Here is a 57671-nt window from a genome sequence, read left to right on the forward strand (position 1 = left end):
GTGTCCAGGTCTTTCGTCACAAATCGATCTTGGACACCCTCGTCGCATGTCCGCAGGCAATCCGCACGCTTCCGCCCTTGGAATCAAGCATCTAGATGGCTCTGCTCCTGGCCCGCCGGGCGGCGACGGCACTGCTGGTCGTGGTGGCCCTGTCCATGGTGTGCTTCGCGCTGCTGGACGCCGCCCCGGGCGACCCGGCCGCGTCGATCCTGGAGGCCCGCTCGGGCGGGCGACCGGCGACCGCGGCGGCCGTCGCCGAACTGCGCGCCCAGATGGGACTGGACGACCCGCTCGCGGCCCGGTACTGGCGGTGGGCCACCCACGCGGTACGCGGCGACCTGGGCACCTCCTACATGTCCGGCCGGCCGGTCACCGCCACCCTCGGCGAGACGCTGCCGTGGACGCTGCTGCTCACCGCCGCCGCCACCGTGCTCAGCTTCGCCGCCGCGTTGGCGGTCGGGCTGGTCGCCGCGCTGACCCGCCGCACCTGGCTGCGCCGCGGCATCGACCTGGTCCTGTTCGTCATGGGCGGCATGCCCGGCTTCGTCGCCGCGCTCCTGCTGCTGTACGTGTTCGCGGCGGCGACCCACCTGATGCCGTCCGGTGGCGTCAGCCGCCCCGGCGAGCCCGTCACCGCCTACGGCCTGCTGGCCCATCTGGTGCTGCCCGCGTGCGCGCTGGCGTTCGGCCACCACTTCGGCATCTACGTGCGGCTGGTGGAGACCGGTGTCGGACGGCTGCGCGACGCGCCGCACGTGCACAACGCGCGCGTCCGCGGCCTGCCCCGCCGCACCGTGGTGACACGGCACCTGATGCGGCCCGGCCTCGTGCCCTTCACGGCCCGGCTCGGCGTCGGCGTCGGCACGCTCATCGCCGGTGTGTACGCCACCGAGGTGATCTTCTCCTGGCCCGGCATGGGACGGCAGGCCATCGCCGCCGCCCGCGCCCAGGACTACCCGCTGCTGGTCGCCGTCGTGCTGGTCACCGGCCTGATCGTGGTCGCCGCCAACCTGGTCGCCGAGCTCGTCGTGGCCGTGCTGGACCCGCGCGCCCGCTCGGGGCAGGCCGATGCCGGCTGAACGCCGCACCGTCGTCCGTGCACCTTCGCCCGTACCGTCGCCAGAGGGGAGCCCGCAGGTGGTGGCTGAGACCCGGGGACTGCTGGCCGTGCGGCTGCGGCCGCGGCGTCCGGCGTTGCTCGTCGCGGTCGCGGTGCTGGCCGTGATGGGGCTGGCGGCCGTACTGGCGCCGTCGCTCACCCCGCTCGACCCGGTGGCCACCGACACGTCCGCGACCTCGTTGCCGCCCGGCTCGGCCGGTCACCCGCTGGGCACCGACCTGCTCGGCCGCGACCTGCTGGCCCGCATGCTCTACGGCGCCCGCACCTCCCTGCTGGTCGGGCTGGCCGCCGCCGCGGTCACCGTCGGGCTCGGCATGCTGGTCGGCGGCCTGGCGGCCATCGCCCCGCGCTGGCTGGACGGGCTGATCGCGCGGATCGCCGACGTGCTGCTGGCGCTGCCGCTGCTGGTCATCGTGCTGGCCCTGGCCGCCGTCGCCGGGCCGTCCATGGGCCTGGTGATCGCGGCGATCGCGCTGACGAGCTGGATGCCGGTCGCCCTGATCGTCCGCGCCGAGCTTCGCACCCGCCGCCGGCGCCTGTACGTCCGCGCCGCCTACGCCCTCGGCCTGTCCCGATGGCAGGTGCTGTGGCGGCACCTGCTGCCCGGCGCGCTGCCCCCGGTCGCCTCCGTCGCCGCGTTCGAGGTCGGGCACGCCATCCTCACCGAATCCACCCTCAGCTTCCTCGGCCTGGGCATCCCGCCCAACCGGCCCAGCTGGGGCAACCTGCTCACCGAGGCCCAGTCCCACCTTCTCACCGGCGAGTGGTACACCGTCGCCATCCCGGCCGCCGCCGTCGTGGCCACCATCATCGCCGTCAACGTCATCGCCGGCGCCATCGCCGGCCCGGAGGAAGGCAGGACCTGGTGACCTCCACCGCCGAGAACCGGGGACTCGCCGTCACGGGACTCACCGTCGAGGTCCCCGGCCGCCGTGTCGTGCACGGCGTCGACCTCACCGTGCCCACCGGCCGCGTGCTGGCGCTGGTCGGGCCGAGCGGCAGCGGCAAGACCCTCACCGCACGCGCCATCGCCGGGCTGCACCCCTACCGGGGCACCGTGCTGGTCGACGGCCGGCCTCCCGTGCCCGGCCGCGACGTGGGATACGCGTTCCAGAACGCCCTGGCCTCGCTCAACCCCACCATCACCGTGCGGCGGCACCTCACCGAGACCGTACGCGCCCACCGGACCGGCGACCCCGACGAGGCACTGGCCCGCGTCGACCTGGACCCGGCCCTGGCCGCCGCCCACCCGTTCGAGCTGTCCGGCGGCCAGGCACAGCGCGTCGCCCTCGCCCTGGCCACCGTCCACCGGCCACCCGTGCTCATCGCCGACGAGATCACCACCGCCCTGGACCCCGTCACCCAGGCCGGCGTCCTGGACCTGGTGCGCGCCCAGGCCCGCGACCGCGCCGTCCTGCTCATCACCCACGACCTGGCCGCCGCGGCCCGCTGGGCCGACGACATCGCCGTCCTCCACCACGGCCGCGTCCTCCACCACGGCCGCGTCCTCGAACACGGCCCGGCCCCCAAGATCTTCGCCGCTCCCCGCACCGACCTCACCCGCCGGCTGCTCGAAGCCGCCGAAGCGGCCCCTGCGCCGCGTCCCGTCCCGCAGGCGGCCGAGCCCTCCACCGAAGGCGGCCTCGCCCTCCAGGGCGTGCGGCGGGTACTGCGGTCGCGCCGGCGCCGCACCGTCGCCCTGGACGACGTCGACCTCGACATCGCCCCCGGCGAGGCCGTGGCCATCGTCGGCCGCAGCGGCTCCGGCAAGTCCACCCTCATCGGCGCCCTCGCCGCGCTCGACCGCCCCGACCACGGGACCGTCCTGCGCGACGGCCGTGACGTCTGGGCTCTGCCCGGCCGTGGGCGACGCGCCGTCCGGCGCCGCACCGGACTGATCTTCCAGGACCCGCTCGCGTCCTTCGACCCCCGCCACACCGTCCGCCAGGTGATCGCCCAAGCCGGCCCTTACGACGACGACCTGCTGCGCTACGTCGGCCTCGACCCCGCCCTGGCCGCACGTCGCCCCGCCACCCTGTCCGGTGGCGAATGCCAGCGCGTCGCCATCGCCCGCGCCCTCGCCCAGCGCCCGCACGTCCTGCTCGCCGACGAACCCACCAGCGGCCTGGACGTCCTGGCGCAGGAGCGCATCCTGCGGCTGCTCACCGACCTGCGCCGCGATCACGGCATGACCATCGCCCTGGTCACCCACGACCTGCGCGTCGCCCGCCGCGTCGCCGACCGCGTCATCACCCTGCACCGGGGCCGCGTCGTCGACGACCTCCCCGCCACCGCTCTCGACACCGCCCAGCACCCCGAGACCCGGCGCCTGCTGGAGGCCACCCGGCCGGCCCCCGCGTCCCGCTGAACGAGCCGCCGACACCGGCCGTTGAAGTCATGGCAGTATGTGGGGGTAGGCGACGGCGGAACGAGGAAGCCGGTGCGAATCCGGCGCGGTCCCGCCACTGTGATCGGCGAGCGGACTCCGATGACGCCACTGCCCGCGTTGCGGGTGGGAAGGCCGGAGCGAGCATCGACCCGAGAGCCAGGAGACTCACCTCGTCGCCTCCTCGTTGGAGCTGGGGCGGATTTCCCCAGGGAGGAGAGGGTGCTCGCGTGCGTTCACGCATGGCCGGTCCGACGCCGGTTCCCGTTCGTCGTGCTCTTCTCAGCTTGGTGACGGCGCTGTGCCGCGCCTGCGCCGAGGGGGCCTGGTCCCGATGACGCGCAGCGCTCGGTGGCTGCTCGCGTGGGTGCTGGCGTCGGTGTCGCTGGTCGCCGGCTGTGGCGGTTCGGCGACCGGCACCGGTGGCGCCTCCGGCAGGGAGGCGGCACCGGGGTTCCCGGTGACGATGACCAACTGCGGGATGAAGACCACCTACCTGCGTCCCCCGCGACGTGCGGTGTCGCTGAACCAGCACGCGACCGAGGTCATGCTGGCGCTGGGGCTGCAGAAGTCGATGGTGGCCACCGGTTACCTCGATGACGAGATCCTGCCGGAGTACCGGGCGGCCTACGACTCCATCAAGGTGATGTCGAAGGAGTATCCGTCCTTCGAGACGCTGCTCGCGGCCGAGCCGGACTTCGTCTACGGCGGCTTCGCCAGCACCTTCGACGCCAAGGAGGGGCGTGGCCGCGACGCCCTCGCCAAGGCCGGGATCAACTCCTACCTCAACGTCGAGGGCTGCGCGTCCGGGCCGGTGACCGTGGACACCATGGACACCGAGATCCGCAACATCGCGAAGATCTTCGATGTGCCGGAGCGGGCCGAGGAGCGGATCGCCGGACTGCACCGCACGCTGGACGCGGTCAGGGCCGAGATCGCCGGGGTCGCCCCGGTCAGGGTCTTCGTCTACGACAGCGGTGACAGGACGGCCTTCACCGCCGGCGGCGCGGGCATCGGCAACGAGATCATCCGGCGGGCCGGCGGCGTGAACCTGTTCGCCGACCTGGACAAGACGTTCGGTGACGTCTCCTTCGAACAGGTGGCCGACCGCGCCCCCGAAGTGATCGTCATCTACGACTACGGCGACCGGCCGGTCGCCGAAAAGAAACGGTTCCTGCTGAACAACCCCGCGCTGAAGGACGTACCGGCGATCAGGAACCGGCGGTTCGCGGTGCTGCCGCTGTCGTCGACCGTGCTGGGCGTACGCGTACCGTCGGCGGTGGAGTCGCTGGCCCGGCAACTGCACCCGGACCGCTTCCGGTGACGCACGCCGCGCGGGAGGCCGGTGACGCACAGGCCGCAGGCGGTGCACAGAGGTCGGCCGCCCGGCGGACGCGGGTGCCATACGCGCTGGTGCTGCTCGTGCTCGGCGGCCTGGTGGTGGCGGCGGCCACGGCCGGGATCGCGATCGGCTCCATCAACATTCCGGCCGGTCAGGTGTGGGGCATCCTGCTGCACCGGTTGCATCCGGCGCTGGCCGATCCCGGCTGGACACCGGTGCGCGAGACGATCGTCATCGACGTCCGGCTGCCGAGGGTGCTGTTGGCCGGGGCGGTCGGGGCCGGGCTGGCGGTGTGCGGGATGGCGTTGCAGGCGCTGGTGCGCAACCCGCTGGCCGACCCGATGCTGCTGGGGATCTCCTCGGGCGCGACGGTCGGCGCGGTACTGGTCGTGGTGTTCAACGTGACGTTGCTGGGCGTGTTCTCGCTGCCGGTGGCGGCGTTCGCGGGGGCGTTGACGGCCCTGGTCGCGGTGTACCTGCTGGCCCGCTCGGGCGGGCGGATGACGACGGTCCGGCTCGTGCTGGCCGGGGTCGCGACCGCCGAGGTGCTGTCGGCGGCCGCCAGCTTCCTGATCGTCACCTCCGGCGACCCCCACAAGACCCAGGCGGCGCTGCGCTGGATGCTCGGCGGGATGGCGGGCACCACCTGGACGATGGTGTGGATCCCCGGCGCCGCGGTGCTGGCGGGGACGGCGGTGCTGCTGGGCGTGACCCGTCCGCTCAACCTGCTGCTGGCGGGCGAGGAGGCCGCCGCCTCCCTCGGGCTGGACGTGCACCGGTTCCGCTCCGCGCTGTTCGTGCTGGTCGCGGTGCTCGTCGGCACGATCGTCGCGGTCAGCGGGCAGATCGGGTTCGTCGGGCTGATCATGCCGCATGTGGTGCGGCTGCTGGTCGGCGCCGACCACCGCCGGGCACTGCCCGCCGCCGCGCTGCTGGGCGCGGCGTTCCTGATCGCCGCCGACCTGGCCGCGCGCGTCCTCATCGCGCCCGAGGAGATCCCGGTCGGCGTGTTGACCGCCCTGGTCGGCGGCCCCTTCTTTCTGTGGCTGATGCACCGCAGGACCGCGTCATGACTCGCGGCCGAGTCCTCACCGACGTCCCCATCGACGTGCCCGACGACGAGCCGGGCGCGGTGCGCGCCGAGGCGGTGTCGGTGGTCGTCGGCGGCCGTGCCCTGGTGCACGAGGTGTCCGTGGACGTCGCCCCCGGTGAGGTGATGGGCCTGGTCGGACCCAACGGCGCAGGCAAGTCGACACTGCTGCGCACCTTCTACCGGGCGCTTCGTCCCACGTCCGGCCGCGTACTGCTGGACGGGGAGGACGTGTGGCGGACACCCGGCAGGCGGGTGGCGCGGCGGCTGGCCGCCGTCCCGCAGGACGGCGGCGGCGACTTCGAGCTCACCGCGTACGAGGTGGTCGCGATGGGCCGCACCCCGCACAAGCGGTCGTTCGCGGGCGACGACGCCACCGACCGCGCCATCATCACCGCCTCGCTCGACGCCCTCGGCGTCGCGGCACTGGCCGACGCGCCCTTCGACCGGCTGTCGGGCGGCGAGCGGCAGCGGGTCCTGATCGCCCGCGCGCTCGCCCAGCGCACCGGCACGCTGGTGCTGGACGAGCCCACCAACCACCTGGACCTGCGCCACCAGCTGGACGCGCTGCGACTCGTGCGCCGGCTCGGAGTCACCGCCGTCATCGCCCTGCACGACCTCAACCTGGCGGCGGCGTTCTGCGACCGCCTCTGCGTCCTGGACGCCGGCCGCCTGGTCGCCGCCGGACCGCCGGGCCAGGTGCTCACCGCCGACCTGCTGGCCGAGGTCTACCGGGTGGACGCCGAGGTGACCGTCCATCCCCGCACCGGCATCCCGCAGATCACCCTCCTGCCCGAAATGACACGCCTGCGAAGAGAAAGACGACAGGCTGATCCCTGATGTCGACGCCTGCGCCGACACCGGCAGTGTCACCGCGCCGCGCCGCGCGGCCTGGCGGAGTCGCTCAGCATTCCCCATAACCGCAGGTAGTCATACGGGTGCGGATACGGGTTTCCCCGGATGTCCTCCATTCAGTGCAGTGACACTCTGTAATCACTCAGTCACGTTCGCAGCTCTGGGGGGACACCATGACATTCAGCCCGTTGAAGGTAGGGATGCTCGGCCTCGGTGCCGGCGCCTGCATCGCCATGACCACGGGCGGCGCCGGGGCGACGGAGTCGGCCCCGGCCACGTCCAAGCAGGTGGCGCGCACCTGCCACGTCCGCTCCGACGGAAAGCTCCTCTGCGAGAACAAACGCGGCGCGCCGCTGTACCAGCACCGGTCGACCGGAAGCAGGATCGTCGACTACCTCGACACAAGCCCGAGCGTCTTCGCCTGCTGGGGCGAAGGCGACCTCCACGCCGGAGGCAACCGCATCTGGTACTGGACCAACGGCGACCGCACCAAGCAGTGGGGCAACATCCCCGCCGTCCACCTGTACACCTCCGTCGACCCGCCGGCCGGCATGAAGAAGTGCTGACCTGGTTCGGCGGAACCCGGGCCCCTGGACTCCAGGGGCCCGCACCGCTGGTGAGGGCCTGTTCCCATAGGGCGGGCCTACCGCACATTCCTCGGCGCCGTGCCGCACGCCTGGCGGCCGGTGCCATCGCCGTCAGCGCCGCGCTGGCCGCGTCCGCCTGCGGGACCAACCAGCATGCGGCCCAGCAGTCCGAGGACGTCGACCGGAACGCGGTGGGACGCGCACTCGGCCGGCCGCTCAAGACCGAGGCCCAGGACGTGCGCACCGCGTCGGCGCCGACGCGGGCGGCGTGCGCCGCCTATCCTTTCTCCGCTCGCTCGCGGATCGGTTCATTCGCCGGTCGCGGCGCCGTGCACCCGGTACCGCTCGGCGTCGGCCCACTTGATCTCAAGGCCGAGCCCGGGGCGGGTGCGGTCGGGGCACAGCGCGCCGCCGCTGGGCGAGGGGACGCCGTCGAAGACGGTGTGTTCCACGCGCACGTGGTCGTGGAAGTACTCCAGGTGCCGCAGCCGTTCGACGGCGCGGAAGGCGTGCGCCGACACGGCGGGCGCGCAGTGCGCCGACAGGTCGATCTGGTGGCCGGCGGCGAGCCCCGCCACCTGCAGCAGCCCGGTGATCCCGCCGCAGCGGGTGATGTCGGCCTGCAGGCAGTCCACCGCCTGCGCCCGGAGCAGATTGGTGAAGTCGCGCAGGACGTAGCCGTATTCACCGGCGGCGATGTCCAGGCCGCCGGGCCCCGCGCGAGACAGCATGCGCAGCCCTTCGAGGTCCGCGGAACTCACGGGCTCCTCGAACCACGACACGTCCCATTCCTCGGCGAATCGCCGCGCCCAGTACAGCGCCTGCTTGCGCGACAGGGCGCCGTTGGCGTCGGTGAACAGTTCCGGCTCGTCGCCGATCGCCTTGCGCACCGCGGTCAGCCGCGCCGGATCGTCGGCCGGATGCCGGGACGTCTTGAGCTTCACCCGGGGAATGCCCTGCTCGACCCACCCGGCGAGCTGGGCGGTGAGGCGGTCGAGCGGGTAGTTGGTGAAGCCGCCGCTGCCGTAGACCGGCACCCGGTCGTGGAAGGACGGCAGCAACGCCGTCAGCGGGAGTTCCAGCAGGTGAGCCTTGAGGTCCCAGAGCGCCACGTCCACCACCGAGACGGCCATCGCCCCCAGGCCCGGCCGTCCGGTGTTGCGGATCTGGACGGACATCCGCCGCCACAGCGCGGCCGGAGCGAGCGCGTCCCCGCCGACGACCACGGGGGTGAGCTTGGTCTCCACCAGTGTCGCCGCCGGCACGTCGGTGTAGGTGTAACCGATGCCCGTCCGTCCGCCGCCCTGGGCCAGCACCACGACGATGGTGGTGGAGTCCCAGGTCAACGTGCCGTCGGTCTCTTCGCCGTCGGGCCCGTCGGTGGGAATCTGGAAGGCGTGCACCTCCAGGCCGTCCACCGTCACCGTGGTATCGGTAACGCCCACGGACCTTCCCCCTTCACCACGTGTCCCCCCGTACGTGGCGGCCGACCGGCACAGTCAGCCGGCCCGGCGCGATGCCCGCTTCTCTAATGGCCGCGGCCGGGTAGCGACTCGTACACCTCCGCCAGCTTCTGCCGGAACCCCTTCGCGACGATCCCCACGCGTTCGGGGTCCCGCAGCGTCGCCTTGACCGACTTCTTGGCCTGCTCGGGCATGATGTGCGGCGGCAGCGGCGCCACCTCCCGGTCCACCTTGAACTCCAGGACCACCGGGCGGTCGGCGGCCAGCGCGCGGTCCCAGGCCGCGCCGACCTGGGCGGGGTCGTCGCAGTAGATCCCGGTCAGCCCGAGGAGCTCGGCCCACTTGTGGTAAGGCACGTCGGGAAGGTACTGCGACCCCATGAACTTGGGCTCCCCGCCCATCGCGCGCTGCTCCCAGGTCACCTGGTTGAGGTCCTGGTTGTTGAAGACGCAGAAGATGAGCGGCGAGCGGCCGAGACGGTCCAGATAGCGCTTGACCGTGATCATCTCGTTGAGGCCGTTCATCTGGAACGCGCCGTCGCCGACGAAGGCGATGACCGGCCGGTCGGGGTAGGCGAACTTGGCGGCGATGGCGTAGGGCGTGCCGGGGCCCATCGTGGCCAGGGTGCCCGACAGCGACGCCTGCATCCCGTCGCGCAGCCGCAGCTGCCGTGCCCACCAGGTGGTGGACGATCCCGAGTCGGCGGTCAGGATGGCGCCCTCGGGCAGCCTGCCCGACAGCTCCCACGCGACCAGCTGCGGGTTCAGGGCGTCGAACCGCTGGTGCGACTGGCGGTCCAGGATGTCCCACCACTCGCGGACGTCGGCCTCGATCTTCTCCCGCCACGAGCGGTCGGTCTTGCGTTCCAGCAGCGGGATGAGGGCGCGCAACGTCTCCTTGGCGTCCCCGACCAGGTGCGCGTCCATCGGATACCGGATGCCGATCATCCGCCCGTCGATGTCGATCTCCACACCCCGGGCGCCGCCCTCGTCCGGCAGCCACTCGGCGTAGGGGAAGCTGGTGCCGATCATGAACAGGGTGTCGCAGTTCATCACCATCTCGTCGCTGGGCCTGGAGCCCAGCAGCCCGATGGGGCCGGTGACGAACGGCAGGTCGTCCGGCAGCACCTGACGTCCCAGCAGCGCCTTGGCCACGCCGGCGCCGAGCAGCTCGGCCGCCTCCACCACCTCGGCCTCGGCCTCGGCCTCGGCCGCGCCCTGCCCGACCAGGATCGCCACCTTCTGTCCCGCGTTCAGCACGTCCGCGGCCTTGCGCAGCTCCTGCTCGTTCGGCAGGATCCGCGGCCGCGACCAGCCGACGCTGGAGTAGACGGCGCCGTGCTCCTTGGGCGGGGACGGCACGGCGGGAGACTCCTGGACATCCTCCGGGACGATGACCGTGGCGATGCCGCGCGTGGTCAGCGCGGTCTTGAACGCCCGGTCGATCAGATGCCGGGCCTGGGCGGGCTCCATGCACACCGCCACGAACTCCGAGACGTCCTTGAACAGGCTGAGCAGATCGACTTCCTGCTGGTAGTGGGCGCCCAGCGACATCCGCTTCTGCTGGCCGACGATCGCCACCACCGGCTGGTGATCCAGCTTGGCGTCGTACAGCCCGTTGAGCAGGTGGATCGCCCCGGGCCCGGACGTGGCCGTACAGCAGCCCACCTCGCCGGTGAACTTGGCGTGCGCGCACGCCATGAACGCGCCCATCTCCTCGTGCCGCGGCTGGATGAACTCCGGATCCCCCGCCGCGCGGTCGAACGCGCCGAGCAGACCGTTGATCCCGTCCCCCGGATAGCCGTAGACGCGGTGGACCCCCCACTCGCGCAGCCGACCGAGGATGTAGTCGCTGACCTGCTGCTTCATCGTCCTCTCCCCAGCTTCGGTGTCACAGCGGGCGAACGCCTTCAAAAGCGGCTACCCGCCCGAAGGCCATCCATACCGATCCGGGCGGCGACGCGGCCCCCGATGTCAAGGCGCGAAGGCGCTCTCGGCCGCCCGCGATTCGGAGCAGAGCAGGGTGCCCAAGCAGGACTTACGTTGACGGCGAGACCTGGTCAGCGGGCAAGTGCGGAGCGTCGGCCGGCCCGTGGGAGGCGGCGGCTGGCTGGTAGGGGAGCGGGTGTGCCTTCGCCGGATCGGCCGCGCATTTTCGTGTCGCAGGAGACGCAGAGCAGCGCCTCGTTCCAGCCGGTGATCGACGGCCGGGTGCGGCGCGAGTACTGGTTGAGCGCGCGGGCGCTGAACCAGACCGCTGCCCGCGGTGTCGCTGACGACCGTCGCCGCGCAGGCCGGTGTGTCGGCCGGACGGGTCCAGCACTACTTCCCCACCAAGAACGAACTGATCGCCGCCGCCTTCGATCGCGCCAACGAGCAGAGCAGCGCGCGGATCAGGGCGAAGGTGGGGGAGGAGCTGGAGGAGGCCGATCCCCCGCGCGGTGCTGACCGCGGTGCTGACCGAACTCGTCCCCTACGACGCGGCGACGCGGCTGCACATGCGCGTCCGCCAGTCCTTCACCGCCCTGGCCCTGTCCGACGCCGCCATCGCCGACCGGCTGCGCGCCGAGTACGTCACCTTCCACCAGCAGATCGCCGGCCTGTTGCGCAAGGAGCAGGCGGCGGGGCGCGTCGCCCCGGGCGATGTGCGCGAGACCGCCATGGAGCTGGTCGCGCTCACCGAGGGACTGGCCTACTACGTCCTGATCGGCCTGGTCAGCGCCGACTGCGCCCGCGAACGTGTGCTGGCGGCCATCGCCGACGCCCACGTCTGACGGCAGCGTCGTCCTCCTGTGGCGCCGTTCCGCTGCCGAGTGGCTGTGAGCGGCCGTACGAGCGGGACGGAAGTCCGTTGACAAGCGGACCGGTCGCCGAGAACGTCAGTGCCTGCGTAGGGCCTCCGCATCGTGCGCGAGCCGAAACGCGGTGGAGACGAGCAACGCCAGGACGATCGTCGCCAGGCGGGCGCGCTGGGCGTCACATCACTTCCGGTCGACGCTTCCGCCCTGCCCTTGTCCAGTGCTCGCCGACTCCGGCCGGTTCCAGCCGTGCCGCTCCAGGGCGCTGAGAAAGGCGTCCACCACCACCGGATCGAAGTGGGTGCCCGAGCAGCGCCGAAGCTCCTCGGCCGCCTCCTCCAGCGACCACGCACCACGGTAGGAGCGGTTGGAGGTCATCGCGTCGAACGCGTCCGCCACCCCGATCACGCGGGCGAACTCGGGGATCTCCTCGCCGGCCAGTCCCAGGGGATAGCCGCGCCCGTCCAGCCGCTCGTGATGGTGCATGATTCCGGCCAGCGCCTCGTCCAGGAACCCGATCTCCTGGACGATCTGCAGCCCGCGCATCGGGTGCAACTGGATCTCGGTGAACTCCTCGTCGGTCAGCTTCCCCGTCTTCTGCAGGATCTTGGTGGGAATGCCCAGCTTGCCGACGTCGTGCACCATCCCGGCGAACCGCAGCGCATCGACCCGGTCGGCGCGCATGCCGATCTGGCGGGCGATCATCACCGCGCCGCGCGAGACCCGCTCCGAATGCCCGCGCGTGTAGGGGTCCTTGGTCTCCACCGCCTGGCACAGCGCGGCCAAGGTCGCCGCGTACGCCCGCCGCTGCTCGTGGGTCTGCTGGAACGCCCACCGCGCGATGAGAACAGGCAGCAGCACCAGCACCGCGCTCAACGACCCGGCACTCTCCCACAGGCCGGCGATGAGCAGGCCCAGCATGCCGTATCCCAGGCACCCGACGGCGAGCTGGCCGCTCTCGCGCAGCAGCTCCTCGGCGGAGGCCTGCCCACTGAGCAGCAGGATTCCCGCCATGAGTGCCAGGTTCACCGTCACGAACACCACCAGCGCGCCCAGGAACGGGCCGATGACCTGCCCCACCCACCCGACCTGGCCGGGGTGGAACAGGTCACCGTCCAGCAGGTCGAACACCATGCCGGCGGTGTAGCCGCTGAGGGCGAACTGGGCCCCGTTGAACACACGCTTGACGGGCGCGGACAGCCGCTGCCCGGTCGCCACGGCGCTCGCGCCGACCAGTGCGGCGCCGACCGCACCGAGCAGCACCACCGATGCCAGGCTCGCGGCGAAGCTCAGCGACACCCGCGCGCCCTCGACATTCAGCCGCGCCGGAAGCGAGTCGCAGATCAGAAACAGCACGACCAGCCCGGCCAGCGTCCCCCAGTCCAGAGAATCGAAGGCAGAGGCGGCGATGAGGCCCGCCGCCGACGCCGCCACAACACAGATGTACGCCCAGGCGGCACCAGAGAGTCCCAGCATGTCACCTAACAGTGGTCGACGTGACGAAGAGCGAAAAGCACGCTCCGTACTCCATATCTCACGATCAGCGTACATTGGCAAGCCGTGCGCACGGCCCTGATCGGCGAAGAAAGCAGCGGTGCCGCAACAGTCCGAGTTAAGTGCTTCTGACTGAGGGAAAGAATGATCTTCAGAATCACGTGGTAATGGCGGAATCCGTCCCTCAGGCGCTTGGTGACGTCCGGCGACCAACTTGTCCAGGTTCATGACCGGGTCCGCGCGGAACTCGTCTGCCTCGGCGAGGACGTGAACATCCATCTCGACGACGGCACGCGGCGACCCGGCGCCGAGGGGGGCGGCGCCGCTGCACTGCCGGGCAAGACGGCGGTCAGCCGCATGCTGTTCATACCACGGCTCCGGCCGCAGCGGCCTAACTGTTCATCCTCATTCGCGTGAGGAGGAAACCAGGCGAGAAGGCGCTACGCCATGAACGAATGATCAAGGACGTGCCCAGTCCGGTGCGTCCCGCTTGAAAGACTAAGGAATCCGACTCGTGGTCCCCGAGCAGGGCGTCAACCTCCTGCGGGACGGCACGCTGCCCGATGTCTGCGTCGTCGGCTTCACTACGCCCCGGGAGAGGGGCGGTCGATCGCTGCGGCACCACGTGATCTGCGACGGCGCCCGGCGCGTTCTTTGGGCGGTCTGGCCGTTCTCGTGCCAGGTCAGAGGGTCATCGCCGTCGGCTGGGCGTCGGGGCGCATGGCGGCGTCGGTGCCGCCGTCGACGTAGAGGATCGCGCCGGTGGTGTAGCGGGCCTCGGGCCTGAGGAACTGGTGGACCCAGAAGGCGATGTCCTCCGGGTGTCCGAAGACGCCCAGCGGCATCGGCGTGGGGAATTCGTCGGCGTCCGGCTCGGTGGTGTTTCCGGTGGAGCCGAGCATGAGGGGGGTGAGCACCGCGCCGGGCGCGATGGCGTTGAGGAGCACGCCGCGCCGGGCCCACTCGGGGATGACGGCGGTGCGGCGCACCCAGCGGGCGAGGGCGAACTTGGACGAGGCGTAAGCGGAGATGCTGGGCGCCATGTCGAGTACCTCCCGGGGCATGGCGTTTTGTGCCGCGCGGGCGTGCTTGCGGGCGGCGTCCTCGTCGCCGGCGAGGGCGAGTTCCACCAGGCGGTCGTCGATCAGCGGCACGGTGGTCGCGGAGTTGGATCCGATGACGACGGCGCGGCCGGCGCCCGAGCGTTCCAGGGCCGGTCGCAGCGCTTCCAGCAGCGCCACTGGCCCGAAGTAGTTGATGGACATGACCGCGGCCGCGTCCGGCACGCTCGGGCCGACGCCGGCGACGGCGGCGACGCCGTCGAGTGTGCCGCCGCTGTTCGCCAGGATGTCCTGGACCGCATTGGCGCGACCGTCGGAGGTGCCCGGGTCGGCGGTGACGTCGGCGTCGTGCAGATCGACCCCGATGACGGTGTGCCCAGCGACGGTGAGGTTCGCGACGACGGCGGCGCCGATGCCCGAGGCGGATCCGGTGACGGCGTAGGTTCCCATGCTCGACTCTCCTCGCGAGACGCCGCGGACAGGTTTGGGTGACGACGGCGGCTCACATCAGCCAATCATTGATTGGACCGTGCTTCCACCGTCTGTGATGCAATGTGCGCATGGCAGAGGAACCCGTCTCGACGCGAGATCGTTTGCTGGCGGCCGCGGAGCGGCTGTTCCTGGCGAAGGGCGTCGACCAGGTGTCGGTCCGTGCGATCAACGCCGAGGCGGGGCTGAACCCGGGTGCGGTGCACTATCACTTCGGGTCGCGGGAGGGGCTGGTCCTGGCGCTGCTGGAGCGGGAGCTGCTGCCGTTGTGGTCGGACCGGCTGGAGGCGATCGCCCGCCGTTCCCAGGCCGGCGACGACGACGGTCCGCCCTTCGATGTCGCGGACCTGGTGACGGCGCTGGTCGAGCCGTTCGAGGAGCTGGCGCGGACGGAGAAGGGCCGGATGCTGTGCCATCTGCTGGCCCGCTCGGTGCTGCCGGCATGGCGGCTGCCGAGCACCTCGCCGTGGTTCGGCCCGGTCCCGTTCGAGGTCATGCTCGGACGCGCGATGCCGCAACTGTCGGTGCGCGAGATCGCCGAACGCTGGCGGCTGGTCTTCGTCCTGCTCCTGGAGATCTACGGACGCCCGCTGGCGTCCTCCCCGACCGCCACGGCGTCGCTCCCCGAGTCCGGCACCGTCATCGCCTTCATCACCGCCGGCCTGACCGCACCTTCGCCGAAGCCCGGTTCCTGACCCGCCCCAGGCGGCCGATCAGGATCGTCGGAGCGTGCCGCCGCGGGACTACGCATGCCTTCATGGGTTGTGTTCAGCTGAGGTGTGTCACTGACATTGAAACTGAGTGGCGCTTGGTTCCCCGTCCCGGGCCCGCCTCCAAGGACGGGCTGCGTGGAATCCGACGTCGGCGCGGAGCTCACATTCCGGCGTGCTGCGTCGTCGTACTGCTGAGTCGAACACGCCATCCCGTGAAGAGGAAAGCCCAGCGACATGGAACCCGTGAACGCCGCGATCATCTACTACAGCGCCACCGGCACCCTGCACGCCCTGGCCCGAGCCGCCGCCGAGGGCGCGGAGAAGGCCGGTGCACACGTGCGACTGCGCAAGGTCGCCGAAACCGCCCCACCGGAGGTGATCAACTCCAGGCCTGCGTGGGCCGAACACCTCCGGGACACCGCCGACGTCCCCCAGGCCGACCTGGACGACCTGGCCTGGGCCGACGTGGTGCTGTTCGGCACTCCCACCCGCTTCGGCAACCCGGCGAGCCAGCTCAGGGCGTTCATGGAGAGCACCAGTGCGCTGTGGTTCAACGGCGGGCTCGCGGACAAGGTGTACTCGGCTTTCACCGCCAGCAACACGCCCCACGGCGGACAGGAGTCCACCATCCTGGCGCTGGGAAACACCTTCTACCACTGGGGCGGCATCATCGTGCCCCCCGGCTACACCGACCCCGTCCAGTTCAAGTCGGGCAACCCCTACGGCACCTCCCACGTGGCGGGCGGTGGACCGCCCGACGACGTCACCTTGGAGGCGGCCCGCCACCAGGCCCGACGCGCCGTCAACATCGCGGCTGCGCTCAAAGCCGGCCGCGCCGCCTGAGCCATGCCGATCCTTTCCTGACCCGCCTCACCCGCCCGCTGCGCGTAGTGGTGTGACGTGGAGCGGCCACCGCGTGATCATGCCGAGGTCGTGGACTCAGGCGGTCTCGCGGTGGCCGGGACCTTGTCCGGTGGAGTCGGCCACCACGCGGCGGGGCCGATGTCGCGGGCCAGCGCGGGCACCAGCAGCGAGCGGATGACCAGGGTGTCGAGCAGCACGCCGAACGCGACGATGAACGCGATCTGCGCCAGGAACGCCAGCGGGATCACCACCGGCGCCGCGAACGTGGCGGCCAGCACCACCCCGGCGGAGGTGATCACGCCGCCGGTCGCGGTCAGCCCGCGCCGGATCCCCTCCCGGGAGCCGTGTCGCAGCGCCTCCTTCCGCACCCGGGTCATCAGAAAGATGTTGTAGTCCACCCCCAGCGCGACCAGGAACACGAAGCCGTACAAGGGCACGGACGCGTCCGTGCCGCTGAAGCCGAGCAGCCCCTGGAACACCAGCGCGGTGACGCCGAGGGTGGCGAAGTAGCCGAGCGCGACCGTCGCGACCAGGAGCAGCGGCAGCAGCACGGCGCGCAGCAGCGCGAACAGGATGACCAGGATGACGGCCAGCACCACCGGCGCGATCAGGTTGCGGTCGCGGGTGGCGGTGTCCTGGGTGTCGATCTGCTGGGCGGTGCGCCCGCCGACCATCGCGCCGGCGTACGGGACGGCGTGGACGGCCGCGCGGAGGCGTTCGACGGTCCGCCTGGCGGCCTCGCCGTCGGACGCGCCGGTGAGCGTGACGTCGATGCGCACCCGGCCGTCCACCACCAGCGGCGCGCCGCCGGGCCGCCCCGCCTCGCCGACAGGCGCGGCGGACGCCACGCCGGGCACCGCCCGCGCGGCCCGGGTGCATGCGGTTCCTGGTCGCGATGAACGAGGAACTGGCCGCCCAGCGGCGGCACGACGCCTGACCCGTGAACCACGCCGGCCGCCGAGGACGAGCACCCTCAGGCCGCCCGTCGACCGTGGATGCCGCGCGGCTTCGCCCGGGGCGCGCGCACACGGAAAGGCTTCGCCGCCGTCGGCCTTGGTGGCGCGGTGGCCAGGGCGACGCCGACCGGCTCTCTGCGGTCCGACACGTAGTGCGGATCTCGCGGACGCGGGCGGCGGCGATGCGGCGCCACTCGAGTCTTGGCGACACCATTGCGTGCCGAATGCCTTGGGTAAGGTTGCCTTCCCTGCGAAAGGGAAGGTCACTGCACGCCGTCATGGGTCTGCTGCCCATGGCGGTCGTTAGATCCTGCCGTTCAGACGGCACATGTCCCAGTGAAGTCCCCGTGAGCCGTTTTGGGATGCCCGCACCCGATCTGGCGCATGTCGTAGGGGTGAAGAAGGTTGGCGGAGTCATCTTGAACGTCAGTGGTCGCATCCTGGACGGGCGGGATGAGCCGTCCGATGTCGAGGAGATGTATTTCCCGGAGGAGTACATCTCCCCTTGGTCTTTCGACGAGGAGATCGACGAAGAGATCGCGGGGTTGAGTGAGACCTTTCGCGGTGTCCTGCATGAGGATTATGCGCGGGCGGCCGACGAAGAGGTGGAAGACGCGCTCTTCAACGTGCTGGAGTCCCTCGCTCCGGCGGAGGCCTTCAACCTGACCAAGGCGCTGTCTCAGATCGAGAAGGGCGCCGCCCACGCGCTGCGGGACCCTGCCCTGGGACAGGTCGCGAAGGCCGCGCTGCCCGTTGCCGGCGGGGCGGTCGGCGCGTACCTCGGTGGCCCCGCCGGGACCGCGGTCGGGACCGGGCTGGGTAACGCGGCGGCCAAGGCGCTGCCGGCCACGAAGAAGGCCGGCTCACCGGCGAACGGGAAGGCCGCCCGGCTGGAGCCGGCCGCGGGCGCCACGCCTGCCGTGGCGGGAGGTTCGGCCGCCGCCGCGCAGGGGCTCGTGCTCACCCAGCAGCCCGAGGTGCTCAAGAGCCTGCTCGCCCTTGCGCTGGGCGGCCACGGGCGCAAGGCCGTCGACGGGGTTCCCGTAGGTGCGGTGATGAGCATGCTCAGCAACGTTTTCGCCCAAGCCGCCGCAGACGCGGATGAACTGCTCTACGAGGACGATGAGGCGACCTATCTGATCGACGGCGAAGGCGGACCCCGCGTGGATCCGGCTGTACCCGAAGATCGAGCCCAGGCGCTCTATGTCACGTTTCTCGAAGCGGAGAACCAGTATCTGACCGAGGCGGTGGACGAGCGATGACGGCGGAAGGCGCGTTGGATCCCGGTCTGCTGCTGCAGCGCCTGGCCGCCGATCCCTGGGGGTTTCTGGGACGTGTGCTCCAGCAGGCCCTGGACCAGATGGGCGAGGAGACGTCCGTCGGTCACGGTGAGCGGCCGCCCGAGGATCTGATGGCGATGGTGCTGGGCACGTGGCTGACCCGGCTGGTCGATGCGGGCGAAGACGAGCCGCATCCCGACGAGGAACTCCGCGCCCGGAACGACGCGCTGGCTGCGGCCCTCGGCGCCTGCGGTTGCTGGGGGACGCGGGCTCATTGCCCGTTGTGCGGTGGAGCCGGAGAACCGGGCTGGGCGCTGCCGGACAGAAGCCTGTTCGCCTGTTATGTGCACCCTGCCCTGCGGACCGTGGCCAGGCACCGTGCCGTGGCCGCCGAGACCGCGCTTCCCATGGACGACCGGCGGGACAACGAGCGAGACAACGAGCGAAAGGGGAACGCGGGTGACTGACAACTGGCTTGGTGAACTGGAGAGCGACTCCCTGTTCGCCGGCGACGGTGCCGAGAGCGAGGACTATCTCGAGACCATTGACGGCGAAACCGACACTGGGGGCTACTACGGCGACGACATCGACGCCGCCGAGGGCAGCGCGCGGGAACGCGCCAGGCGCCGTGCGCTCAGGCGGGCGAGGCTGCGCCGTCAGGCCGAGCAGGCCCGGGCCCGGCGTCTCCAGCGTCCCGCGCGTCCGGTGCCGGTTTCCGCCGCCGTGCGACGGACCCAGGCCGACGTCAGCAACCTCGCAGTCAAGAGTCAGGTGCAGGCGGACGTGATCGGCGATGCGCTGGCCGCCCAGCGCGCCAGCATCACCGGAACCCAGCAGGCGGTGGGCGCGAGTCTCTTGGTGAACCAGGTTCTGAATACTTTCGGCAAGTCCGGAATCCTGGCGAATGATCTCGTCAGGATGGCCGCGCCGCTGGCGCCGCTGCTGCTGATGAAACCGCCGCGCAAGCCCGCGGGCATCGCGGGGATGGCCGGTGATCCGAGGGTGTTCGCCCCCGTCGGTGTGGCGGCCCTCGCGGTTCTTCAGAAGCTGGCGCAACCCAAGGCTGCGGAGGTCGATCGGCTGCTGGTCACCGTCACGCCTTCCACGCTCGCCAGAGGGGAAACGGCCCTGGTCGACTTCCGCGCCGTCGATCGGGTGGGCAGGACGGTCACGGTCGAGGGGATCACGTTGAGGTCGCGGAACGAGAGACTCGTGACGGTCGACCAGGCCAAGGGTGAGGTCACCGCTGCGGCGCACGGCACGGGAAGGACCGCGATCGTCGCGGAGGTGACCGTGGAGGGAAGGCTGGTGCGGGGGGCCGCGGAGGTGACGGTGCAATGATGCCGCCGGCTGCCGTCCACGGTGCATCGGAGCCGGACTGACCGGTAGGGAGGCGCCGAGAATGGACCCTGCCCTTCTGGAGATCCTCCGTGCGGACGCCGTACCTCATGACCACGAGACCGAGGCGATCATTCGTCTCGCCCGTCCGGAGGCCGATGTGGCCGGTGTGCGGGTGGTCTCGCGGTTCGGTGCCGTCGCGACGTGCCGACTGCGCAAGGACGCCATTCAGCGAGTCCACGACGACCCGGGTGTGCTGAGCCTCAAGGCGCCCCGGTTGCTGGGACCCGAGTGGCAGAAATGCGACTGGTGCTCGGCACAGGAGTCGTCCCTTTCCTCCACGTCCGACGGACAGCCGCGGGCCGAAGATGCGCGTCGCGAGGATGTGCGTCGGCCGCCGGGCGTGCGACCGACCGGAGCGGGCGTGGTGGTGGGCGTCGTCGACTTCGGCTGCGACTTCGGGCATCCGAGCATCCGGCGTGCGGACGGGGCGACGCGACTGCTCGCGCTGTGGGATCAACGCGGCCCGGAAGGAGCGCGGGCACCCGAGCCGTACGGGTACGGCACCGTGTACGGGCGGGGGGAGATCGACGCCGCGCTGCGCACCGCCAGCCCCTATTCGGCGCTGGGGTACCACCCGGCGGAGGCCGACCGCGGCGGCGGGGCGCACGGCACGGTGGTCATGGACATCGCCGCGGGCAACGGCCGGGGGGACGGCCCGCCGGGAGTCGCCCCCGAGGCCGAGCTCATCTTCGTCCATCTCTCTGACCGTGGCACGACGGGACTGGCCAATATGGGCGACTCCGTCCGGATCCTTGAGGCAGTCGACTTCATCGCGAGGACCGCGGCGAACCGGCCTTGGGTGATCAACCTCAGTCTCGGGCGGTGTGGGGGGCCGCACAACGGTTGCACTCTCGTCGAGCTGGCACTCGACTCCATGTTGCGCGCGGCACCGGGCCGGTTCGTGGTCGGCAGCGCGGGAAACTACTTCGATCGCCGCACGCATTCCCGTGGACGGTTGGAAGAAGGCCAGGTCAAAGAGCTGACGTTCGTCATCCAGCCGCAGGACCGCACGAGCAACGAGCTCGAGGTGTGGTACGACGGCGACGACGAGTTCGCGGTACGGCTTCGAGCACCGACCGGGGAACGGGGCCCTTGGGTGCACCCGGGTGAGCAAAGCGACGTCCGGCACGGCGATGAGGTCGTGGGCCGGATCTACCATCGGAGCGACCGCGACCCGAACAGCGGCGACAGGCTCATCGACGCCTTCCTGTGGCCCGGTGCTCCCGCAGGCCCGTGGACCCTCGCCCTGCGGGCAGTGCGGGTGCGCAACGGCTCCTTCCACGCCTGGCTGGAAAGAGACGAGGCATGCACGTCGTGCCAAGCACGCTTCATCGCAGCGGACGCCGACAGCTCGTACACGACGGGGACGATCGCCAATGGCCGGATGCCGATCGCGGTCGGCGCCTACGACGCCCACTCGTCCGCCCGGGAACTGGCTCGCTTCAGCAGCGCCGGGCCGACACGGGACCTGCGCCTCAAACCAGAGATCGTGGCTCCGGGGGTACGGGTCCTGGCCGCACGGTCGGCACCGCGGGGAAGCCGCACGAGCCCCGGGCTGGCGACCCGTAAATCGGGCACGAGCATGGCGGCACCGCATGTGACCGGCGCCGTCGCGCTCTGTTTCGAAGCAGCCGGCGGCCAGATGGACGCCGAGCGAATCCGTGAACTGCTGCTGGCCAGCGCGGACCCCTTGACGAGCAACGGCACGTGGCCGATGCGGGATGGTCGCGGTGCCCTCCACATCGAACATCTCGTGGCGTTGGCGTCCACCCAAGTCCCGCTCCTCCGCGCGCAACCGGTAGTCGATCCCGATGTGAAGGAGAGGGCGTCGTCCATGCCCGCCGATCGAGCCCGTCAGATCACCCTGAATCCCGACAGGCTGTACCGCGAGATCGTCTACCGGAGCGATGGCCGGGCCGCCGCCATCGCCGAAGACTTCCTGGTCCTCGCCCGGCCTGGTGACGTCCCCCGGCTGCCGCCCGCGGCGGGCGACCTCCTGGTCCGCGTGGCGCTGGGCGAACCCGGCCTCGGCCATGTGGCCGTCCTGGCGAGCCCCGCTCTGATCCCCCGCGAGGAACTCGACGGCTCCCATCCCGTGGAGCGCGGCGGTACCGGCCACTACACCTTGGTCACCGACTCGGGCTCATTCCGGCGTCCAGCCCTACAACTCTTCCGCCGGGTGCTGGACGCGGCGGGTCGGATGCCGCCGGGGCAGGTGCTCATCCGGGCGCGACCGGCCGCGGGGGACGGACCCGGGGATGACCGTGCCGACGGTCCCGGCGCTCCTGCCGGGACGCGGGCCGGTGACACCGCCGTCCTGGCCGGCACCACGCCCTGGCCGCGTTCCGGCGACGTGCCGCCGGACGACGCGGAGTTCGACTCACCCGAGCATGTCATGATCGCGGAATCGGTCCAATCGATGGTCGACCAGTGGGCCCGTCACGGGTTGGTGGCCGGTGGGGCGTTCATCGACACCCGGGCCCGACTCGGTGACGGCCGCCGAGACGGGCCGCTCAGGGACTGGAGGATCGTCACCCCCGTCCCGGGATCCGCGGGCGACGGTCGGCCGCACCCGTACTCGGGCGTCGAAGACCTGGCCGAACCACACTGGCACTACATCGCGCCGGAATCACCCGCCCCGGGCAGCGAATGGACTCCGCGGACGCTGCGGGCGGCGCTGCTCGCGGGCAACGCCGTCGCGCTGTCTCCAGGCCAGATCATCATGCTCGCCGGTGACCTGTACGGGTCGTTCGACGAGCTGATCGGCCGCGCGGAAGGCGCCCAAAGCCCGCCGGTCGACCTGATGCGCGGCTTTGACGCGGACGAGCCGTGGGCGCATGCCCTGCTGCGCCTCCTGTTCGTCCGCCCGGCCCCCCGGAAGAGCCTCGATACGCTGGAAAAGACCGCGATGTACCTGGACGGGGTCCGGGACCAGGTTCGCGCCGGGACGTATCCGGATCTGCGGGAGACCAGGCGCCGGGTCGCCTACCTCCGGGCCGCTCGCGGCCCCACGCGCTTCAGCGAAGCGCACCTTCTCGCCCGTGTCCTTCAGGCCAAGGGCGCACCGACCCCCGTCCAGATCGCGGCCCATGCCCCATGGCTGGGGAGCTCCGAGCAGTGGCCGTCCGGCGATACGGTCGGCCGTGACGCGTTCCAGATCGTCGCCAGCAATGGCCGGTACGCCGCGCTGGCGATGCGCAACCAGTCGCACTTCACTCCCCAGAACTGGGCGACATTCGTTCGCTACCAGCGGCGGGCCTTCGAAGCGATCCGCGAGCACATGGCCAGGACGGCCGGGCCGTATGCCGCCCACCCCATTCCGGCGACAGCGATCGCGCTCTGTGCCTTCGGCGCGCACTTCCTGTCCGACGCCTTCTCCTCCGGGCACATGCGCGTACCTCGTCTCGAGCTGGGCATCACCGGGAGCCTCGCGGCGAAGGTCATGCACGACTTTGAGGGCCTTTACGGCTTGCTCGTCGACAACGGTTTCGGACACACGTGGAGAGCCTTCGGTGACGGCCACCTCGCCCCCCGCGAGCGCCCGCCGATCCAGCGCAGCATCATGCAGGCACTGGGGCGCCAGGGGGCCGGAGCGGACGCCGATCCCCGAGCCAACCACGGCAGGGTGCTGGAGGCCCTGGGCTCGGCGTTCAAGCAACTCCACTACGAGGCCCAGCGGCTGGGCCGGTCGAACCCGTCGGGACCGTTCGCCGACGCCCTGTCGCGCGGCCGCACGGCGCTGAGCGGGCGCCTCGTCGGGGACGACCTGGCCGCCGGACAGCCCCATGACGCCCCGGCCCTCGACGCACGGATCGACGCGCCCCCCGACGACAAGATCCGCTACATGCTCAGGCACAGGCCACGACCACGACCGGTGGGCACCGACCCCTCGGACGTCCTGCTCAACCACCCGCCGCTCTACATCGCCCGGGGGACGCGGGCTGTCATCCCGCCGGGCACCCCCTACCGGAAGGACTCCCTGGCCGAATTGAGGTACACCCTGCGGTTGCGATGGCACGGCCGCACCATTGATCACGACTTCTCGGAGTTCTACCACCTGGAACGAGTCACCATCGGGCGCCCGCCGGCATGGTTGGGCGGCCGGGCCAAGGACGGCCGCCGCCTCCTGCCCAACCGCCTGCTGGAGCTGGTCCGGCGGTTGCCGGAGGACTGAGGGCGTTGCCGGAGTGGACCAGCCTGGACACGCCGACGTCCGCCGAGCGCCGGCGCGGCCTCCTGTCGTGACCAGCCCGGCGTGCCGGCCCCCGGGGCGCCCGGAACGCGCCGGCGGCCACGACGAGCTGATCACTCACCCGTCACCAGGGCACCACCCCCGCGTCGTCGAAGAACCCGCCGGTCGGGCCGTCGTCGGGCAGGCTCGCGAGCCGGATCGCGATCGCCGCGCCCTGTTCGGGGGTGCGGACGCCGCGGAAACCGTTGAGATCGGTCGCGCAGAAGCCGGGACATGCCGCGTTGATCAGGATGCCGGTGTCACGCAGCTCCTTGGCGTACTGGAGGGTGACGGCGTTGAGGAACGTCTTCGACGGCGAGTAGGCGACCGAGATCGGGCCCGTTTCGGCGTCGGGAGTGGACTGCAGGGTGAGTGAGCCGACGCTGCTGGACATGTTCACGATCCGCGGCGACGCCGAGCGGCGCAGCAACGGCAGCATCGCGTTGGTGACGCGGATGACGCCGATGACGTTGGTCTCCACGGCCGTGCGCACCGTCGCGGGGTCGACCGTGGTGGGCGTCTGCGGTGCGGCGCCGGTGATCGCGGCGTTGTTGACGAGCACGTCGAGGCGTCCGGCGCGCTCCTCGATCTGGCCGGCCGCGGCGGCGACGCTCGCGTCGTCGGTCACGTCGAGCGGCACCGCGAAGGCGTCGACGCCGGCCGCGCGCAGCTTCTCCACCGCGGCCTCCCGGCGCTCCGCGTCCCGGGCTCCGACGCCGACGCTCCAGCCGAGGGCGCCCAGGCCGGCCGCGATCTCGTATCCGATCCCTTTGTTCGCGCCGGTGACCAGCGCGATCGTCTGTTCGCTCATGCGCTCCATCCTGTGCGCGACCCCGGCGGGGCCGCCAACACCGTCTGGGTGGGCCGCGATACCGCCCGGGTATCGAGCCAGCGTCACCGCCTTCGTGACCGTCGGCGTCCGGCGGGCCGGCACGGGTACCGTGGCGGCATGGAGACGCGGGAGCTGCGCTACTTCGTCGCCGTCGCCGAGGAGCTGCACTTCGGTCGGGCCGCGCAGCGGCTCGGGATCGCCCAGCCACCGCTGTCACGGGCGATCCAGCAGCTCGAACGGCGGCTCGGCGTGAAGCTGCTGGAACGCACCAACCGCACCGTCACGCTGACCGAGGCCGGGTCGGTGCTGCTGCGCGAGGGCCGAGCGGCCCTCGACGCCGTAGACGCCGCCGAGCGCCGTACCCGCCGTGCGGCCCTCGCCGCCACCGGTCAGCCCGGCCTGGTCCTCGTCACGAAAGCCGGAGCGTCCAGCGAACTGCTGTCGAAGCTGCTCGACGCGTACGCCGCCGAACCCGGCGCGGTCACCGTCGACGTGCACCTGTGCGGGATCGGCGAGCAGGAACGGCTGCTGCGCGACGGGCGGGCCGACGTGGCGCTGCTGCACCGGCCGTTCGACTCGACGGTCGGGTTCGACACCGAGGATCTGCGCACCGAGGGGCAGGTCGTGGTGCTGCCGGCCGGGCACCCCCTCGCCCGCCGGGCCGGCCTGCGGATGGACGACGTCACCGCGCTGCCCGACCTGCCGCTGCCGCGCTGGCCCGGCCCCGACGGCACGTACCCGGACGGTCCCGGCCCGCAGGTCCGGGACCATACGCAGCTGCTGCAGCTGGTCGGGCTCGGCCGGGCGGCCGCGGTCCTGCCGGACTCGTGCCGCGCCCATCTGAACGCCGACCTCGCCGCCGTGCCGGTGCTGGACGCGCCGACCGTCACGACGGTGATCGCGTGGCCGCCGCACAGCCGGTCCCGGGCTCTCGCCGGCCTGGTCCGAGCCGCGACCCTCCTGTAGCCGTCCGGCCGGCCCGCGTCCTCATCACGCACGTTCCCGGCCGTCACCTGCACCCGGCCTGGGCTCCTCGTGACGGAGCCACGTGGTGATCGCGGCGACCTCACCACCGGCCAGGCGACAGGCCAGGCCCTCCTCGCCGCTGGATTGCCGGGTGAGGTGACGTGCGCCACGCCATTGCGGATGTCACAGGACGGCGGCCACCGGTGTCCTGTGCGTGTAGCACGGTCGAGAGCGAACAGGCAGGAGCCGGATATGGGCGAGGGCAGCAAGCCGACAACGTACGCGGCGGAGCGGCTCACCGGTGACGGCCGCGTGGACCCGGCCACGGAGGCGTTCGTCGCCCACCGTAATCTGCTGTTCACCGTCGCCTACGAGATGCTCGGCTCGGCCGCCGACGCCGAGGACGTGCTGCAGGAGACCTGGATGCGGTGGGCGGACGTGGAACTCGACACGGTGCGGGACCCGCGCGCGTACCTGGTCCGGATCACCACCCGCCAGGCGCTCAACCGGCTGCGCACGCTCGGCCGCCGCAAGGAGTCCTACGTCGGCCCCTGGCTGCCCGAACCGCTGCTGACCGCGCCCGACGTGGCCGAGGACGTGGAACTGGCCGACAGCGTCTCGATGGCGATGCTGCTGGTCCTGGAGACGCTCACGCCGACCGAGCGGGCGGTGTTCGTGCTGCGCGAGGTCTTCGACCTGGCGTACGACGAGATCGCCGAAGCCGTCGGCAAGAGCCCGGCCACGGTCCGCCAGATCGCCCACCGCGCACGGGCCCACGTCGCCGCGCGGCGACCACGCGAAGCCGTCACCCCCGCCGAGACCCGCGCCGCCCTCCAGGCGTTCCAGCGGGCGGTGGTCACCGGCGATCTGCAACACCTGCTCGACATGCTCGCACCGGACGTCGTCTTCCTGGCGGACGGCGGGGGAGTCAAGCAGGCCCTGCTGCGGCCCATCAGCGGAGCCGACCGGGTCGCTCGCCTGCTGACCGCGAGCCTGCCCAAGTTCGGCAGCGATCTGACGGTCGAGCCGGTGCAGGTCAACGGCTACCCGGCGCTGCTCCTCCGGCTCAACGGCGAGATCGACACCGTCATGGCGGTGCGCGTCGACGACGGCCTCATCACCGGGCTCTATGCCGTACGCAACCCCGAGAAACTCTCCCATGTGCAGCAGGAGACCGCACTGAGCAGGGGATCAAAGGCGCGAACAGCCACAACGCCGGGCCCGCAACGCTCTGCACACGGCTAGGCGTGTTGCAGAGTCCAAGTTTCTGCGGCAGCGAAAGAGGCCTTCGGGCGATCAGGCCAAAGCCTTTGTATGGAACCCAATGGAATTTCTCAAGCATGGCTTCCGAGGGGCCGGTTCGCCCATCGCCCGCCCATGTCGACGGCGGTTAACTCGCGCAGAAAGGGAGCCTTATGGGGGTGGTCCTACCCAGCGTGATCAGGCACACGTCATGGGTGCGTAGAGGTGTCAACCGTGGCGGTCGGCGCGTCGGCGGGCGATTGTCGGCTTGTCAGCGTTGCTCCTGTAAAGGTGGCCCGACAACCCCACCCGTGGCCGCCACTCCCCACAGCACCACCCGCGCACGCCGCTCCGACCGTGGGGCGACTCTTCCAGTGCGGCGCGGATGGAGGCCACGCGGCCGTCGGCGTCAGGCGACGGTGGGGTGAAGACGCGGTTGCGGGAGGTGCCGCAGCCGTGCCCATATTCGCGGCGTCGGTTATTTCCTCGGGCTCTTCTTCGTGCTGCATTTTCTCCTATCAGATTGCGCCGTCCTTCGGCTGCGGCGCCGTGACCAGTCGTTGGCGTGGGCGGGCGAGCCGCCGCCTGCGGCTGAGGCGCGGACACGGCGTATCGGCGATCAAGATGTCGAGTCGCCCGAGTGCGGCGGTCCACCGGGTGAGCCGTCTTCATGGGCGGGCGCAGATGAACGTGCGTCACCATCCCGGCCCGAGCTTTGCGGGACCCGTGCCGCGTCGGCGGCGAGGCGCCGCGTGATCGGGACGAGCACAGGGATCGGTACGGTCCCGTAGCGATATAACGTCGGCCGGTGTGTTGCTATCACAGGGGCTCTGCGCTGCGATAAATCCCTCCGGCAGCTGAACTCGGTGATCTCTTGACAGCATAAGCAGGCACTTCTAGGCTCGACTTCGCATTTGATCACGTTATCTTCACATGAGCTCACGTGATCCTGGAGATCGGAGACGGCGTGGAACCGGATCTGGCGCCACGGACCTCGCTGCGAGCACCACGCCGAAGCTCGTCCTGGTTCGTCCGCCACCGGTCCCACCGAGGCCTTGTGGAAATCGGCGGGCAGTGCCGGTTCCGCCACGGCATGCCGCGGCACGAGTGGCCGTGTCCAGAGGGCCAGTACGTTCCGTCGCCGGATCACTTCGGGGGAGTTCCACGTCACCGCCGCCGCGCCGTCCGGACAGGACGCGCGGCGGACGCTCCGATGACCGCCGTCCCCAGGGCGGGACGGCTCTCGCGGCCCCTCCGGCCGCGATCCCGAGGAGGACACACATGACATCGTCATCGCGCGGAACGCCCCTCGACCGACGCGGCTTTCTCCGGCTGGCCGGCGGTGCCGCCGCCGTGACGGCGCTGCCCGGGGTCCTGTCGGCCTGCGGCGGCTCGTCCGGGTCGGGCGGGTCGCTGCGGCTGGTGGGCGTGGCCGACCAGCAGAAGCCGCTCGACCTGCTCACCAAGGGCTACACCCAGGCGAAGTTCAACACCTCCTACGCGCCGACCGACCAGGTGCAGACCTCGGTGCGCACCCAGCTCGGCGCCGGCGCCCCGCCCGACGTGCACGTGGTCTATCCCGGCAACGGCAGCGCGATGAGCATGGCGCAGATCGCGCGGGCCGGGCTGCTGGCCGACCTGTCCGACCAGCCCTGGACGAAGAACATCCCGCCCAACTTCAAGCCCGCGTTCCAGCTCGACGGCAGGACCTTCCTGTTCTCGGCCGGGTCCAGCGTGATCGGCGCGATCTACAACAAGAAGGTGTTCCAGGAGGCCGGTGTCGAGGCGCCGCCGCGGACCTGGAGCGAGTTCCTGGAGGTCTGCGACAAGATCAAGAAGAAGGGGAAGACACCGATCGCGCTCGGCGCGCAGACCCCGTGGGTCACCCAGCTGATCACCTACGCGCTGGTGCCGTCGACGGTGTACGCCAAGAACCCGAGGTTCGACGCGCAGATGCAGGCGGGGTCGGCCAGCTTCGCGCAGTCGGGCTGGTCGGACGCGTTCACCATGTACCTCGACCTGCAGAAACGCGGGTTCTTCAACGACAACCCCAACGGCACCACGTTCGAGCAGCAGACCTCGATGGTCGCGACGGGCAGGGCCGCGATGGCGATCCAGGTGTCGGCGGTGCTGCCCGACTTCCGCAAGGCCGCCGCCGGCCCGGACGACCTGGGGATGTTCCCCGTGCCCGGTGCCGACGACGCGGACGGCGTCTGGATCCCGGCGGGCGCCGTGGTCGGCCTCGGCGTCAGCGCCCGGAGCAAGAACCGCGACGCGGCCAAGGCGTTCATCGACTATCTCGGGCAGCAGCAGAACATCAACGCCTGGGCGGAGGCGGTCGCGTGCGTGCCGCTCGTCCGCGACGCCAACTCCAAGATCGACCCGGTGCTGAAGGACTTCCTGCCCTACATCGACGGGAACAAGGCCGTCCCGTTCATGGACCAGGCCTGGCCGAACGCGGAGGTGCAGCCCGCCCACTTCGCGGCGGTGCAGGAACTGCTCGGCGGGCGGACGACGATCCCGCAGGCGCTGGCCAAGCTCGACGAGACGTACCGGAAGAAGTGAGCCGTGGCCGAAGCCCTCACCGCCCGCACGACCCGGACCCGCCCCCGGCGGCGCCGGCGGCAGGGCGGGTTCCTGGCGCCGCCGTGGTGGTTCGCCGCGCCCGCCCTGGCCGTGTACGCCCTGGTGGTGCTGTACCCGAGCATCAGCGGCATCGCCGTCGCGTTCACCGACTGGAACGGGATCGGCGACCGTTCCTTCAACGGCCTGGCCAACTTCCACAAGCTGCTGGACGACGACGCCGCGCGCGGGTCGCTGCTCAACACGCTGCTGCTCACCGTCGCGATCGTGGTCGTGCAGAACGGGATCGGGCTGCTGCTCGCCCTCGGCGTGCACACGAAGATCAAGTCCCGGGCGGTGCTCCGGGTGATCTTCTTCGCGCCCGCGGTGGTCAGCCCGGTGATGGTGGCGTTCCTGTGGAAGTACGTCTATAACCCCGCGCCGGACGCCGGGCTCAACGGGATCCTCGGCGCGGTCGGCCTCGGCGGGCTGCGCCAGGACTGGCTCGGCGACCCGTCGCTGGCGCTGTGGTCGGTGGCCGGCATGGTCATCTGGCAGTTCGCCGGCTACTCGATGGTCATCTTCCTGGCCGGGCTCGAAGGGGTGCCGGCGGAGCTGCACGAGGCCGCGATGATCGACGGGGCGGGGCTGTGGCAGCGGTTCCGGAACGTGACCTGGCCGCTGCTGGCACCCGCCGTGACCATCAACGTCATGCTGTCGACCATCGGCGGGCTGAAACTGTTCGACCAGGTGTACGCCGCCACCAACGGCGGCCCGGGGCATGCCAGCGAGACGCTCTCCACGGTGCTCTACAAGCAGGCGTTCGTGTTCGGCAACTACGGCTACAGCACGGCGATCGCGCTGGTCCTGGCGCTGTTCGTGGCGGCGGTGTCGATGATCCAGATCCACTACCTGCGCGGCCGGGAGGTGACGTCGTGAGCCTGCGCTACGGGGTGCGGACGTTCCTGCTGGAGATCGTGATGATCGGCGCGGCGGTGGCGTTCCTGTTCCCGGTGTACGCGCTGATCACGCTGTCGCTCAAGGACAAGCGGCAGATCGCCGAGGCGCCGCTGTCGCCGCCCACCTCACCGGACCTGGGCAACTTCGCCGACGCCTGGTCGCGTGCCTCGCTGGGGTCGGCGCTGCTCAACAGCACGGCCATCACGGTCGTGAGCCTGGTGGCGCTGATCGCGGTCGGGTCGTCGGCCGCCTACTTCCTGGCGCGGCGGGCGACCCGGCTCGGCTTCGGCCTGTACGTGCTGTTCCTGCTGGGCATCGTGCTGCCGTTCCAGCTCGGCATGATCCCGCTGTTCAAGATGGTCGACTCGATGGGGCTGCTCGGCACCTACCAGGGGATGATCGTCTTCTACACCGGCATCCAGATGCCGTTCACGGTCTTCCTCTACACCGGGTTCATCCGGGCGCTTCCGGCCGACTACGCCAACGCCGCCCTCATCGACGGCGCCGGGCACCTGCAGGCGTTCACCCGGGTCGTGTTCCCGCTGCTGCGCCCGATCACCGGCACGGTGCTGATCCTCAACGCCGTGTTCATCTGGAACGACTTCTTCACCCCGCTGCTCTACCTGGGCGGCTCGGCGCGGGAGACGGTCCCGGTGCGGATCTTCGCGTTCGTCGGCCAGTACGTGTCGGACTACGGCCTGGTGTTCGCCGGGCTGGTGCTGGCCGCGCTGCCGATCATCGTGGTGTTCCTGGTGCTGCAACGGTACGTCATCAAGGGTTTCGCCGGCGGTCTGAAGGGATGAGCCGATGCTTCCTGCGCGGTTGCGGACGGTTCTGGAGACACCGCCGCGCGCCTTCTCCCCGGCGCCGTTCTGGTGGTGGAGCGGCGACCGGCTCGACCGGCGGCGGCTGCGCGACCAGCTCGAACGCTTCGCCGCGGGCGGCGTCCACAACCTGGTGATCATCAATTTGGCGCCGTCCGGGCCGATGTTCGGCGCCGACGCCGACGACCCCGCGTTCTTCGGCGAGGCCTGGTGGGAGCTGCTGGACGGGGTGTGCGACGACGCCGCCGCGCTCGGCACGTCGCTCTGGTTCTACGACCAGCTCGGCTTCTCCGGCGCCGGCCTTCAGGCACGGCTCGTCCAGGAACGGCCCGAGTACGCGGGGCTGTGGCTCGACCGCGACGGCGGCCCGCCCGCGCCGCGCGGTTTCGACTACCTGTCGGCCGAGGCGTGCGCGACGCTGCTGGACCGGGTGCACGGCGAGTTCGAGCGGCGGCTCGGGCACCGGCTCGGCACGGTCATCGTGGGGTCGTTCCAGGACGAACTGCCGTCGCTGCCCACCTGGTCGGCCCCCTTCGCGGAGGAGTTCGAACGGCGGCGCGGCTACGACCCGACCCCGCGCCTGCACCGGTTGTGGTCAGGGGACGACGGTGACCCCGGCGGCCGGGAGTTCCGTCGCGACTACCACTTCACCCGGGCCGAGATGGCGGAGGAGGCGTTCTTCCGCCCGCTGGCCGAATGGCACGGCAAGCACGGCCTGCTGCACGGCTGCGACCAGCAGGATCCGGCGCGCGCCGGGTTCCCCGTCGACGGTGTGCGCCTGTACGCCGACTACGCCCGCACGCACCGCTGGTTCGGGGCGCCCGGCTCCGACCACCACGGCGACGCCCGAGTCCACTCCTCGCTGGCGCACCTGTACGGCCGGGACCGCACGTGGATCGAGTCGTTCCACTCCAGCGGCTGGGGCGGCACCCTGGAGGAGACTCTCGACTGGCTGCTGCCCTGGCTGCGCACCGGCGCCACCCTCTACAACCCGCACGCCTCCTACTACTCGACCAGGGCGGGCTGGTGGGAGTGGGCGCCGCCGTCGACCGACTGGCGGCAGCCCTACTGGAAGCACTATCGCGTCTTCGCCGACGCCATCACCCGGCTGTGCGCGGCGCTGTCGCTGGGACGGCACGTGTGCGACGTCGCCGTCCTGTACCCGACCGCCACCGCGCAGGCCGGAACCAGGCTCGACGGCGTCGACGCCGAGGCCGCGCGAGCCCAGGACGTCTACCGATCGCTGGTCGGGGACATGGCGTGGTTCAAGATGGAGCCGGGCGTCCTGGACCGGCTCCGCGTCGACGCCGACGTGATCGACGACGACTCGGTGCGGCGGGCGCGAGTGGCGGACGGGCGGCTGACGGTCGCGGACGAGTCGTACCGCACCGTCCTGCTGCCGGCCTGCACCGTGCTGGAAGGCGCGACCGCGCGACGGCTCGCCGAGTTCGCCGAGAACGGCGGCCGGGTCGTCGCGGTCGGCCCGCCGCCGCACGCGGGCGTCGGGGACCCGGACGCGGACGCCGCCGTGGCCAGGCTGGCCGGGCTGCTGGAGACCGTTCCGGACGCCTCCGGCCTCGCGGAGGTGCTCGACGGCGACCGCCGGGTGGAGGCGCCCGTGCCCGCGCTCGTGCGGGAGGTGGACGGCGCCACCCTGGTGTTCCTGACGGCCTCGCCGTCGATGGCGAGCCGCGTGTCGGTCGAACGCCCGGACGAACGCGGCGCCGACCTCGGCTGGATCGACGTCACCTACGACTTCGACCCGGACCGCTACCTGCGCGACATGCCCGTCCGCGTGCGCGGCGTGACCGGACCCGCGTACGCGATCGGCCTGTTCGACGGAACACCCCGCCGCCTCCCGACCACCGCCGTGGACGACCACGTGGAGTTGGTCGTCCCGTTCGACGACGGCCCCGCCGCACTGCTGGTCTTCCCCGGCACCGGACAGGAGGGGGACGAGCCGGCTCGCCCCGTCCCGTACCGCGAGATCGACCTCGGCTCCACCTGGGAGATGGAGCTGGTGCCCACGCTCGACAACACCTGGGGCGACTTCGCGCGCCCGCCCGGCGAGCCGGTGGCGCTCGAACGCTGGGAACTGCACCACCGCGTGGAGGACGACGCCGGCTGGACCACGGTCCACGCCACCTTCGGCCCGCACGGCGTCTGGTCCTGCGACGGGACGAACTGGCGGGAGGCGGTCTATTCCGACTCGCGCGGCATCCGCAAGGACACCGTCCACCGGGAGTTCCTCGGCCCGAAGGGGCACGTGCCGGAGGAGTTCCTCGACTTCGGGCCGATCACCGCGGGACAGCGGGTGGTGTTCCGCACGCGTGTGACGGTGCCCGCGCCGGGAGGGTTCCCCGCGGTCGGTGCCGCGGCCGTCAAGACGCTGCTGGTGGACGGGGCGCCGACCCCCCTGGAGGACCACGGCTATCTGGCGGTGGCGAAGACCCCGTTGGCGCCGGGGGCGTACGACCTGGAACTGCGGCTCGTCCCCGACACGGACCGGCACGAGGACGAGCGGCTGCGCGCGCACGTCGCCGTCGTCACCGACCCCGAGCGCTACCGCAGACCGGAGTGGATCACCGTTGAGGGACCGTCGCGCACCGGAGCCCAGGTCGCCCTGTCGACCGCGCTCCCGGCTGACGCGCACGGGATCCTCCAGGTCGCCTCGTCCGCGCCGTGCCGGATCGTCGTGGACGACGTGGAGATCGGCCGCCAGGGCGGGTTCGATCCGTACGCCGAGCAGCAGACGCCGCGTGTCGGACGCTACGACGTGACCGGCCAAGCGGGCAGGGAGCTGACGCTGATCCTCACCGAGTCGGACACGCCCCCCGCGGTGCTGGTGGACGGCCCTGTCACGGGCTGGCGCGCGACCCGGGACGGCGAGCCGGCGGCCGTCGTGCCCAAGCGCACGCAGTACGGCGATCCGGCCGCCCTCCACCTGCGCCGCCGCCCGCACCCGCTGCCCGGCGCGGCCTGGATCGAAGACGCGGCGGACGACGACGGCGTCGTCCTGCCCGCCCTGTACGCGGTGCCGGGCCGCGGCGAGACCCTGGAGCGATTCCGCTTCACGGTGCCGCCCGGCGCGACGAGCATGTCCTTCGACGTGCACGGCGAGGTCACCGGTGTGTTCCTCGACGGGCGGCGCCTGGAAGGGGGACCGGAGTTCGCGCTGCCCGGGGGAGGGAAACGCGCCGCTGAACTGCACGTCCGGACCTGGCCCGGCCACAGCGGAGGCGCCGCGTTGGCCGGCCCCGTCCGCTTCACCCCGGGCCCCGGCACCATCGCGCTCGGCGACTGGGAGGACGAGGGCCTGGCCGGATACAGCGGAGGGGTCCGCTACCGCCGCGTCGTCGTCATCCCCGCCGACGCGCGCGGCGTGGTGCTCGACCTCGGCCGGGTGCGCGGCACGGCCGAGGTGACGGTCAACGCCACGCCCTGCGGCGTCCGCGTCTGCGCCCCGTACCGCTTCACCCTCGACGACGCGGCCCTGCGCCTCGGTGAGCCGAACGAGATCGAGGTCGTGGTGTACGGCACCCTCGCCCCGCACCTGGACGAGACCAGCCCGACCCATTTCGTGTTCGAGGGCCAGCGCGTGACCGGCCTCTTCGGCCCCGTCCTCCTACGCGTACCCGCCAAGCCCTGACCTCAGGTGCCGGTTGTTGCGCCGCAGTTGCGTACGAGTTCCGCGGCGGCCCACCGGATGGACGAGTTCTCGTCGTTCTGCAGATGCAGCAGGGAGGGGAGGGCCTCCTTGACGGCGTCCTGCGCGTCGCCGGGGCCGTCGGCGATGTCCGCGATGAGGAGCAGCAGGGTGTTGCGCGCCCGGTTCGTCGGGATGAGCATCCGTTCCACCAGGAACGGCACCGCGTGGACGGCCGCGCTCGGAGAGGCGCTGCCCCTGTAGGCGAGCAGTTCGTACAGTCTCTTGACGGCCGCCTGCGCGGTGTCCTCATCGTCGGACGCCAGCTTGGCGATCAGGCCCGGAACCTCGTGGGCCGGGCCGCGCGCCGCCCAGAGCGATCCCCAGTCGATCTCGGCGAGGCGCAGCCGCAGCGACCGGGCGGGCCACAGCCGCTCCACGTCGAGGCGCAGTTCGGCGGTACCGTGCGCGGTGGTCACGCGCAGCGAACCCTCCGGCCTCAGGGCCAGGGCCTCGATCCCGGTGCCGATCCGCAGGTCGGCGCTCTCGCCGGAGGTCAGGTCCCAGGCGCGCACCAGTCCGTCGGCCCAGGCGGCGGCCAGGGCCGGTCCGGTCTCCAGGGACGCGGTGGCCAGGGCCGCGACGGGCGACCTGCGCCGGGCGAGCGGCACTCGTGGAAGTGGGCCCTGTGCCGGCCACCATCGGACCACCCCATGGGCGTCGCCGCTGACGACCGAACGGGTGCCGTGGGGGCCGCGGTAGCAGGTGACGGCGGTGACCGGGGCGCGGTGGGGCTTCTGGACGTCGAGTTCCGCGCCGTCGGCCGCCCAGACGTGCACGCGGCCGGCCGAGTCTCCCGCGACGACCGTCGTCGCGTCCCGGTCGGCGGCCGCCGCCGTACGGTCCGCGAGCCCGCGCAGCGCGGGGACGTCGGGGACGGCGGGGACGCCCGACGCGGCGGCCGTCGAGGCCACGGTCCAGCGCAGCCGGTCGTCGGCGTCCCCCTCGGCGAACGACGCCGGTCCCAGGTCCTCGGTGGGGAGGGGCACCTCCTGCGGGGCCGAGATGCCCTCGTCGGTCCACGCGACCCCCAGGGTGTCCAGGGCTTGGACGAGCGCCTCGCGGGTCCGGGCCTGGACCACGACGGCGAAGTCGGCTCCGGGCCCGCGGCCGTGCCGGATGAGCACGTCCGGGCCGCCGTAGGTGAGGGCGTCGGTGCCGGCCTCCTGCCAGGGCAGCAGGCCGATGTCGCGGTACGCGGCCTGCAGACGCTCGACGATCGCGGGGTCGGCCTCGACCTCGGCCCGGCGCACCCGGAAGGACCAGCCGAAGGTCGCCGGCAGCCGTTCCATCGCCAGCTGCAGGAAGAACTCCGACACCGACCGGCTCTGCACGACCCAGCCGTCGAAGGAGCTGACCAGGACCTTCGGGTCGGGCAGGTGGGCTTCGGAGGCGAGGTAGCCCCACTGGTTGAGGTACTGGTACTCGGCCATGAACACCCGGATCTCGTCACCGGGCGGGTCGTCGAGCGAGTCCGGCCCGGACGGCGGCCACACCGAGTGCGTCCAGTAGAGCCGCGGGCGGAAGGCGAAGGAGTTGACGGGGGAGTCCCACCACTCGACCAGCGCCGCGGGGACGGGGTCGGACTCGTCCGGTTCGTATCCGGGCGCTTCACCCGCCCTGGTCACGAGGGGCTCGCCGCCCGGATCCTCATAGCCCCACTCGCGCTGCACCTCGTCGAGAAGCTGGAGGACCGGCCGGTCCGCGGCGAGCCGTTCCGCGAACCGCCCGTAGTCGATGATCTCCGCCATGGCGAAGATCCTAGGGGGCTATCACCGACCGAATCTCCTATTTCGGTTATCCCCAAGAGGCGGTCGACGCTGTTCGCCGAACAGCGTGCCTATCCGGGGCGGTGCTCCCAGCCGCGGTGGGGGGGCGCGGGTGCCGAGCCGCTCGTCGCGGCTGCGGTAGACGATGTAGGGGCGGGTGAGGTAGCCGACGGGGGCGGTCAGCATGTGCACCAGGCGGGTGAACGGCCAGACGCAGAACAGCAGCAGGGCGCTGAGGGCGTGCAGCTGGAACAGGATCGGAACGTCCGCCATGAGGCGCGGGTCGGGCCGCAGAGAGAACACCGACCGGAACCAGGGGAGACCGTCTCGCGGTAGTTGTAGCCGCCGCCCACGATGTTGGCGGCGACGGTGGCGGCCAACCCGAGCACGATGACCAGGGTGAGCGCCGCGTACATGAGTTTGTCGTTGCGGGTGGTGGCGGAGAAGACCGGGCCGACGGTCCGGCGCCGGTGGATGAGGATCGCCAGTCCCGCCAGCGTGCAGAATCCCGCGACGGTGCCCAGGGCCACGGCCGTCACGTGGTAGGCGTGCTCGCTGACGCCGATCGCCTCGGTCCACCTGTCGGGGATGACGAGCCCCCCGACGTGGCCGAGCAGGACCAGCAGGATGCCGAAGTGGAACAGCGGGCTGCCGATGCGCAGCAGGCGGCTCTCGTACAGCTGGGACGAGCGCGTGGTCCAGCCGAACATGTCGTAGCGGTACCGCCAGTAGTGGCCGAGCACGAACACCGCGATGGTGACGTACGGCAGCGCCACCCACAGCAGGACGTCGACGACCCCCGTCGACTCCTCCGCGGAAGGCGCGACGGTGGACACGACCGTGCCGCCGATCATCGGTGGGCTCCTTGCGTATCCGGTCGGGACGGCGGGCGCGACGGCCGCGGGTCGGGGAGGAAGACCGGGCCGCCGGACGAGGCGCCGTAAGGGGCGAGGCCGACCTCCTCTTCGGGCGGCCCTTCCGCGGCGAGCCTCAGGACGGCGTCCTGGATGTCGCCGTTCAACCGGGGCAGGGTGGCCGAGACCGCGTCGAGCACGGCCGCCCACGGGGAACGTGACTCCGCCAACGCCAGCCGGAGCAGTTCCAGGCCGGCGCGGTGCTCATTGAGCAGCCGGGCGCCGGCGGTGGGGTCGGCGGCGGAGAACTCCAGCACGACGGCCAGATGGTCGGGCAGTTCGTCGTCGCCGAGGACGAGCCCGGCGCGGTGGTAGGCGTGCTTGAACCGCAGGAGCGCCATGCCGCGCCTACGGGTGTCGCCGCAGGCGTAGTACGTCAGGTAGAGGCAACAGCGTTTGCGGTGGTCGAACGTCGCGACGTAGTCGGCGGCCAGCTCCGGCAGGGGCGTCGCGTCGACGTGATCGAGGAAGCGTCCCAGCGGCTCGCCCAGCTCCGCGGGCAGCGTGGCGGCGGCTCGGCGGAGCAGGGGACGGCGGCCGAGCAGACCGTCGTCGGGATAGTCGAGCAGGAGTGAGGCCGTCTGCCAGGCCGTGGCCAGCTGCGTGCCGTCCGGCGCGGGGTTCCTCGTCCCTGTGATCATTGCTGGGGCTCCTCGGGGACCGTCGTCGTCGATGCCGGCCTGCCGGGGGCGCCCTCCGGATCCGTGGCGCCGGGGCCGGGTCCTTCGCGCCGGGGTGGGAAGAGCCCGGCGGGCGTGCCCTTGCCGTCCCAGTTGAGGAGGTTGACGCGCGTGCGCTTGCCGGCCGGGTCGACGATCGCCCGCGGTGAACAGCTGGGCGAGGTAGTCGACGGGGATGCGCAGGGCGTCGATGGCGGCGAACAGGTTGCCGGTGTCCTCCGCGTCGTGGCCGGTGTCGCGGACGACGTCCACGACGGGCGACAGCGGCGGGATGCCCGCCATGATCAATTAATCCTGGTTAGGACGACCTGTCTGGCAGTTCTCGGCAGCGAAGGCCGGTGGGCGGCCTCCCTGGCCGCACTTGTTTATGGTTGACCCGTGGACGATGACCGTCAAATCTCGGCATGCGGCCCAGCCGGCGCATGGTCCAAAGGTCGATGCCGCCCAAGAGACGATGTTCAGTGAACGCGACCTTGAAGTGTTCCTCCGCCTGAGTCTTGACCAAGCTCATTTGCCGTCCCCCGCCGTTGACGCCGGCGGCCTTGCCGGCACCGGTTTCACAGAAGCCGCCGCCAGGGAAGTCGCCCGCGTGAACCGGCGGCGTGTCATTACCAGCAACCTGGCCGTCGCCCTCGTCGGCCTGGCAGGCGACCTTATGAAAGGGCTTAGCTGACAGTCTGTTCACTTTTGGCGGTAAGTTCGGCAGGCTGGCTGCCGCCGATTCTGTGTGCTGGGTGATGAAGCTTATTGAGGTGGCCAGGGTGTCGATGACTTTTTCGGCGCGGTCTGGTTCTTGGTGCGTGCGGAGCTTGCGGATGCCCATGGGCGTCCGGGGGCTAATCGTGATGAGACGCTGAGTGTTCATTCAAGGAACCCTGCCATATAGACAGGGATGTTTGTATCATCGTCTCGTGGCAGAGGAGACGAGGCCGGGGCGAGTGATCGGTGGTCGCTACCGGTTGACCGACGAACTGGCGGCGGGTGGTTTCGGGCGCGTCTGGCGAGCGTGGGACACGGCGCTCGAGGTCGAGGTGGCCGTCAAGGAGGTGTGGCTGCATCCGGGGATCAGTGGCCCTGTGCGGGAAGACATGCTGCGGCGTGCCACGCGCGAGGCTCGGAATGCGGCTCGGCTGCGCAATCACCCGAACATCGTCACGGTGCACGACGTGGTGATCGAGGACGGTGTTCCCTGGACGGTCATGCAACTCGTCTCCGGATGCTCCCTGCACGAACGCGTCAGCGAGCAGGGGCCGCTGAAGCCGAAGACTGCCGAGAAGGTGGCCAGAGCAGTGCTGAGGGCTCTGGAGAAGGCGCATGAGGCGGGCATCGTGCATCGTGACGTCAAGCCTGCGAACGTCATGCTGGCCGCAGACGGCGAGGTCCTGCTCACCGACTTCGGGATCGCGGTCCAGCAGGACGAGACACGGCTCACGGCGCCCGGAACGTTCATCGGAACGGCCGAATATCTCGCGCCGGAGCGGATTCGCGGGCGGGACGAGCGGACCGCGAGTGACCTGTTCTCGCTCGGGTCGACCCTGTACTACGCCGTCGAGGGCGTCTCGCCGTTCCACCGGGACACACCGGACGAGACGTACGGCGCGATCCTCATGGCGGAGGTTCCCGCACCGCGGCGGGCGGGAAGGCTCGCGCCGCTGATCGAGCGCCTGCTGCGGAAGGATCCCGACCGGCGGCCGACGGCCACCCAGGCGCTGGAACTGCTCGACCTGCCGCCGACCAGGCTCGTCACGACCCCCGGTCAGCAGAAGCCGAAGAAGGAGGGGGCGGACAAGCCAAAGAAGGCGGGCAAACCCTCGGATGCTCCCAAGCCGCGACCCAAACCCCAACCCAAGCCTCGGCCGAAGGCCCAGCCAAAGCCCCAGCCAAAGCCCCAGCCAAAGCCCCAGCCAAAGCCCCAGCCCAAGACTGTCTCGCCGCCGGCTGCGAAGAGCACCCAGCCCGCGCAATCGCAGGCCAAGGCGAAGGAGCCAGCGAAGAGCTCGGACGACACGTGGTTGTGGGTGGTCGGTGTCGCCGCCGTCATCTGCGGTCTGTTGTATCTCGAGAAGCCCGGCTTCGCCGATGCCGTCACGGACATGGGGCTCTCCGGAGACCTAGCGTCCGCTGCCCAAGGCGACTGCCTGCATCGCGGGAAAGATCTGCGGTGGGTCAAGGTCCCGTGCTGGTCCGCTGCGGCCGACCGTACCGTGACCAGGACATTTTCTCGATCCCCGTACCTGGTCCGCTCCCGCCTGTCCACGAGTACGACCACCAGCACCTCGACATGCCAGTTCTACGGCGGCAGCTTGTACGAAGTTCAGGACATCGGATCCGGCCGGGTTCTGTGCACACGGCTCAAGCAATGACGGCCGAGTTCAGCGAAGCCCAGCGCGCAACCTGCTCGGGAACAGCGTGCTCTCACTGCTGATTTGGGCAGGGAGATGGGCCGTCCACCAGATGACGTGGTGAGATCGGGAGATTGAGCGCATGCCCATGTGGGGGCGCGGCCCCCAAAAGGGCTCGCGCAAGCCGCAGCCGTCGCCGTCGCCTACGGCTTCGGGTGCCGCGAACTGTACAAGGCTGCTCGCCCATGCCGGTCACGCGCCGGGTTCGGTGAAGCTCTTACTCGGTTTCCCCGGCTCGCCGACGGCAGACTTCGGCAGGATGCGGTGACACATGGGTCCGGGGCCATCAGCTCGTGCGTCATTAACGCCCGCGACCCGGACGGACCTCGGCAGGCGTGCTGCCCGACTCGCTGAATGTTCGTGGACAGCGCACTAGAGTCGACCCGTTGATGCTGTGACGGTTCGCCGATGGACCGCATGGGCGGGTGGTTCGAGTGCACCTTCGTGATGTCGAGCTCGGTGATGTGGACGCCTACGTCAGGATGCGGTGCGACCCGGTCATGATGGCCGAACTCGGTGGCCCGCGCCCCCGGGACGGGATCGAGGAGAAGGTCCGGAGCGACGTCCGGGATGCGGCCTCGGGCACCGCCTGGATCAAAATGATCGTTCCCAGCGACGACAGACCCGATCCGCGGGAAGTCGTCTTCGCAGGCCGGACCCTCCGGACGAACCACTGGATCATCGATCCTGCCGCCGATCTGATCGGAAAGGTCCGTTGATGGCCTGCGGTGACGGGCGGAGCCTCTCGACGAGGCGCTGTGACGACTCACCCTGTGACGGCGCCTGCCAACGGACCCAGCCACCCCGAGCCCGAGAGGGCTAGATCGTAAGAGGCGGTCTGGCTGAACGCCAGCCGCGCCCAGGGGAAGCCGCCGAACGGGACGCGTCCGCGGGCCGCCTCCTGGGCCGCCCACAGCGCGGCGGTCCAGACGGGCCAGCCGGGCAGGCGGGTGACCAGGGCGATGCCCGCGCCCATGGGCCATGACCTCCGGTGCGGTGTCGGAGCGGAGGGTGTTGCGGTAGAGGACCGGCGGAGATCCACAGGTCGCACCGGAAGGTGTGCGCCGATGGCCGGGCTCGTCCGCCGTCACCCGGAGGCAGGCCCGCGCTCGCGCCATCGAGCGCTGGTGCGACAACGCCGTGCGCAACGTCGCGGGCCCCTCGGCGAGCCGCGGGGGCACTACCGTCCAGAATCGGTCTGAGGCTCCTCAGAAGCCAATCCGAACAGCCTCGCCGCGTTGTCGTGGCACACCGCTCGCAGCCACTCCTGTCCGAGGCCCAGCGTCTCCAGGGCGTGGAGCTGGTGCACATAGGGATAGGGGATGTTGGGGAAGTCGGAGCCGAGCAGGATGCGGTCGCCGAGCCCGGCGAGCCGGGGCAGGGCCCGGCGGGGGAACGGCATGAATTCCTCGGTGAAGTCGGTGAACGTCATCGTCGTGTCCAGCCGCACCTGCTCGTACCGCTCGGCGAGGCCGAGGAACTCCTCGTACTCGGGCATCCCCATATGCGCGATGACCAGCCGCAGCCGGGGGTGCCGCGCCAGCACCCGGGCGATCGGTTCGGGGCCGGTGTGCTTGCCGGGCGCGGGCCCGGAACCGCAGTGGATCACCACGGGGATCCCGGCCTCGGCGAGCACCCCCCATGCCCGGTGGAGCAATTCGTCGGCCGGGTCGTACGCCCCCACCTGGACGTGCGACTTGAACACACGCGCGCCCGCTTCGATGGCCTCGCGGACGTAGGTCTCGACGTCCGGCTCGGGGTAGAGGGTGGCGGTGTGCAGACAGTCGGGGGTGCGGCGGGCGAAGTCGGCCGCCCATCCGTTCAGCCATCGGGCCATGCCGGGCTTGTGCGGGTAGAGCATCGCGGTGAAGGCCCGGACGCCGAACTCCCGGAGAAGGGCCGTCCGCTCCGCCTCCTCCTTCCGGTAGGTGATCGGCCACTCGAGCCCGCCGATCAGTGGTCCGTGCGTGTCGAAGTAGTTCCACACCTTGTGCAGGACACGCTCGGGCATGAAGTGCGTGTGGACGTCGACCAGCCCCGGAAGTCCGAGCCGACCCCAGAAGCGGCGCACCTCACCGGCCTCATCGGCCATGGGCACGTCACTCGTGGCCCCTCGCGAACCCGTCGCTGCGCTCGACCTCGGCGACCCGGCAGTGTACGAGGCGGCGGCGGTGGGGTCGGCGGAGGCGGCAGGGTCGACAGGGGCCATGCGGTGATCGCTCATGTCGCTCACGATCGGCCCTGGTGAGGGGGCGGGTCCACCCCTTTCCGCAACGGACGCGTGAGGAATCCATCACCCGGGCCGCGGTGGTGAGGTGCCGCCTCCGGCCGCAAACCGCGCACCCCGCGCGGAACAACGGCGTGAGAACACGCGCTGAGTGGCGCGTCCGGTTCCGGTTGTGCGGGTCGGTGACGGGTCCTGACGGGCGTCCTTGATCCCCCGACGATGAGGACGGTCTCACTGGCCTAGTGCTGATCGGACTTGCTGCCGGCGCGAACAGAAAGATGGTCTTTCGCTGAGTTCACCGCCGGCTTCCGCCGTGAGACGACCGATGAGGGTCGGCGCGCACGTGCACACGCATCCCCTGCAGGCCGAACAGGATGAGAAGCTCCACCACGCCGCCGTCGGCGCTGCCCAGCCAGTGCGGCAAGGACGTGTCGAACTCGGCGGCCTCGCCGGGCGGCAACGTCAGGTCGCGCTCGCCGAGCACCAGCCGCAGTCGTCCGTTGAGCACGTACAGCCATTCGAAGCCGTCGTGGGTCTGCGGGGTCGGTTCGAGCGGTTCCGGCTGGGCGGGGTGATCATCTTGAACGCGTGCACCCCGCCCGGCCGCCGGGACAGCGGCACGAACGTCATTCCGAATCGCCGGATCGGCTTGAGGTGGATCCGGGGGTCGCCGGTGCGCGGGGCGCCGACGAGGTCGTCCAGCGGAACGTCGTAGGCACGGGCCAGCGGCAGCAGCAACTCCAGAGTCGCCCGGCGCTTTCCGCTCTCCAGCCGGGACAGGGTGCTCTGCGACACGCCGGTCGTCGCCGCGAGGTCGGCGAGGGTGATGCCGCGGTCGCGGCGCAGCGCACGCAGCCGCGGCCCCACCGCGTCGAGCACGTCTTCTGTTCTGCGGTCCACGAGGCCATCTTGCTGGAACGGCAAGATTTCGTGCCAGAACGTGGTGAGCCTGGCAAGACTGAGCGCGTGCCGACAGAAGGAGTCTTGATGAGCACCACCGATGCGGTCACGTTCTGGGACGGCGTCCACGCGGCCCGACCTGCCTCGACCCGCAGCCGAACGCTCGTCTCACCGAGACGGTCACGGGCCTCCCGCCGGGCGACGCGTTGGACCTCGGATGCGGCGACGGCGGCGACGCACTGTGGCTCGCCCGCCAGGGGTGGCAGGTCACCGCCGTAGACATCTCGGCCGTTGCGGTCGAGCGGCTCGCCGGCCTCGCCCGCTCACACGGCCTGGGCGACCGGGTCATCACCGTGCGGCACGACCTGCACAAGTCCTTCCCGCAAGGTCGGTTCGACCTGATCTGCGCCCACTACCTGCACACCCCGTTCGACCTGGACAGGACAACAGCCCTGCGTGCGGCCGCGCACGCACTGCGCCCGGGCGGGCGGCTGCTGGTCGTCGACCACGGCTCGGCCGCGCCGTGGTCGTGGAACACCGATCCCGACGTCCGGTATCCGAGCCCGCGGGAGGTCGCCGCGGGTATCGATCTGGACGCGGCGACATGGACCGTCGAGCGTGCCGACGCACCCCGCCGGATCGCGACCGGACCAGACGGGCGCACCGCCGAGGTCACCGACCACGTCCTGCTCATCCGCCGCACCGCCTGACACGGCGACCAGCGCCGCTCCCCACAATGGAAGGAGACCACCGTGTCCAGGACCACGCGCCGCAACCGCCGCGGCGACACCCCGCCGCCCCGGACCGGAAGCAGCGAGACCGAGGTCCTTCGCGGATTCCTCGACTACCTCCGGACCTCGATCGCCGCGAAGGTCGACGGTGCCCCCGAACCGCAGGTGCGGACAGCCGCGGTGCCGTCGGGCACGAACCTGCTCGGCCTGCTCAACCACCTGACCTTCGTCGAGCGCTCGATCTTCCTCGGGGACGACGTCACCGACTGGCAGGCGACGTTCCAGGCCGCACCGGCCGACAGCGCGGCCGAGGTCGTGGCCCGCTACCGAGAGACGGTCGAGCGCGCCAACGACGTTCTCGACGGGTGCACCGATCTCGGCGCACCGGTCCCTCGCAAGCACGTGCTCGCGATCGAAGGCGCGAAGAAGCCCGAGACGCGCATACAGCGGATCGAAAAGGCCTTGGCAATGTTGCGGGACGGGGAGGAGCGGCCTGCTGCCCGCGCCAAGACCCGGCCCACCCGGGACGAGTCGTAGCCTTCCAGCGGCCGCACCGTCGCTACCGGCTGCGACCGGCGACGGCACGGGCGTACGGGTGCCACAGCGCGTGTGGCACCCGTACGCCCGGTCAGGTGTTCAGGCGCGTTGGGCGGGCCTCACTTCGCCGCCGGTGAGTTGAAGGTGAACTCGCCTGAGGGGACGGAATAGACGGCGTGCTTGCCGTCGGTGCGCAGGAAGGTCGCCCTGGCCGGGGTCGGGCCGGGGCGTCCGCTGGTGGGCACCCAGACCTCGGCCGTGGTGCTCGCCGGGACGGTGATCTTCAGTTGGAAGCCCTGGGTCGACTTGGTCCACGAGCTTCGCGCGACGCCGTACGGCGTGGTGTAGCTGCCGTGGGCGTAGCGCAGGTCGCCGACCGGCTTGGGCTGGAAGACCAGCTTGTCGTAGGCGGTGGCGCCGGACGCGGCGCGGATTCCGGCGACGCCGGAGTGGAACCATTCCTCGATCTGGGCGAGGATCATGTGGTTCTTGGAGTCGCCCCTGTTCCAGCGTTCGCCGATGGTGGTCATCCCGCCCGGGTTGGCCGGGGTGGACGCCATGAAGTAGCCGTAGCCGGGCTGGTCGTCGGTCTGGAGCAGGTCCCACAGCACGTCGTCGCGATCGCCGTCGGCCAGGGCGCGGATGGTGGAGGCCATGCCGATGGTGCCGCCGCTGAAATGCGGGCCCTCGCCGTTGGGGTGGTAGGCGTAGACCAGCTCGACGAGGGCGTTCAGCACCTGGGCGCGCTTGTCGTCCGGGACGAGCCCGGAGTCCAGCGCCAGCGCCTGCGCGGCCTGGGTGGCGCCTTCGGAGCCGGCGTTCCCGCTGGCGGTGTAGCGGCCGAGCGACTCGTTGAAGAACGCCTTGTTGAACGCCTCCCTGATGTCGGCGGCGAGCGTGCGGTACTCGGCCGCGTCGGCGGTGTGGCCGGTGAGCTCGGCCATGCGGGCCATCTTGCTGATCATGATGTGGTAGCCCCAGGTGCCGGTGATGCGGCCCGAGGTCTGGTCGGCGGCCACCCAGTCCGCCAGCGCGGCGTCGACGATGTGCGCGTTCGCGCCGGTGCCGGCCTTCTCCCGGCGGATGTAGTCGACGTACATCTTCATCCGGTCGTAGTACCGCGCCATGGTCTGGGTGTCGCCGTACAGCTCGTGCAGCATGGAGGGGACCAGGACGATGGCGTTGCCCCAGTTGATCTCGTCGCCGAAGCGGCCGCTGTAGCCCCAGTCGTAGACGGGGGTCTTGAGCGCGACGTTCCCGCGCATCGGGGTGTCGGCGACGGACTGGCCTTCCACCAGGTGCCGCATCGTGGTGCGCAGGTAGGCGGCGAGCTCGAAGTTCCGATGGACGGCCCCCATGGGCATGGTGTAGTCGGCGGGGTAGGACAGCTTCTCCCGGCCGGGGCAGTCGGTGAACGTCGACATGATGTTGCTGGCGATGGAGTAGTACGCCATCTTGTGGATGCGGTTGATCCGCGCGTTGGAGCTGCCGAACTCGCCGGCGGCGGGGGTGTCGGCCTGCAACCTGATCCCCGTGACGAGGTCGCGGGTGGGCTTGTAGCCGTCGGGCAGCCCGGTGACCTGCACCCACTGCATGCCGAAATAGTTGAAGTCCGGATGCCACGTTTCGCCGCGGGGGTCGCCGTGGGCGGTGTAGGTGTTGAACAGGTCGACGCCCCGGGAACCGCCGCCGCCCATGAGGGACGCCTGGTTCACCGTTCCGTCGGGGTTCAGCGACTCGGCCGGCGCCATCTTCACCGTGGTCCCCGCAGGGACCCGGCGCAGGTTGAGCTGCGGCCAGCCGGTGAAGTTCTGGCCGAAGTCGAACACCCAGGTACCGGGGGAGGGGTTGGTCACCGCGACGGGGGTCAGCTTCTCCTGCGCCCGGACCGGCTCGGCGTTCCGCGCCACCAGCCTGGTCGCCAGGTTCGGCGGCGGCGCGATGCCCGCGCTGGTCCAGCCGGTGGCCGAGCCGTCCCGGCGCTTGGCGGACGCGGTCAGGTCGGCGCCTGGTTCGTTCCAACCCGGTTGCTCCCGGCGCGCGTCATAGTCCGCGCCCGAGTACCAGGCGTCGGTGACCAGGGGCCCGAGGGCGGTGCGCCATGACCGGTCGGTGACGATGACGTCGGTGCCGCCGTCGGTGTAGCGGATCTCGGCGCGGCCGATCAGCCGCGGTGTCACGGCGGCTCCCGCGGCCGGGTCGCTGGCGGCGACGTTGTTGCCCGAGCCGGTGACCTTGGCACCGGCCGCGTGCCCGCCGGTCAGCGCCGGGGTGAAGGCGATGCCGGTTCCGTCGGCTCCGGCCGTGCCGACCCGGGTGATCGTGCGGGACTCCAGCCGGTCGCCGCCCCCGCCGGTGTCGATGTTGATCGTCCCGCCGACGTGGTAGCCGTCGACGGAGTTCACCTTGACCGTCGTGGCGCCGGCGGCGGCGGCCGCGGCGAGCGTGCCGTTGCCCTTGAGCTGGCTCTGCCACCACGAGTACGGCGACGTGCGTCCCACCGCCGGGTTCGTCACGCTGCGGCGCACGTAGGCGGTGCCGTTGCCCAGTTCGACGCCGATGGTGTTGTCGCCGGACCGCAGCACGCCGGTGAGGTCGTAGGTGCGGTACTCGGTGGACAACTGGTAGTTGGAGTTGCCGGGGGCCAGCACCTCGTCGGTCAGTTCCCTGCCGTTGACGGTGGCGTGGTGCAGCCCGACGCCGGACAGGTACAGGCGCGCGTCGGCGACCTTCTTGCCGCGCGGCACCCGGAACTTGCGCGCGAAGATCGGCAGCGGCTGGTTCTCGGCGCGGTCCGGGTAGTCGATCCACCGGGCGTCGCCCCAGTCGCTCTGCTCCAGCAGGCCCGTCGACCAGGTGGCGGGAGCCGACCATCCGGACGGCTTTCCGTTGGCGTCCCATACCCGGACGCGCCAGGCGACCGTGTCCCTCGAGCCGAGCGTTCGTCCGAAGGGGACGCTTTGCTGCGTGGTGCGCCCCCGGCCCGACGTCCAGATCAGCCGCCCCGCCGCCAGTTTCCGCGTCGTCTCTGCCGCCTGTACCTCGTAGGCGGTCTGCCGGTCGGCAGGGCAGGGGATCTTGGCGCCGGGCCGGTGGCATGGGTGCGATCTGGCGCGTCGGGTCTCGCTGATCTGCCAGCTCAGCGTCGGACGTGGGTTGTCCAGCCCTTCGGGTGAGTCATGGCGGCCGTCCACGCCGAGGTGTCCCACCTGGACGTAGCCGGTGTCGGCGGGTGATGCCGCGGTGGCGTTCGCCGCCCCGTGCGGCGGCGCCAGGGCCACGAGCAGGCCCATGGCCGTGAGCGCGCCGATCGAACGTTTGCTGACCGACATCGGGCTCCTTTCATCGTCAGCGCATATGCGTGGTGCGGTCCTGCGGGACGTCCCGCAGGAGGTCGTGATGCGACGGCCCGTCACGCCTGCCCGGGTGTGTCGCAGTGGAAGACGTGCCGCCCCGGCCCGGCCTCGATGGGCCGGTCGGGCGCCGTCGGCAGGTGAACGGCCGCGGTGGTGTTGGGCGGAACGAGCACATGCAGGGTGAGCCGTTCACCCGTGCGCTCCCACTTGACCTCGGCCACGCCGTACGGGGTCGTGTGGGCGGCGCGGGCGTGGGTGAGCCCGCCGCCCGGCCGGGGGCGTACGAGGATCCGCCGGTAGCCGGGCGCGGCGGGTGCCAGCCCCGCGAGAGTGCGGTGCATCCAGTCGGCGACGGCCCCGAGGGCGTAGTGGTTGAACGAGGTCATCTCGCCGGGGTTGATGGTGCCGTCGGGCAGCAGGCTGTCCCAGCGCTCCCAGACGGTGGTGGCGCCCATCGTCACCGCGTACAGCCAGGACGGGCATTCGGTCTGCAGCAGCAGCCGGTAGGCGTCGTCGACGGCGCCCGCCTCGGTGAGCGCGTCGCAGATCAGCGGGGTACCGACGAAGCCGGTGCCGATGCGGTGGCCGCTCGCGCGGACGAGTTCGACCAGGCGTGCGGCGGCGTGCGCACGGCGTTCCGCACCGTCGATGAGCCCGAACCGCAGCGCCAGGGCGTAGGCCGTCTGGGAGTCGCCGGAGACCTTTCCCTCCGGTGAGACGTATGCGGCGTCGAACGCGGTCCTGACCCGTTCGGCGAGCTCCCCGTACCTGCGGGCGTCCTCGCCATGGCCGAGCAGCTCGGCGGTGTCGGCGACCAGCCGGGCGGAGCGCGCGAAGCAGGCGGTGGCGACCAGGCCCGGATCGGTGGCCGCCTCGGCCGGCCGGTCGGGCGGTGCGGACGGGTCGAGCCAGTCCCCGAGCTGCGGCCCGGTGTCCCACAGGCCGGACCCGCCGGCCCGTTCGGTGACCTGGTCCACCCACGCCGTCATGCTCGGGTACTGCCTGCGCAGCAGGTCGACGTCCCCGGTGCGCTGGTAGAGGGTCCACGGCAGGACGACGGCGGCGTCGCCCCAGGCGGCGATCGGGTCCGTCGGGGCGAACGGTCCCCCCAGGTCGATCCAGGGCACGAACAGCGGGACGGTGCCGGACCGGCGCTGGTCGGCGGACAGGTCCTCCAGCCAGGACCGCAGCATCCCGGCGCAGTCGTAGAGGAAGGCCGCGGCCGGGCCGAACACCTGGATGTCACCGGTCCAGCCGAGCCGCTCGTCGCGCTGCGGGCAGTCGGTGGGGATGTCCACGAAGTTGCCGCGCATGCTCCACACGACGTTCTCGTGCAGGCGGTCGAGCAGCGGGTCGGAGCAGGAGAAGTCGCCGATGCGGCGCATGTCGGTGTGGCAGACCACGGCCCGCACGTCGGCGGGGTCCAGGTCGCCGGGCCAGCCGTCGACCTGGGCGTAGCGGAACCCGTGGACGGTGAAGCGCGGCTCCCACTCCTCGGGCTCTGCGTCGCCGCGCAGTGTGTAGGCGTCGAGCGCGTCGGCCGTGCGCAGCGGCCGCACGCCCAAGGCGCCGCCGTCCAGCACTTCGGCGTGCCGCATGGTGACGGTGCGGCCGGCCGGTCCCCGAACGCGGATGCGCAGGCGACCGGAGATGTTCTGCCCGAAGTCGAGGATGGTCTCCCCGTCCGGCCCGGTGAGCACCGCGACTGGAGGCAGCGTCTCGACGCGGCGCACCGGCGGTCCGGTGGGCGCCACCAGCCTGGCCGGATCATGGTCGAGCAGCGCGGCGGGCCGCCAGCCGGCCGCGTCGAAGCCGGGCTCGGACCAGCCGGGCGGCAGCAGCCGGGCGTCGTACTTCTCGCCGTCGTACAGGCTCGCCGCGGTGACCGGGCCGGACGCGCACCGCCAGTCCTCGTCCGTGGTCACCAGGTCGGTCGTGCCGTCGCCATAGGTGACCTCCAGTTGGGCGATCAGCGCGGTGCGGTCGCCGTAGACGGCGGTCCTCCCGCCGCCGTAGCCGATCCGGCCCCGGTACCAGCCGTCGGCCAGCATGGCGCCGACGGCGTTGCCGCCCCCGCGCAGCAGTCCGGTGACGTCGTGCGTGCGGTAGCGCAGGCGGTGGCCGTAGCTGGTCCAGCCGGGCGCCAGGACATCGTCGCCGACCGGGACGCCGTTGATCTCGACGTCGTACAGGCCGTGCGCGGTGACGTACAGGCGGGCCGAGACGATCGGCGCCCGCAGCGCGAACTCGCGGCGCAGCAGCACGGCGGGCCCGTCGGGCGGACCCAGCAGGTCCGGCAGCGGCGCCGCCGCGCCGGCCCGCCAATCCGCGGGGTCGAGCAGCCCCGCCTCCACCCAGGACCAAGGGCTCCAACCGCTGGCCGACCCGTCCCGGCCGAACACGCGCACCCGCACGCCGCGCCGTTCGCGGGAGCCCAGCGCCATGCCGGGCCAGGGAACGAGCACCGAATCGGCCGACTCGACGCGCCCCGTGGAGCCGCCGTCGCTCAACTGGATCTCGTAGGCCCGCTGGTGCCAGCCCGCGATGCCGGACGTGACGGTCCAGGACAGCCGGGGAGCGGACTCGCCGATGCCGAGAGGGTCCCGATGGTGCTCGAACGTGGGAGGTTCGACGCGCACAGTGGTCACAGGTGTGCTGCTCCTTGGGTGAGCGCTTGGCGGGTCCGGCCCGTGCCGGGGTCAGCCCTTGACGGCGCCGGAGGTCATACCGGCGACGATCTTGCGATCGAAGAAGACGAAGGCCAGCAGCGGCGGAATGGTGATCAGGACGATGTCCATGAACAGCAGGTTCCACTGCGTGCCGTACTGGCTCTGGAAGTTGTAGAGCGTGACCTGCACGGTGGCGTAGTCGTCGCCGGGCAGGAAGTACAGCGGGTTGACGAAGTCGTTGAAGACGGCCACGGAGCTGGTGAGGATCACGGTGACGGTGACCGGCCGCAGCAGCGGGAAGACCACCTGGAGGAACAGCCGCAGCCCGCCGCAGCCGTCGATCATGGCGGCCTCGTCCAGTTCCCGCGGGATCGTCGCGATGAACGCGCGGAACAGCAGCACCGCGTACGGCAGGCCGTAGGCGATCTCGACCAGGACCAGCCCGGGCAGGGTCTTGAACAGCCCCAGCTTCTGCAGCAGCCAGATGGTGGGCACGACCGCGGGCGGGATGATCAGCCCGGCCAGCACCAGGGCGTTCGCGAGCGCGCCGAGCCTGCCGGGGCGGCGCTGCAGAACGAACGCGGCCATCGCCCCGAACACCACGATCAGCGTGACCGACGCGACGGTGACGATCGTGCTGTTGACGTAGGCGCGCAGCAGCACGTGGTCGCGGGCCCGCACCACCTCGGTGACGTTCTGCACGATCCGCCACTCGGTGGGCCAGGAGAAGTCCAGGTCGGTGGCCTGTGCCGGGCTCTTCACCGCGGTCAGCGCCATGAACGCGAACGGGACCAGGAAGACCACGGTGGCCACGGCCAGCGCGACCGCCTCGGCGCCGAGCCTTCTGAGTGCTCTCACAGGGTCACCTGCCGCTTGCCCAGGAGGTAGGTGAGCGGGACGACGACGGCGGTCACGACGACGAACAGCAGCACGTTGCCGGCGGTGGACAGGCCGTAGAAGCCGGCCTGGTACTGCTTGTAGATGATCGAGGCGATGGTGTCGCTGGTGAAGCCGGGGCCGCCGCGCGTCATCGTCCAGATCAGGTCGAAGGAGCGCAGTCCGCCGATCAGTGACAGGACGATGACCGAGTAGGTGGCCGGCCGGCTCAGCGGCAGCGTCACGTGCCGGAAGGCCTGCCAGGCCGAGCCGCCGTCCACCGCGACCGCCTGGTAGTACTCCCGCGGAATGGACACGATCCCGGCGATGTAGATGACGGTGGCCAGGCCCACGCCCTTCCACACGTCCACCAGCGCGACCGACAGCAACGCGGTGGTGCCGTCGCCGAGCCAGTCGGGGCCGTCCACGCCGACCAGCCCCAGGGCCTGGTCGACGAGGCCGGTGTCGGGCTTGAGCAGCATGCTGAAGGTGATGCCGACCGCGACGGTGGAGACCAGCACGGGGAAGAACACCACCGAGCGCAGGAAGCCGCGCAGCCGGAGCCTGCCGGTGAGCAGCACGGCGAGGGCCATGCCGAGGACGACCTTCAGGCCGCTGGTGACGACGGCGTAGACGAGGGTGTTCCGGAACCCGATGCGCAGGTTCTGCTCGGCCAGGAAATCGCGGAAGTTGTCCAGCCCGACGAAGGTGCTGTCGAACAGCGTCCACCGGGTCAGTGCGAAGTAGAACGCCGTCACCGTCGGCACCAGGAAGATCACCAGGTGGACGGCGGCCGCGGGCAGATAGAGCGCGTAGGGGTAGGCGGCGCGTCGCTTGGCCAGGGAGGCCGGGGTCGTGCGGGTGCGGCGCCGCTTTCCGGACGGGCCGGGCCGCGTGCGGGGGCCGGCGTCCTGGTCGGTGACCACGGCTCCCGTCACCACCCGGGGAGCCCGAGCTGCTTGGCCTGCTTCTCCACGTCCCTGTCGTACTGCGCGGCGCCCTGGGCGGGCGGTGTCAGCCCGGACCCCACGGCCACCGTGATCTGTTCCAGGGACGGGCCCTTGACCGGGGACAGGAACTCCAGCGCCGGGGTGGCCGCGCCGCGGTAGAGGTACGCCTGCAGATCCTTGGCGACCTGGGGGGCGTCGTCGGGCAGTTCGGCGCCTTCCACGCGGTACGGCCCCGACGGCGGCACGGCCTTGCTGACGGCCTCCGCGGCGGGTGGCGAGGCGACGAAGGCCAGGAACTTCTTCGCCTCGGCCAGGTGCTCGGTGGACTTGGCGATGTAGACGGCGGGCGGTTCCCAGACGGTGGCGCCGTGCCGTGCCGGGTCGTCGCCGGGGATCCCGAAGAAACCGATGTCGGTGGCCGCCTGCGGGTGGGCGGCCAGCAGCGGCGGCAGCGTCAGGCCGAGCATCGCGTAGTGCGCGCCCCTGCCTTCGATCAGCATCTTCAGGCCCTGGCCGTTGGTGGCCGAGCCGAAGCCCTTGTTGAGGTGGCCCTCGGCGTGCACCTGGGCCAGGTGGTGGAACCCGGCGGACGCGGCCGGGGTGGTGGCGAACCGCGCCCTGCCGGCGGTGTAGTCGCGGGCGAAGGACGGCACGGCGGCCTGGACGTTGTGGTAGTCGCCCAGCACGAGCAGCTGCGACGTCCAGGTGTCCTTGAAGGTGGCGATCAGCGGGGTGGTCCCGGCCGCCTTGATCTTGTCGTTGTTGGCCATGAACTCGGCCCACGTCCTGGGGACCTTCAGGCCGAGCCGTTCGTAGACCTTGCGGTTGTAGAGGATGCCGCCGCCCGTGGCCGCGGTGGCGGGGACGCCGTAGGCCCTGCCGCCGACCGACACGACCGGCAGGTAGTCCTTCTTGACCTTGCTCAGGACGGGGTCGCCGGTGAGGTCGACCAGGGTCCTGCCGGGGTGCAGCGCCCGCAGCAGCGAGCCGGAGTTGTACCAGAACACGTCGGTCATGTCGCCGGTCGACAGCCGCGTCTTGACGACGTTGTCCCCCTCGCCGCCGCCCGGGACCACCTCCGTCTTGATCTTGATCTGGGGCTCCGCCCTCATGAAGGCGCCGGCGAGCGCCTTGGCCGCGTCCACCGTCGACTTGTCGCTGCCCACCAGGAACGACAGCGTGACGGTGCCGTCCGCGGAGGTGCCCGAACCCGAGGCGCAGGAGGTCAGCGCCGCCATCGCCAGGCCCGCCAGGGCGGCCCCGAGCATGCGGAGAGAGGTGTTCACGGCACCCTCCGAGGGAGTTAAAACGTTTTAATGACCACCCCGATGCGCTTAACGTAGGCGTAACCCGAAGGCCCGTCAAGAGGTCGTTTGAGCATCGATCCTCAGGTACTCGCCCAGGTGGAACGGCCTGGCGGTAAGTTTTCCGCGCGAGAATGGGTAACGTTACCCATGCCCGGCGACCTGCGGCCCGTACAATCGGAGCGCGTCCGGGAAAGGAGATCGATGGCCACTGGTGACCGGCGGCGACGGGTGACGATCGCCGACGTGGCCAGCCACGCCCAGGTCTCCACCACCGCCGTTTCGAAGGTGATCCGCAACGCCTACGGGGTGAGCCCGGCCATGCGGGACCGCGTCCAGGCGGCCATCGCGGAACTCGGCTACCGCCCGCACGCCGCCGCCCGTGCCCTGCGCGGACGCACTTTCACCATCGGCGTCATGCTCCCGGACATCAGGAGCCCGTTCTTCGCCGAACTCCTCGACGGCCTCACCGAGCACCTGGCCGACACCGACTACCAGGCGATCATGATTCAGGGGGGCCTCACCCAGCGGTCCGAGGAACGGGCGATCAACGCCCTGGTCGACCGGCCGGTGGACGGCATCCTCATGGTCGCCCCGCTCGCCGCCAGGACACGGCTGGAGCGGGTCGCGGCCGACATCCCCACCGTGGTGCTCGGACGGCACGAGCGGTCGGCCGCCTACGACACGGTCTGCGACGACGACGACACGGGCGCCCGGCTGGCCGTGGAGCACCTGATCTCCCTCGGGCACCGCAGGATCGCGCACATCGCGCACCGGGACAACAGCCGCGCGCGGCCCGCGGACCTGCTGCACGTGATCCGGGCCGAGACCTACGACCGGGTGATGCGCGAGCACGGCCTCGCCGACGAGATCGCCGTCGTGACGACGTCCTACAGCGCGGACGGCGGTTACCAGGGCGCCCGCGAGCTGCTCGGCCGGGATCCGCGTCCGACCGCGATCTTCGCGGGAGCCGACCAGGCCGCCGTCGGCGCCCTCGCCGCCGCCCACGAGGCGGGCCTCGCCGTCCCCGCCGACCTCTCGGTCGTCGGATACGACAACATCCAGCTCGCGGCCCTGCCCAACATCGCGCTGACCACCGTCGACCAGGACGGAGCCGTCATGGGCCGCACCGCCGCCCGGCTCCTGCTCGAACGGATCGAGGGCCGCACCTCGGCACTGCGCTTCTCGGTGACCCCGAGCCTGATCGTCCGCCGCTCCACCGCCGCCCCGCCCCCGGAATCGGCGCCGCCCCAGACCACATGAGCCGACGTGGCCCGCGGGGTGGTCCGGCCGCCTGAGAGCGCGTCGGCGGGCCGGCCACTGCGTCACAGCCGATGATCAGTGCGGGTCCGGGGCGGCGTTCGGGAGGTGGTGGCCCAGCTGGCGAGCAGGCGGAGTTTGTCCTCGGACTCGCTGCCGGGCTCGGTGCCGTAGGCGACCAGGGTGAGTCCGTCGGCGGGCAGGTCGAGGGATTCGTAGGTGAGGTGGAGGTCGCCGACGACGGGGTGGTGGAAGGGCTTGGTGCCGATGTGGTGCTGGCGGACGTCGTGGCGGGCCCAGCGGGCGCGGAAGTCGTCGCTGCGGGTGGACAGCTCGCCGATGAGGTCGGTGAGGTCCTTGTCGTAGGGGTCGCGGCCGGCCTGGGCGTGCAGGAGGGCGACGGTGTCGTCGGCGGCGCGGTCCCAGTCGCCCCAGAACTGATGGGAACCGGGGTCGAGGAAGATGTACCGGGCGTGGTTGGGCGTGGCGCCGCGGGCCGCGTCGATCATGGGGGCGTACAGGGCCCGGCCGAGGGCGTTGGTGGCCAGGATGTCGCCGCGTCCGTTCATGACGAACGCGGGCGCGTCGGTCATGGCGTCCAGCATCCGCTGCACCGTGGGCCGTACCCGCTGTGGGGCGGAGCGGCGCCGGCGGCGCTGTCCGGGGCCGGCGGTGCGGGCCAGGTCCTCCAGGTGGGTGCGTTCCTCATCGTTGAGCCGCAGGGCGCGGGCCAGGGCGTCCAGGACGCTGTCGGAGACTCCGGACAGGTCGCCGCGTTCCAGGCGGGAGTAGTACTCCACGCTGATCCCGGCCAGCTGGGCGACCTCGGCACGGCGCAGGCCGGGCACCCGGCGGGTGCCGTAGGAGGGCAGCCCGGCCTGCTGCGGGCTGATCCTGGCCCGGCGGGAGGTCAGGAACTCGCGGATTTGGCTGCGGTGGTCCACTCTTGCCAGGCTAGGCGGCCTTCCTGTGGGAAGGGGTGCCCTGCCAGTACACCCTTCGCCAGTGCCTTCCCGCCGGGCCGGCCGGCGTCTTGGATGGCAGTGGCCCCAGAGAGACCAACGGGAAGAAGGACCATCATGCGCGCCACTGTTCTGCACGCTCCGGGGGACGTGCGGGTCGAGGAGATCGACGACCCGCGGATCATCGAGCCGACCGACGCGGTCATCCGGCTGACGGCGGCCTGTGTGTGCGGTTCGGACCTGTGGCCCTACCGCGGTGCCGAGCCCGTCGACGGGCCGATGCCGATGGGGCACGAGTACGTGGGCGTGGTGGAGGAGGTCGGCGGCGAGGTCGCGACCGTCAAGCCGGGCCAGTTCGTGGTGGGCTCGTTCGTGGCCTCGGACGGTACGTGCGAGATCTGCCGGTCGGGCTACCCGTCCTCCTGTGTGCACCGGGTGTTCATGTCGCAGGTCGGCACCCAGTCCGAGCGCGCCCGGATTCCCTGGGCCGACGGCACGCTGGTGGCCACCCCCGGTGTTCCCGATTCCGATCTGATCCCCAGTTTGCTGGCGGCCTCCGATGTGCTGGGCACCGGCTGGTTCGGTGCGGTGGCCGCCCAGGCGGGCCCCGGCAGGACGGTCGCGGTCGTCGGTGACGGCGCGGTCGGCCTGCTGGGAGTGCTGGCCGCCCGCCGGCTGGGCGCCGAGCGGGTCGTGATCTTCAGCCGGCACGAGACGCGGCAGAGGCTGGCCCGCGAGTTCGGCGCGACCGACATCGTCACCGAGCGCGGCGACGAGGGCGTGGCCGCGCTCAAGGAACTGACCGGTGGGCTGGGCGCGCACTCGGTCATCGAGGCGGTCGGCACCCAGCAGTCGATGCAGCAGGCCATCCGCTCCACCCGCCCGGGCGGCCACATAGGTTTCGTGGGAGTCA

The 57671-nt window shown here is 71.3% G+C and carries 41 protein-coding genes, 5 pseudogenes and 1 riboswitch (1 of these 47 running past the window's edge); of the genes and pseudogenes, 26 read left to right on the top strand and 20 right to left on the bottom strand.

All coding sequences use genetic code 11. From position 1 onward, the window contains the following. Positions 1-95 precede the first annotated feature (95 nt). The 7 genes from ABZ801_RS35445 (at position 96) to ABZ801_RS35475 (ending at position 7359) form a co-directional block, all read left to right on the top strand. Positions 96-1079 (top strand): ABC transporter permease, encoded by a 984-nt coding sequence (locus tag ABZ801_RS35445; protein ID WP_360706636.1) that lies wholly within the window; start codon positions 96-98, stop codon positions 1077-1079. Positions 1080-1137: 58 nt separating this feature from the next. Next, positions 1138-1989 carry an ABC transporter permease gene (locus tag ABZ801_RS35450; protein WP_344939762.1) on the top strand — a complete coding sequence of 284 codons (852 nt, stop codon included), beginning with the start codon at positions 1138-1140 and terminating at the stop codon, positions 1987-1989. After that, a complete protein-coding gene (locus ABZ801_RS35455) occupies positions 1986-3488 on the top strand; it encodes an ABC transporter ATP-binding protein (RefSeq protein WP_360706639.1) in 1503 nt (500 codons plus the stop codon). Before ABZ801_RS35450 ends, ABZ801_RS35455 begins: the two co-directional genes overlap by 4 nt. Positions 3489-3514: 26 nt before the next feature. Continuing rightward, positions 3515-3697: riboswitch (cobalamin riboswitch) on the top strand. 143 nt (positions 3698-3840) lie between these two features. Beyond that, entirely contained in the window at positions 3841-4830 is a 990-nt protein-coding gene (locus tag ABZ801_RS35460; protein ID WP_360706642.1) for an ABC transporter substrate-binding protein, read from the top strand. Between the two features lie 74 nt (positions 4831-4904). Beyond that, positions 4905-5921, top strand: a complete 1017-nt coding sequence (locus ABZ801_RS35465) for an iron ABC transporter permease (RefSeq protein ID WP_360706645.1) — start codon at positions 4905-4907, stop codon at positions 5919-5921. Further along, positions 5918-6778: an ABC transporter ATP-binding protein gene (locus tag ABZ801_RS35470; protein ID WP_360706647.1), complete on the top strand. Its 861-nt coding sequence runs from the start codon at positions 5918-5920 to the stop codon at positions 6776-6778. Before ABZ801_RS35465 ends, ABZ801_RS35470 begins: the two co-directional genes overlap by 4 nt. 215 nt (positions 6779-6993) lie before the next feature. Then, positions 6994-7359, top strand: coding sequence for a hypothetical protein (locus ABZ801_RS35475; protein ID WP_360706650.1), 366 nt, complete (start codon positions 6994-6996; stop codon positions 7357-7359). 329 nt (positions 7360-7688) lie between these two features. On the opposite strand, the gene ABZ801_RS35480 is transcribed toward ABZ801_RS35475, so the two are convergent. Beyond that, the gene (locus ABZ801_RS35480; protein WP_360706653.1) at positions 7689-8825 is read right to left on the bottom strand and encodes an enolase C-terminal domain-like protein; all 1137 of its coding nucleotides are present in this window, start codon (positions 8823-8825) and stop codon (positions 7689-7691) included. An 83-nt stretch (positions 8826-8908) separates the two neighbouring features. Continuing rightward, complete coding sequence (locus ABZ801_RS35485) at positions 8909-10711, bottom strand: thiamine pyrophosphate-requiring protein (protein ID WP_360706656.1); 1803 nt, start codon at positions 10709-10711, stop codon at positions 8909-8911. Between the two features lie 572 nt (positions 10712-11283). On the opposite strand from ABZ801_RS35485, the gene ABZ801_RS35490 reads away from it, so the two are divergent. Then, a complete protein-coding gene (locus tag ABZ801_RS35490) occupies positions 11284-11616 on the top strand; it encodes a TetR family transcriptional regulator C-terminal domain-containing protein (RefSeq protein WP_360706659.1) in 333 nt (110 codons plus the stop codon). 207 nt (positions 11617-11823) lie between these two features. Here the strand turns inward: ABZ801_RS35490 and ABZ801_RS35495 are convergent, their stop codons facing one another. Both ABZ801_RS35495 and ABZ801_RS35500 read right to left on the bottom strand, forming a co-directional pair. Continuing rightward, positions 11824-13116, bottom strand: a complete 1293-nt coding sequence (locus ABZ801_RS35495) for an HD-GYP domain-containing protein (protein WP_360706662.1) — start codon at positions 13114-13116, stop codon at positions 11824-11826. Positions 13117-13817: 701 nt separating this feature from the next. Further along, positions 13818-14645 (bottom strand): SDR family oxidoreductase, encoded by an 828-nt coding sequence (locus ABZ801_RS35500; RefSeq protein WP_360706665.1) that lies wholly within the window; start codon positions 14643-14645, stop codon positions 13818-13820. A 110-nt stretch (positions 14646-14755) separates the two neighbouring features. Between ABZ801_RS35500 and ABZ801_RS35505 the strand changes: the two genes are divergently transcribed. Both ABZ801_RS35505 and wrbA read left to right on the top strand, forming a co-directional pair. Next, positions 14756-15379, top strand: a complete 624-nt coding sequence (locus ABZ801_RS35505; protein WP_360706667.1) for a TetR/AcrR family transcriptional regulator — start codon at positions 14756-14758, stop codon at positions 15377-15379. A gap of 252 nt (positions 15380-15631) precedes the next feature. After that, a complete protein-coding gene (gene wrbA, locus ABZ801_RS35510; protein WP_360706670.1) occupies positions 15632-16240 on the top strand; it encodes an NAD(P)H:quinone oxidoreductase type IV in 609 nt (202 codons plus the stop codon). Positions 16241-16317: 77 nt separating this feature from the next. Here wrbA and ABZ801_RS35515 read toward each other — a convergent pair whose 3' ends face one another. Continuing rightward, positions 16318-17109, bottom strand: a complete 792-nt coding sequence (locus ABZ801_RS35515; protein WP_360706673.1) for an MMPL family transporter — start codon at positions 17107-17109, stop codon at positions 16318-16320. 470 nt (positions 17110-17579) lie between these two features. On the opposite strand from ABZ801_RS35515, the gene ABZ801_RS35520 reads away from it, so the two are divergent. The 4 genes from ABZ801_RS35520 (at position 17580) to ABZ801_RS35535 (ending at position 24072) form a co-directional block, all read left to right on the top strand. Then, positions 17580-18479 carry a hypothetical protein gene (locus ABZ801_RS35520; RefSeq protein ID WP_360706676.1) on the top strand — a complete coding sequence of 300 codons (900 nt, stop codon included), beginning with the start codon at positions 17580-17582 and terminating at the stop codon, positions 18477-18479. Beyond that, entirely contained in the window at positions 18476-18964 is a 489-nt protein-coding gene (locus ABZ801_RS35525) for a hypothetical protein (RefSeq protein WP_360706679.1), read from the top strand. The genes ABZ801_RS35520 and ABZ801_RS35525 overlap by 4 nt, the downstream gene beginning before the upstream one ends. Next, complete coding sequence (locus ABZ801_RS35530; RefSeq protein ID WP_360706681.1) at positions 18957-19838, top strand: hypothetical protein; 882 nt, start codon at positions 18957-18959, stop codon at positions 19836-19838. Before ABZ801_RS35525 ends, ABZ801_RS35530 begins: the two co-directional genes overlap by 8 nt. Positions 19839-19899: 61 nt before the next feature. Further along, positions 19900-24072: a S8 family serine peptidase gene (locus tag ABZ801_RS35535; RefSeq protein ID WP_360706684.1), complete on the top strand. Its 4173-nt coding sequence runs from the start codon at positions 19900-19902 to the stop codon at positions 24070-24072. 142 nt (positions 24073-24214) lie between these two features. Here ABZ801_RS35535 and ABZ801_RS35540 read toward each other — a convergent pair whose 3' ends face one another. After that, positions 24215-24949: an SDR family oxidoreductase gene (locus tag ABZ801_RS35540; RefSeq protein WP_360706687.1), complete on the bottom strand. Its 735-nt coding sequence runs from the start codon at positions 24947-24949 to the stop codon at positions 24215-24217. 129 nt (positions 24950-25078) lie between these two features. On the opposite strand from ABZ801_RS35540, the gene ABZ801_RS35545 reads away from it, so the two are divergent. The 6 genes from ABZ801_RS35545 to ABZ801_RS35570 all read left to right on the top strand — a co-directional run bounded on the left by ABZ801_RS35545 (position 25079) and on the right by ABZ801_RS35570 (position 35164). After that, complete coding sequence (locus ABZ801_RS35545; protein ID WP_360706690.1) at positions 25079-25927, top strand: LysR family transcriptional regulator; 849 nt, start codon at positions 25079-25081, stop codon at positions 25925-25927. Positions 25928-26179: 252 nt separating this feature from the next. Then, positions 26180-27172 (top strand): RNA polymerase sigma-70 factor, encoded by a 993-nt coding sequence (locus ABZ801_RS35550; RefSeq protein WP_360706693.1) that lies wholly within the window; start codon positions 26180-26182, stop codon positions 27170-27172. Between the two features lie 1278 nt (positions 27173-28450). Beyond that, a complete protein-coding gene (locus ABZ801_RS35555) occupies positions 28451-29734 on the top strand; it encodes an extracellular solute-binding protein (RefSeq protein WP_360706696.1) in 1284 nt (427 codons plus the stop codon). Positions 29735-29737: 3 nt separating this feature from the next. Beyond that, complete coding sequence (locus tag ABZ801_RS35560) at positions 29738-30670, top strand: sugar ABC transporter permease (protein ID WP_360706699.1); 933 nt, start codon at positions 29738-29740, stop codon at positions 30668-30670. Next, complete coding sequence (locus ABZ801_RS35565; RefSeq protein ID WP_360706702.1) at positions 30667-31494, top strand: carbohydrate ABC transporter permease; 828 nt, start codon at positions 30667-30669, stop codon at positions 31492-31494. Before ABZ801_RS35560 ends, ABZ801_RS35565 begins: the two co-directional genes overlap by 4 nt. Before the next feature lie 4 nt (positions 31495-31498). Beyond that, positions 31499-35164: a glycosyl hydrolase gene (locus tag ABZ801_RS35570; protein ID WP_360706705.1), complete on the top strand. Its 3666-nt coding sequence runs from the start codon at positions 31499-31501 to the stop codon at positions 35162-35164. Positions 35165-35166: 2 nt separating this feature from the next. Here ABZ801_RS35570 and ABZ801_RS35575 read toward each other — a convergent pair whose 3' ends face one another. The 5 genes and pseudogenes from ABZ801_RS35575 to ABZ801_RS35595 form a co-directional block, all read right to left on the bottom strand. Beyond that, entirely contained in the window at positions 35167-36972 is a 1806-nt protein-coding gene (locus ABZ801_RS35575; RefSeq protein WP_360706707.1) for a hypothetical protein, read from the bottom strand. 144 nt (positions 36973-37116) lie between these two features. Beyond that, a pseudogene (gene narI, locus ABZ801_RS35580) lies at positions 37117-37844 on the bottom strand (respiratory nitrate reductase subunit gamma); the annotation flags it as partial. Beyond that, positions 37841-38545, bottom strand: a complete 705-nt coding sequence (gene narJ, locus ABZ801_RS35585; protein ID WP_360707009.1) for a nitrate reductase molybdenum cofactor assembly chaperone — start codon at positions 38543-38545, stop codon at positions 37841-37843. The pseudogene narI and the gene narJ, both read right to left, overlap by 4 nt. 174 nt (positions 38546-38719) lie before the next feature. Continuing rightward, a pseudogene (locus tag ABZ801_RS35590) lies at positions 38720-38857 on the bottom strand (nitrate reductase); the annotation flags it as partial. Positions 38858-38882: 25 nt separating this feature from the next. Then, positions 38883-39407, bottom strand: a complete 525-nt coding sequence (locus ABZ801_RS35595; protein WP_360706710.1) for a hypothetical protein — start codon at positions 39405-39407, stop codon at positions 38883-38885. Between the two features lie 88 nt (positions 39408-39495). Here ABZ801_RS35595 and ABZ801_RS35600 point away from each other — a divergent pair, with 88 nt between their 5' ends. Together ABZ801_RS35600 and ABZ801_RS35605 are read left to right on the top strand one after the other, a co-directional pair. After that, positions 39496-40947: a serine/threonine-protein kinase gene (locus ABZ801_RS35600; protein WP_360706713.1), complete on the top strand. Its 1452-nt coding sequence runs from the start codon at positions 39496-39498 to the stop codon at positions 40945-40947. A 464-nt stretch (positions 40948-41411) separates the two neighbouring features. Next, on the top strand, positions 41412-41705 hold the full coding sequence (locus tag ABZ801_RS35605; protein WP_360706714.1) for a hypothetical protein: 294 nt from the start codon (positions 41412-41414) through the stop codon (positions 41703-41705). Positions 41706-41815: 110 nt separating this feature from the next. Here ABZ801_RS35605 and ABZ801_RS35610 read toward each other — a convergent pair. The 3 genes and pseudogenes from ABZ801_RS35610 to ABZ801_RS35620 form a co-directional block, all read right to left on the bottom strand. After that, a pseudogene (locus tag ABZ801_RS35610) lies at positions 41816-41965 on the bottom strand (apolipoprotein N-acyltransferase); the annotation flags it as partial. A gap of 201 nt (positions 41966-42166) precedes the next feature. Beyond that, positions 42167-43078, bottom strand: coding sequence for an amidohydrolase family protein (locus ABZ801_RS35615; RefSeq protein WP_360706717.1), 912 nt, complete (start codon positions 43076-43078; stop codon positions 42167-42169). Between the two features lie 430 nt (positions 43079-43508). Next, a pseudogene (locus ABZ801_RS35620) lies at positions 43509-44113 on the bottom strand (XRE family transcriptional regulator). Between the two features lie 87 nt (positions 44114-44200). Between ABZ801_RS35620 and ABZ801_RS35625 the strand changes: the two are divergent. Together ABZ801_RS35625 and ABZ801_RS35630 are read left to right on the top strand one after the other, a co-directional pair. Further along, positions 44201-44823, top strand: a pseudogene (locus tag ABZ801_RS35625) (methyltransferase domain-containing protein). 42 nt (positions 44824-44865) lie between these two features. After that, positions 44866-45381 carry a DUF664 domain-containing protein gene (locus ABZ801_RS35630; RefSeq protein WP_360706720.1) on the top strand — a complete coding sequence of 172 codons (516 nt, stop codon included), beginning with the start codon at positions 44866-44868 and terminating at the stop codon, positions 45379-45381. 119 nt (positions 45382-45500) lie between these two features. On the opposite strand, the gene ABZ801_RS35635 is transcribed toward ABZ801_RS35630, so the two are convergent. The 5 genes from ABZ801_RS35635 to ABZ801_RS35655 form a co-directional block, all read right to left on the bottom strand. Next, positions 45501-48713, bottom strand: a complete 3213-nt coding sequence (locus ABZ801_RS35635) for a family 78 glycoside hydrolase catalytic domain (RefSeq protein WP_360706723.1) — start codon at positions 48711-48713, stop codon at positions 45501-45503. A gap of 80 nt (positions 48714-48793) precedes the next feature. Further along, on the bottom strand, positions 48794-51385 hold the full coding sequence (locus ABZ801_RS35640) for a glycoside hydrolase family 78 protein (protein WP_360706726.1): 2592 nt from the start codon (positions 51383-51385) through the stop codon (positions 48794-48796). Positions 51386-51436: 51 nt separating this feature from the next. Continuing rightward, positions 51437-52264: a carbohydrate ABC transporter permease gene (locus tag ABZ801_RS35645; protein ID WP_360706728.1), complete on the bottom strand. Its 828-nt coding sequence runs from the start codon at positions 52262-52264 to the stop codon at positions 51437-51439. Continuing rightward, positions 52261-53223: a sugar ABC transporter permease gene (locus tag ABZ801_RS35650; protein ID WP_360706731.1), complete on the bottom strand. Its 963-nt coding sequence runs from the start codon at positions 53221-53223 to the stop codon at positions 52261-52263. The genes ABZ801_RS35645 and ABZ801_RS35650 overlap by 4 nt, the downstream gene beginning before the upstream one ends. After that, positions 53217-54518, bottom strand: a complete 1302-nt coding sequence (locus ABZ801_RS35655; protein ID WP_360706733.1) for an extracellular solute-binding protein — start codon at positions 54516-54518, stop codon at positions 53217-53219. The genes ABZ801_RS35650 and ABZ801_RS35655 overlap by 7 nt, the downstream gene beginning before the upstream one ends. 222 nt (positions 54519-54740) lie before the next feature. On the opposite strand from ABZ801_RS35655, the gene ABZ801_RS35660 reads away from it, so the two are divergent. Continuing rightward, a complete protein-coding gene (locus ABZ801_RS35660; protein WP_360706736.1) occupies positions 54741-55799 on the top strand; it encodes a LacI family DNA-binding transcriptional regulator in 1059 nt (352 codons plus the stop codon). A 62-nt stretch (positions 55800-55861) separates the two neighbouring features. Here ABZ801_RS35660 and ABZ801_RS35665 read toward each other — a convergent pair whose 3' ends face one another. Beyond that, a complete protein-coding gene (locus ABZ801_RS35665) occupies positions 55862-56740 on the bottom strand; it encodes a helix-turn-helix transcriptional regulator (protein ID WP_360706739.1) in 879 nt (292 codons plus the stop codon). 135 nt (positions 56741-56875) lie between these two features. On the opposite strand from ABZ801_RS35665, the gene ABZ801_RS35670 reads away from it, so the two are divergent. Next, on the top strand, positions 56876-57671 hold the 5' portion of the coding sequence (locus tag ABZ801_RS35670; RefSeq protein WP_360706742.1) for a zinc-dependent alcohol dehydrogenase family protein. 227 nt of this gene lie beyond the right edge of the window; 796 of the gene's 1023 nt are visible here — the first part of the coding sequence; the start codon lies at positions 56876-56878; the stop codon falls past the right edge of the window.

Source organism: Actinomadura sp. NPDC047616 (assembly GCF_040642915.1).
Taxonomy (GTDB): domain Bacteria; phylum Actinomycetota; class Actinomycetes; order Streptosporangiales; family Streptosporangiaceae; genus Spirillospora; species Spirillospora miaoliensis.

Bases quoted from the DNA above. Each gene is read 5' to 3' on its own strand.
- ABZ801_RS35475 (WP_360706650.1), top strand. From the start codon at position 6,994: ATGCTCGGCCTCGGTGCCGGCGCCTGCATCGCCATGACCACGGGCGGC.
- ABZ801_RS35545 (WP_360706690.1), top strand. From the start codon at position 25,079: ATGGAGACGCGGGAGCTGCGCTACTTCGTCGCCGTCGCCGAGGAGCTG.
- ABZ801_RS35570 (WP_360706705.1), top strand. From the start codon at position 31,499: ATGCTTCCTGCGCGGTTGCGGACGGTTCTGGAGACACCGCCGCGCGCC.
- ABZ801_RS35575 (WP_360706707.1), bottom strand. From the start codon at position 36,972: ATGGCGGAGATCATCGACTACGGGCGGTTCGCGGAACGGCTCGCCGCG.
- ABZ801_RS35540 (WP_360706687.1), bottom strand. From the start codon at position 24,949: ATGGAGCGCATGAGCGAACAGACGATCGCGCTGGTCACCGGCGCGAAC.
- ABZ801_RS35505 (WP_360706667.1), top strand. From the start codon at position 14,756: ATGGCAGAGGAACCCGTCTCGACGCGAGATCGTTTGCTGGCGGCCGCG.
- ABZ801_RS35520 (WP_360706676.1), top strand. From the start codon at position 17,580: ATGCCCGCACCCGATCTGGCGCATGTCGTAGGGGTGAAGAAGGTTGGC.
- ABZ801_RS35550 (WP_360706693.1), top strand. From the start codon at position 26,180: ATGGGCGAGGGCAGCAAGCCGACAACGTACGCGGCGGAGCGGCTCACC.
- ABZ801_RS35495 (WP_360706662.1), bottom strand. From the start codon at position 13,116: ATGCTGGGACTCTCTGGTGCCGCCTGGGCGTACATCTGTGTTGTGGCG.
- ABZ801_RS35595 (WP_360706710.1), bottom strand. From the start codon at position 39,407: ATGGGCATCCGCAAGCTCCGCACGCACCAAGAACCAGACCGCGCCGAA.
- ABZ801_RS35635 (WP_360706723.1), bottom strand. From the start codon at position 48,713: ATGTCGGTCAGCAAACGTTCGATCGGCGCGCTCACGGCCATGGGCCTG.
- narJ (WP_360707009.1), bottom strand. From the start codon at position 38,545: ATGATCACAGGGACGAGGAACCCCGCGCCGGACGGCACGCAGCTGGCC.
- ABZ801_RS35445 (WP_360706636.1), top strand. From the start codon at position 96: ATGGCTCTGCTCCTGGCCCGCCGGGCGGCGACGGCACTGCTGGTCGTG.
- ABZ801_RS35555 (WP_360706696.1), top strand. From the start codon at position 28,451: ATGACATCGTCATCGCGCGGAACGCCCCTCGACCGACGCGGCTTTCTC.
- ABZ801_RS35470 (WP_360706647.1), top strand. From the start codon at position 5,918: ATGACTCGCGGCCGAGTCCTCACCGACGTCCCCATCGACGTGCCCGAC.
- ABZ801_RS35615 (WP_360706717.1), bottom strand. From the start codon at position 43,078: ATGGCCGATGAGGCCGGTGAGGTGCGCCGCTTCTGGGGTCGGCTCGGA.
- ABZ801_RS35500 (WP_360706665.1), bottom strand. From the start codon at position 14,645: ATGGGAACCTACGCCGTCACCGGATCCGCCTCGGGCATCGGCGCCGCC.
- ABZ801_RS35535 (WP_360706684.1), top strand. From the start codon at position 19,900: ATGGACCCTGCCCTTCTGGAGATCCTCCGTGCGGACGCCGTACCTCAT.
- ABZ801_RS35485 (WP_360706656.1), bottom strand. From the start codon at position 10,711: ATGAAGCAGCAGGTCAGCGACTACATCCTCGGTCGGCTGCGCGAGTGG.
- ABZ801_RS35525 (WP_360706679.1), top strand. From the start codon at position 18,476: ATGACGGCGGAAGGCGCGTTGGATCCCGGTCTGCTGCTGCAGCGCCTG.
- ABZ801_RS35460 (WP_360706642.1), top strand. From the start codon at position 3,841: ATGACGCGCAGCGCTCGGTGGCTGCTCGCGTGGGTGCTGGCGTCGGTG.
- ABZ801_RS35660 (WP_360706736.1), top strand. From the start codon at position 54,741: ATGGCCACTGGTGACCGGCGGCGACGGGTGACGATCGCCGACGTGGCC.
- wrbA (WP_360706670.1), top strand. From the start codon at position 15,632: ATGGAACCCGTGAACGCCGCGATCATCTACTACAGCGCCACCGGCACC.